Below are 57,671 nucleotides of genomic sequence, written 5' to 3'. Positions count from 1 at the left end.
CCACCAGATTTTCGTAGAGTCAGCCACCGGTATCGGTGAAGGTGCCCGCACCGGTTTCGCCAACATCGTCACCGGCGCCCTCTTTTTGCTAGCGGTCTTCATCTCCCCCTTGGTCTCCATCGTCCCCTTCGAAGCGGTTGCCCCCGCCCTAGTGATCGTTGGCTTCCTCATGGTTCGCCAGGCGATTCACATTGACTGGACTGACTGGGGTCTGGGCATTCCTGCCTTCCTCACCATCATCATGATGCCCTTCACCTACTCCATTGCAGACGGTATCGGTGCCGGCTTCGTTGCCTTCACCTTCATCCGCATGATTCAGGGCCGCGGGCGCGAAGTGCACCCCATCATGTACGTTGTCTCAGCCGCCTTTTTAGTCTTCTTTGGCATGGGCGTCATCGAGGGCTGGATACACTAACCTGCCCCTCGCTAGTTCTAGCGACCAGATTTCTCTCACATGACCACATATTCGCTGGTCAACTGAGGGAAATCTGGTCATTTTTATAAGCAGGGCTAAAAGCTCCCAGAGGGTAGGCTTTCCACCCTTAGAAGGCTGATACGCTCTACTATCACACCTGCCCGGTGGGTCTATACACTCACCTCATGGAAAATATTTTTAGCCTGGGTGAGCTTCCCCCGCACCCCCTCTTCGTCCATCTACCCGTGATTGCCGTTCCAGTAGCTGCGCTGATGACGCTGGTTCTAGCTCTTGTTCCCCAAGGGGCTCCCCGCTGGGTAGTGCCAGATTTCATTGTTTCCACGGTCGTGCTCGCCGGGCACGAAGGCGCTGTACTAGTCTGCATTAAGGAAGCCTAAGCCCCTCAGCCTAGGTTTTAATAGAAAACATGACTGACCTTGACACCCGCTGCCCCTGCGGCACCGGCGAAACCTACGGCGCCTGCTGCCACCGCTACCATGCCCAATACGATGCCACCGGCCAGCTAACAGCGCCCACACCCGAGGCCTTGATGCGATCACGCTTCACCGCCTTTGCCGTGGCCGACGCCCCCTACCTGCGTGCCACCTGGCACCCGAGTACCCGGCCGGCGTCCTTAGACCTAGACGAGACCCTGCGCTGGTACCGACTAGATATTCTAGGCAGCAGCGGTTCGGTCTTTGAGACCACCGGGACCGTACATTTTGCCGCCTACTACCGCTTTATCCCGGGCACTGCTCCGGACGCACGAGTCAAGGGAGTGCAAGAAGAGAACTCCCGCTTTGTTAAAGAGACCGGTAGCTGGTTCTACCTGGATGGGGACATGGTCTAACGCCCCCTAGTGAAGGTACCTCGAGCTCCGACTTTTAGACGGGGTCGTGGCGCGGGGACGCTGGCCGGGCAAAGTCTCGCACCCAGGCGTCGTCCTTGTACTGAGCCGGCACCCCGCCGCCTAGCAGACGCTTAGAAATCGCGGCAGTCACGGCTTCACCTTCAAGAGGTAACGGCGAGTGAGAACCGGCAATAATGATGTTGCCGCGGCGGCGCCCCTTCAGCATGGCGGGGTCGGCCACCGCAGCGGTGTGTTCAAAGACCCGGGAAATCGCGGCGGCTTCAGCGCGGGCACCAGCCAAATCGCGGTTATCGCCGCAATTAATGATGTAGAGCCCACCAACATCCAGGGTTTTGGCCGCCATTTCAGTGAATTCAAGAGTGGTCAGCGGGGCGGGGGTGATATAGCCAGAGAAGACATCACGAATGATGACATCCCTCGAAGCTGGCGCTAGGGTCGCGGTGACAGCGCGCGCCTCCCCCACCCTAATTTTCACCAGGGGTGCCTTGGGTAGCTCGAACCATTCACGCACGTAATCGGCGAGTTTAGCATCCAACTCAACCACAGTATTACGGGAGCTGGGGTAAACGTCAGCCAGATAGCGTGCCATAGAGCAGGCGCCGCCGCCGAGGTGGGTGATACGCAGTTTAGCGGGGTCCAGATGAGCGTCCACATGGGGTTCAATGACGGCAGCTAGCCAGCGCATGTATTCAAAGTCCAGCGCGCGGGGGTCACCCAGCACAATGTGGGAGCTTTCCATGCCGTTGATTTCTAGCACCCAACCGTTGGGGGTGTAGTCGTCCTCAATGAGCTCGGCGGTGCCGGTTGAGATCTCGTAGACGCCCTCAACGGGGCCACCTTCAACCTGCTGTTTTTTCTTAGGAGTTCTTCTGCGTTTAGCCACTCCCCCAGTCTAGTGCGCACTGGCGCATAGACTGAGGGAGAACAATATGACCTTGGTGAAAGGATGTCAGGTGTGGGGTTTGCAGTAGAGGGCAGGTACGTACTGGCACCGGTGGAGCCAGCGGACGCGCAGAAGTACGTGGACCTGCAGCTGGACTGCTTAGCAGAGACCTATAACGAGCTAGTGGACGCCGGTTTTGGCGAGCGCCAGCGGGCGGAACGTGACAGCTGGCTTAAGGAATTTGATCAGAACATTACTGCGCCGAAGGTGCGGGCTTTCTTCGCCTATGAGAACCCGGCATGGCAGCCGGGTGCACCCCTGTCGTGTGCGATGGGCGGGGCTGTGGACTGGGAGCAGCCGGTGGGTTTCGCGCTTTCGCGGCCCGGCCCTCTGGAGTGGGAACGCCGTATAGGGCTGCCCCTGGTGCCTGAAGGGACGCGGGAGCTGACCCACCTCTATACGCGGGCAGGCACGCACGGCACCGGTTTGGGGGCAGCTCTCTTTGATGCGGTGCTCTATGATGAGGAGCCTGCCTATCTCTGGTATCTCAAGGGTAATGAGAGGGCAGTGCAGTTTTATGAGCATCGGGGTTTTACTCAGGATGGCCGGTTTGTTGACTGCCAAGGTGCCTGGGGTGATGCTGTCACCGGTCGCATGTTTCGCGGGGTGAAACCGCCAGCTTAGGGAATTCTAAGGATGATGCGGGCATCCTACATCTTAAATAATTACTTTACTATGAAAATAATATTTGAGATGATGAGTTCATGACAAACCACACCACCGAACACTCCACCCACGGCGCCTACGTGAACGAGGGCGAGGAGTTCAACCGCGATACCACCTATATCGAGGATCGTATCGTAGCGGATCCAGCGGCCTCCACCGACGGCGAGCACCAGCTCTGGGCAGCGGAAGCCGGCACCTACCGCCTGGTCGCCGCCCGCGCTTGCCCCTGGGCAAACCGCGCCCTGATTGTGCGCCGTCTACTTGGTCTTGAAGACGCTATTTCGGTGGGTCTGCCCGGCCCTACCCATGATGCCCGCTCCTGGACCTTTGACCTGGATGAGGGTGGCAAGGATCCGGTACTGGGTATCGAACGCATTCAGGATGCCTACTTCAAGCGCTTCCCCGACTACCCCCGCGGTATCACCGTGCCCGCTATCGTCCATGTGGAAAGTGGCGCGGTGGTCACCAACAACTTCCCTCAAATCACCGAGGACTTCGCTAAGGAATGGGGCGCCTTCCATCGCGAGGGCGCCCCTGACCTCTGGCCTGCTGAGCAAGAAGACGAGATGCGCCAGGTGATGAAGCGCATCTACACCGAGATCAACAACGGGGTCTACCGTTGCGGTTTCGCTGGTTCTCAGGAGGCCTACAATAAGGCCTACCAGCGACTCTGGGATGCCCTGGATTGGGTGGAAGAGCGCTTGGCAACCCGCCGCTATCTGATGGGTGATCACATCACCGAAGCTGACGTGCGCCTCTTTACCACCCTGGTGCGCTTTGACCCCGTCTACTTCGGTCATTTTAAGTGCAACCGCCAGCCGCTGACCACCATGCCTAACCTCTGGGGCTATGCACGCGACCTCTTCCAGACCCCAGGCTTCGGAGATACGGTGGACTTCCAGCAAATCAAAGAGCACTACTACATCGTGCATAAGGATATTAACCCCACCGGCATTGTCCCCGCTGGCCCCCAGCTAGAGAACTGGCTGAGTGACCACGGCCGTGAAGCTCTAGGCGGCTCCCCCTTCAACACGGACGCCGGCGCCACCGCACCCGGGCCGGTCAGGGAGGGCGAGTACGTCACCCCCGGCCACAACCCTCTCTACCCCGCCTAAGTTCACCCGAGCTAAAAGCTAGACCCCGCTCCCACCCCGTGGAGGGCGGGGTCTCTGCCATCCGGAAGAACAGCGGGAGATACCTCAATGGGGTTAGGTGAGTAAGTTTTGATGTTGTCATCTAGCGTGGGCACCGGCGGCTGTTCCTTCCCGCCGGGGTTCCAGGTGAGGTCTGGGGGATGAAGTTCAATATCGCCCATCGTGATGTTCTGCAGAGCGCTGTTCAATTTTTCATCAGCAACAACTATCACCTCGTCGTTGAGCCAGTCCACGCCTTCGTCCAGGTTTTGGTAGACCTCGGTGGGGTTGACCGGTTGGGTGATGTCGTCCATGGAGCCAGAGGGACCACGGTTTGCGTCTGGCAGGTCCATTTTCTTCCAGACTGTATTGATGCTGTCTTCTGCCAGGTCGACAGTATCTTTTACCGTCACCGACAGTTTCGACGCCCCATGGGCTACGCCCAGTAAACGTTGCTGATTAAGCTCAACCTCAGTCAGGTCTGAATCTTGACTTGACCCGGCATAGACGGTTGTTTCACCGGCGCGGAAGTCTCCATTGAAGAACTTAGCTAGCGCTTCTGACTCACGATTAAAGCTTTCGCTGTTCTGGGCGTTGTGCAGATAGCCCGGGCTACCATGAGGGTCACCCTCATTCCAATAGTTGAGGGAGTAGTCCTCTGTGGGCTGGTAGTGAGGGTTGGCCCCCTGAGTTTTCGGCACATAGTCCATCTTGTTATCCATACGAATGTGCGCCACCCCGGGCGGTGCAGCGCCTATGTCACTGACCGGGGAGCCCTGGGTAGCTACCACCTGCACGTTGTAGCGGCTGCTGAACTCTTTGTTCTTGGCTAGCGACATAGCTACCACTCCGCCCTGGCTATAGCCATTGAGCATGATGGGGGTAGCCGGGTCGATACCTTCTTCGCGTAGCATTTGGTCTACCAGCTGCATGGCAGCAGAGGACTGGGCCAGTGGAACATCCGGGTCATCAAGCAGGGCAGCATTGGCAATGTTTTCAGTCCAGCTCGCCGTGCCGCCCTCATAGTTTGCCAGCAGGTCAGCCAGCTCGCCATCGGTTCCGGGCAGAGTGATGATGACGCGCTCCTGCCCGGTTTGCTCATCGTAGTGCCGTTGCAGGACGATGTGATCCCACTCGTTGACGTAGTGTTCACCCCCGTAATGGTCATCTACCGCCTGGTGTGCACCGCTCACCAAGTAATTCATCTGCACAAGGTCAGCGGCCGTTTTGGGTGGCCTATCAGGGCGTAGACTCTCACCCGTTTCTGGGTCAGCCCAGGGGTCAATCTCGTTACTAATATCTTCAAATACCCTGAGTCTGCGAACTAGCCCGAAACTCTTTGCGGTGTCGTGAAGCTGATCGGTCGCCACAGAGATACCGGCTCGCCCCAGCCCAGTCTGGCGGAAGACATCAAAGCCCTTGAGCGCTATTGGCACTTTATTTTCTGACATCACCTTGACGACCGTGGTGCCGCGTTGAACCACAAGACTTAGACTGCCAAGTCGATAACCGAATGCGGAGCCCAGGGATTGAGCTGCAGCGGGGCTTTGGTGAAGCGCAGCTTCATAGCCCTGTAAGACATCGGAGGCAAAAGCCTCAGCTGCCTCATAGTTGGCAGCTGACTGACGCACGGCAGTCGCTAGCCTCTGAGCAGCAGCAGCGAGAGTGACCAACGTAGCGGCACCGACAGTAAGACTGCTGAAGGCAAGAGCCCCCTGGCCGCTGGCATCTAGGGCAGCAAGAGCACCGACCTGAAGGGCAACAGGAGCTAGCCGGCGCCCCAAGCTCTCATACCGGTCTGCCAGGGCTGATAACTGCTGAGAGACCGCAGTTAGCTCTGCTGTATCAACGCTGACAATGTGAGTGGCGCCGGCAGGTACTAGGGAGAAATCCGGTGTTACCGCGATGGGCATAGTTACCTCCCCACCTGCGACAGTGCACCAGCCACCTGGTTCAAGAGGGGGTCGGTTAAGTGGCTCTGTAACTCATTCTGCAGGAGGGTCAAACCGGAGCGGTCGGCATAGGCAATTACATCATCCAGGACACCTTCAACCTGACTCATACCCAGCAGAGCGTTATCGATGAGGGCTCCCACCCCGCCCAGGGTGGCGGCCAGGGCATCAAGACTGGCCCCTATACTCTCACCCGCATGTCGGGTGGACGCTGCCGCTGTTTCCAGCTCCCCTTGGAAAGTTGCGTTGGCTACCTGTTCCTGGACCAGAGCTTCTCTAAAAGCTACCGCTGCCTGCGAGCACCAACTCTCTAGAGAGTAGGCCCTACTTTCGGCAGCAATGCTCTCTAGCTCTTGCACTTCGGCGTCAATATGTGCCCCGAGCACCCGCGCCCATTCTCGCACTCGCGCCGCTAGCCCACTAGCTGAAGCACTAGCGGACGCCGCGGCGTCCGAACTCAGCCCGCTGCGGCCCACCGCCGCCATTATGTCTACTGTATTGGCCATTTGGCTTCTCCTTTCACGGTTCACCTGACCCACAGCATAAAAAAGGGGAAACCGTCTCGGCACCGTGCCCGCACCCCTGTGGATAAGGCACACTCTCCAGAACAGGCAAGGGCGGCACCCGCGAGAAGAAAAGTGGTGAACCTGTGACGGGGTATGACCACCCGGTGCACACAGGCCGATACAGAGAGACGTCAAAGGTGCAGAACCCCTGGTGCCCGTGAGAAACTAGACCTATGTCTCATCGTGATAACTGCACCACACTGCCCAACGGCCGCCACTCATTCAGCGGCGCCGGTCTAGCCCTCGGCGCTCTAGATGGTCGCTACAAGTCCGCCACCGAAACTCTGGTTGACTACCTCTCAGAAGCCGCGCTCAACCGTGACCGCGTGCATGTAGAAGTGGAATGGTTCATCTACCTCTGTGATCACTCTGTCCTGCCCGGTCTATCTCCCCTGACAGACGCCCAGCGCGATGGCCTGCGCGCCATCGTCACCGAATTCACCGAAGAATCTGCCCTTGAACTAGCTGAGATTGAAGCGGTTACCGTTCATGATGTGAAGGCGGTGGAGTACTTCATTGGTCGCCGCCTTGAAGCTCTAGGACTTGCCCACCTAACCCCCCTGGTTCATTTTGGGTGCACCAGTGAGGACATCAACAACCTCTCCTACGCCCTGGGTATCAAGGACGCCGTCACCAATGTCTGGCTGCCTGCAGCCCGCGGCCTGGTAGATCAGATTATGAAGCTGGCAGAAGAGGCCCGCGAGGTGCCCATGCTTTCGCGTACCCACGGTCAGCCCGCTACTCCCTCAACCCTGGGCAAGGAACTGGCTGTCTTTGCTTACCGCCTGAACCGCCAGATTAAGCAGGTTGAAAACGCCGAGTTCCTGGGCAAAATCAACGGCGCAACCGGCACCTACTCAGCCCATACTGTGGCTGTACCCGGTGCTGACTGGCAGAGGATTTCAGAAGACTTTGTCACCGGCTTGGGTCTGGACTGGAACCCCCTGACCACCCAGATCGAAAACCACGATTGGCAGGCTGAGCTCTACTCCTCCATCGCCCACTTCAACCAGGTGCTGCATAACCTCTGCACCGACGTGTGGAGCTATATCTCTATCGGTTTCTTCCGTCAGATTCCCGTGGCAGGTGCTACCGGCTCTTCAACCATGCCGCACAAGGTTAACCCCATTCGTTTTGAGAACGCAGAAGCTAACCTTGAGATTTCCAACGGTCTGCTGAATACTCTGGCTTCGACCCTGGTGCAGTCACGCTGGCAGCGCGACCTCACCGACTCGTCCTCCCAGCGCAACATCGGTGTGGCGTTCGGCCACTCGGTACTGGCGATTTCTAACGTGGTCAAGGGCTTGGAGCGCCTGGACATCGCCACCGACGTCATTGCCGCTGACCTGGATGAGAACTGGGAAGTTCTGGCTGAGGCCATTCAGATGGTCATGCGCGCCGAAGCTATTGCCGGTGTGGAGGGCATGGAGAACCCCTACGAACGTCTCAAGGACCTGACCCGCGGTCAGCGCGTGGACGCCACCCGTCTCAAGGAATTTGTGGCAGAGCTGGGTCTATCAGATGACGCCGAAAAGCGCCTGAGCGAGCTAACCCCTCACACCTACACCGGTCTAGCAGCCCAGCTCTTGGAGCACGCTAACCGCTAGCGTTTAGCGCCCCATCCGCCCGCGTGCCTTCATATAAGCGCGGGCGGCAAGCCGGGCGCCGATAGCTCCAGGGTGATTCTCCGGTAGCTCATTAGGCTCTTGAACCGGTGGAGCTCCCTTCGTCTGTTCTGCACCTTCTGCAAGGATGCCGCCTGGCCCCTGCCCATCGTCAGCGAGGGTATCTGCGTCATCGGCGGTATCGGAGGCTTCTGCTCCGGAGTCCTTGAGTGCCTCCCAGCTTAAAAACTGGGGAAAGTCTGCCGGCGGCTCCCCCAACTGCTCGGCCAGCTGTTCCACCAGGCTGGCGGCAAAAAGCTTGCGTTCCTTGCTGTTGGTCAGCACAGCGCTACCGGTCTTAGCTAACTGCTCGCCTGCCCTGATGAGCAAGAAAGCTTGGGGGTTACGGGCTGCAAAGACCCCGATAGCTCCTAGCAGGTTGAAGCTTTGATCCTGCGGGGTGCTCTGCCGGGGTGCGTCCAAAGCTGCCAGGAGGTCATTAACTCCCCCGCCCAAAAGCTGCTCCGCGGCGTCCTCAGCATCTGCTACCTGTCTGCCGTGTAAGAGCGCCAGCGCGTGCACGTAGGTCTTAATAGCCTGGGCTGAGCCCACATGCGCCGCAGTATTGACCCCTTGCTGGGCGCCCTGCCCCGCACCTGCAATTTTCTGACCGGCACTCCCCAGGTGAGCCGCCGCACGGGTTGCCAGGGCAACCTTGGGGTTACGGGTGAACCTACCCACCGCACCGGGTGTGAATTGCTCGGCACCTGCACTTACCCCGCCCACCAGGGTAAAGTCCCTGATAAAGATGGCGCTAACTCTGCTCTTCAGTTGCGCCGGGGTGTCATCAGGGTGCCTCAGGCGCAGCTTCTTGAGGCGGCGAACCGCCAGCGGTTGAGGCTGTTGGCCAGCAGGGGGCGTACCGGGAGCAGAGTCAGTCATGGCTTCATTCTAAGACACTAAAAACCCACCCTGCCCGGACCAGGTACTGGCTCAGACAGGGTGGGTGAAGATGAAAGGACGCTGGAGCGTAGCCCTCTAGGCTTCGATCGGGGCGCCGCCCTCGGTGTCAGCCTCAGGGTTCTTGACGCCTTGAGCGGCAGTGTCCACCAGCTTGGGCGCACGGCTGCTATTAAGATCGGCAGGGAAAACTGCGGGCAGGGCTCCGAAAGTTTCGGCAACTGACTTCACCACGGCTCGACCCAGTGCCAGGTTAGCACCGCCGCCGACCACTGCACCGATACCAAAGGGCATAGCGCGGCCCAGCAGAGCACCGGACTGGCGGGTAAGGAAGCGCTTGATGAACATGTTACGGATGGTGCGCTCCACACTGAAAATCTTTCCGGAATCCTTAGAGCCCATCATCATGCCCCACTTACGGGAGACACCACCGGCCTTACCGGTGTGCGCGAGCATGGAATTCATGAGCACGGAACCATCCTCACCCAGCATGATCGCCATGACCATGAGACGGGCTTTATCGGGGTCTTCTACGTGCACGCCGTGCAGCTCCGCCATAGACTGAGCGTAAATAGCGGTTCGCTCAAGGTAGCCACCCACAGCCAAGACGGACAGACCCACGGAGGCTGCCGTTCCCAAACCCGGCACGAAAGCTGTGGCACCTACCGCGCCGCCACCAACGGTGACATCACGCAGGTAGGCTTTTTCAAGGCGCTTCGCTAGCTGGTCAGGGGTCTCATGGGGGTATTTCTCGCGCATCTTCTTGAGCCCGGAAAGAATGAGTGGGCGCTGCACCTTCAGCACGGTGTCAACAGCTTTGGTCACAGCGGGCTTGGGCTTGCCATCAGCATCAAAGGCACTGGAGGCATTGAACATATCAAACATACCGCTAGCTTACTGCCCCGGCTCCCAATATGAACAGTCTACTTGGTGTATGTACGCCCAGGGCACAGCATATTAACTCTCCAACTCAAAGTCAGACTCAAGGATGACGTTCTCTCGAGCCGCTGTCTCTAGCGCTTCCTTGCAAGCGATGACGGCGGGGTGGGCGGCATTGCCAGCCCGCACCACCGTATAGAGGGCACGGTGCGGGTTACCCGCAAGTGCCACAGATCGGGTGCCGGGCAGAGCTTCTGCCGGTATCAGTGAAGGTACTAGTGCCAAAGCCAGGCCCTCCCGCACCAGGTTGGCCTGGAGCAGGGGATCATTGGTTTCAAACTTTACGATGGGTTCGAAGCCTGCCTCCCGGCAAACATTGCGGCTCCACTGCCCCGCAACCGTATGAGGCGGGTCGAAAGCCCAGGGAGCCTGCGCCAGGTCAGCTAGTTGAGTAGGTGGGCCGGCCAGCCCGCCAGTGACCGGTAAAAGCAGGCGCAAGGCATCTTTCAGCAAAGGATTGCGTACCGTACCGGGGTAGGCAGGGGCAGGTAAACCCGGGAATTCCTCCCCAATGATGATGTCAAACTCGTGTGCTAAGAGCCCCTCGTATGATTGGTGGACCATACGCTGGGAGAGCTCCACATTGATGTGAGGGTAGTTTTCGGCAAGCAAGGTCAGTGCCCGGGGTGCCATACCAATCACCGCGGATTGGAAAGTTGCCAGGCGTAGAGTAAGCCCACCTCGGAATGTTGCCAGCTCAGATTCTGCCTCTTCAAGTCGTGCCAGCACAGCGTCGGTGTGAGCCACTAGCACCAGGGCGGCGGGGGTCAGTTTAACCCCGCGTCCTACCGTTTCTAGGAGCTGAACGCCGGTTTCTTTTTCTAGCACCCCCAACTGCTGAGATATAGCTGAAGGGGAATAGGCCAGGGATTCTGCGACCTTTGCCAGGGTTCCTAGCCGTGACAGTTCGCTAAGCATCCGCAAACGATTGAGGTTGAGCACACTCCACTACCATTCATAAGAAAAAATGATGAGTTTTCATCGAATTCATTCGCTAGACTATCCTATTTTTTCAGTGCATTCTTGAAAGCATGTACCCCCGTATGGAAGGACCCCATGACACAGCATCCCAGCGCCCATAGCACCTACACCGGTGCTGCCCTGGTCATTGGCTCCGCCCTATCGCTACAGTTCGGGGCGGTCTTCGCCTACCAACTTTTCCCGCAGCTGGGTTCCTGGGGCGTCACCACCCTGCGTCTGGGCGTTGCGGCGCTGGTTCTCACCCTGATGGTGCGCCCCAAGGTAGGCCAGTGGAGTGCCGAGCAGTGGAAGGCTGTAGCACTCTTTGGCGGCTCTATGGCGCTGATGAATGGCACCTTTTATGCCGCTATTGAGCGAATCCCCATCGGACTTGCCGTCACCATCGAGTTTCTGGGGCCGTTGGTTCTTGCCGCTGCGCTCTCCCGCCGCGGTATTGACTTTCTCTGGCTGGGCATCGCCCTCCTGGGCATGGGAGTGCTGGGCTACGAGAGCATCAACAATGCTACCGACTACGACCCCTTAGGGGTGCTCTTTGCCCTGATTGCTGGGCTAGGTTGGGCGCTCTATGTACTCGCCGGCGCCAAAGTGGGGCAGGCGGTTGAAGGGACCGGCGGGCTGGCGGTTGCCATGTCTTTTGCCGCAGTGTTCCTGCTCCCGCTAGGTGCGCCAGGGGCACTAAAAGGTGTTACTGACCCCCATCTACTTCTACTGGCAGTCGGCACCGGCTTGCTAGCCTCTCTCGTTCCTTACACGCTGGAGCTCATGGCCCTGCGCCGTCTGCCCCGCAACACCTTTAGTATTTTGCTCAGCCTAGAACCAGCTGTAGCCGCGATTGCCGGTTTCCTACTTCTAGGGCAGGTCACCGGGCCAGTGCGCTGGCTAGCCATCGCCCTGCTCATTGCCGCCAGCGTGGGCGTGACCCTTTCCGCCCGCAAAAATCCCGGCCCTAAAGAGGTGCAGCTGGGTGAGGTAGCGCCGGTGACCGCGTCCCTGCCCATGATTGAGGACGCTACCGCCCAGGGCTCGAAACCACAAAGGGCCGAGAAGGGTTAGAGTTCGCTCACCCAACCCGCCAGCTCATGAGTGTCCAGCACGGACGCCGGGTGCGGCCCGGCCGCCAGAAGCCGGGCGCGGGTGTCTGCATCCAGCGGTCGTTGTGAACCAACCAGAATCAGGTTGCCCGCATGTTGAGCAGTCAGCATGGAACTTTCGGTCAGGCACCACACGTGCTCAAAAGTCTCTAGCAGGGTGCGTGCCTGGGCGGCGAAGAAGGTTAGCCCGGCATCGTCCCCCACGTTCACCGCCAGCATGCCTTCTTGAGCTAAGGCATCACGCAGGTCAGTGTAAAAGACGGGTGTAGTGAGGTGCTCGGGAGCTGACCATCCCGAGAAAATATCGAGCACCAACAGGTCTATGCCTTCTGGAGCATGTAGGTAGCCCTTGAGGTAAGGCGCAGCTGCCGCCGCGTCTTCGATAAGGATCTGGCAGTCGGTGCCTGCAGGCAGGGGTAGTTGGGAAATGACAAAGCTGGGTAGTTCCCGTTCAATATCTACGGCAATTTGGCGGCTCCCAGGGCGGGTCGCCTGCACATAGCGCACCAGAGTTAAGGCGCCGGCTCCCAAGTGCGCTGCAGCCATAGGCTGGCCTGCTGGTGCTACCAGATCAGCTAGGTGGCCAATGCGGCGCAGGTACTCATAGAAAATGTGGTCGGGGTTGGCGAGATCCACATGGGACTGTTCAGCGCCCCCTATTTCGAGGATGTACCCCGTCTTGCTGAAACCATCGCGAGCAACGGAAGCAGAAAGCCCCGAAAAGGAGAGCTGGATATTCTTGGTCATAGAATGACCCTACCGTTTTGGGCACTTCTAGTTCCATTTGCCTATGGATAGTAGATATCCCATGGAACGAACGGTGCCCACCACCCGCTAGTAGATGCCGAAGCTCTTATAGCGCCCTTCTGGCTCACCCATTTCAGCCTGTACTTGCTCTACATGGCCCGCGGTATCGCCCGACTCAAGGGCTGCCAGCAGACTCTCACAGTCCACTCGGCGGCCCTGGGCGATGACCTCAACAGTTCCGTCATCGAGGTTTTTGGCGTAGCCCACCAACCCCAAAGGTTTTGCCTTACCGGCAACCCACCAGCGGAAACCCACGCCCTGCACTCGACCGTGGACAGTGACGGTTAACTGCGCTTCAGCAGGTTCAACCGTTTGCTTCGGTGCCCTGCTGTCGGAGAGAAAATCAAAGAAACCCATAAACCCACTCTAGTAATTTGCCCGCATATACAAAAGGGCACCTGCTCTAAGCAGGTGCCCCGATTCGCTAAAAAACTTAAGTTTTTACTGTAAGACCAGACTCTGCGGTGCGGACGCCAGAGCCGCAGCAATATCAGTGGCCCCATCGGTGAAGGGAATTGCCTTGCCCACGGTGCTGTCATCATCAACCGTGACCGCGATAGCGCGAGCGACGGAGGCGCGGGAGGTCTGATGATCACCGTTAGCGACGCCTACGCTAATGGGGCCCTCGGGATCCAGGGTGAGGGCACTGGGCCCTAGAATGGTGAAGTCTAGCCCCGAGTTACGCAGGTGCTCATCTGCCTCGGCTTTAGCCTGGGCGTAGGGGTAGAAGGAATGTTCCGGTTCAATGCCGTGATCAGCGCCCGCACCGTTATAAGAGACCATGATGTAGCGCTTAATTCCTGCCTGTTTGGCGGCCTCCATAGAACGCACCGCGGCGTCGCGGTCAACGGCATAGGTACGCTCGGGGGTGCCGCCGCCGGCACCGGCGCTCCATACCAGAACTTCAGTGCCTAGCCGGCGGTAGAGGTCTGCCTGCTCCTCAATAGAAAGACTCTGAACATCGGCGACCACGGGGGTTGCCCCGGTTGCCTCAATATCTGCCGACTGGTCTTCGCTACGGATTACCGCCTGAACGGTGTGCCCCTTACTCACCAGCATGGGCTCTGCTAGCAGGGCGACCTTACCGTGGCCGCCAATAATCGTTACTTTAGCCATGAGATGCTCCTTTGCTCACCCGCCCCGGTGGCGGGTTTAATCCTAGGCTACGCGGGGTGGCAGGAGCTTTCTAGGGCACTTGGCTTTTAGCTCAATAAGTCCTTGCGTGACCTAGTAGCCCAGCTTCGCGTGCTCTACAACCGGTAGCGTCTTCTTAGCCTGGGTGACCTCGCCCAAATCTAGCTCTGCAATCAGCACCTCGGGCGCTTCGCCCGCTTGAACCAGGGTTCTGCCGAAGGGGCTAACCACCCGGGAATATCCCACACCCAGCGGCTGAGTGATATCAACGCGCGGGTCGCTCACCGCCGGAGAGGCTTGGTCGGCAGCAAGAATCAACATGTTGGAATCCAGGGCGCGGGCGCTCGTCAAAATCTGCCACTGCTCCACCTTGCCTTCGCCGCCAGCCCAGGAAGCTGACACGATGGTCGCCTGCGCACCGGCACGTGAATAGTCGGCAAAAAGCTTGGGGAAACGCACGTCATAGCAGATGGCAAGGCCAATTTTTACGCCGTCCACGGTAATGAGTTTTAGCTCCTTACCCGCTTTGACCCCGTCTGATTCTTTCACGCCGAAAGCGTCGTAGAGATGCACCTTGGTGTAGACCGTCTCCACGCCATTCTGGTCAAAGGCATAGAGGTTGTTATGCACCCGCAGGTTCCATTCATCTGACAGTTGCACGGGGGCAAAACCGCCGGCGACCACGGTCACGCGGTGCTCCCTCGCCAGGTTGCCCAGGGTCTGGCGGAAGCTGAGCTCATGCTGGGCTGCGTCATCGTAAAGGGAGCCCCCAAAACTGACCATGCTTGCCTCAGGAAAGACCACCAGGCGCGCCCCTTTGCTCACCGCAGCCTCGGTGTACTCACGGAGTAAGCGCAGGTTAGCGGAGGTATCTTTGGTGGACTGAATCTGGCAGAGGGCAATCTTCATAGTTCCACTTTAGGCAAGAAAGAAGCGTATTCAAAGGGTCAATGACTGGTACAGCGGTGCAGAAAACGTTTTTAGAGGTTAGCTGCCTTCTTAAACGCGGCCACCATAGCCTCCACTGAGGTGGAGGACTCCACCCCTGCCACTACCTGACCATCGACCACGAATTGAGGCGTGCCAGTCACTCCCGCTGTCTTACCTTCTTCATACTCACTTTGAATCAGGTCGAACTGGTCATCGCGGGTCAGGTCAGCACTAAATTGTTCCTGATCAAGCCCCAGTTCCTCTGCGTAACCGGTGAATGCCTCAACCAGACTCTCAGAAGTGGTGAGTTCTTTCCACTCACTCTGGTGCTTATAAATATGGTCCGCCATTTTCTGGTGGGCGCCCTGTAGTTCTGCTGCCTGAACTGCTTGTGCAGCGGGAACGGCGTTATCGTGCATGGGCAACGGGAAGTGCTTGACGGTCACGTTCATGGTGCCTTCAAGCTCCCCCGCCACCTGTGCGTAAGTGGGATCGGCCTTGGCGCAGTAAGGGCACTCTAAGTCAGTGAAAAGAGTGACGGTGGGGGCACCTTCGGTAACTTGGTTGAGGTGGTAGCCGTCCTGAGTGCGCACACCGGTTTCGGTTTCGCTCAGAAATTCTTGATTGCTCGCGGACGCAGGGGCGCTAGAAACGGTGGCGCTAGGAGTTACTGGTGAATTAGCGTTGTCAGCCGCTCCACCGCAGGCGTTGAGCGCTAACAGCGCGATAACGGGCAGGGCAAGAGAACGGGCACGAGCGGACAGTTTCACAGGCAGGGCAAGAGAACGGGCACGAGCGGACAGTTTCACAGGCAGGCTCCTTGAAATGAGTAACACTTGACCACCACCTTACCCCCGCCGAGGATGGGCGGGGGATGACAGACTGTCAGCGTCTATCGCTAGCGTCCATCGCTGCAGCGAGCACACATGAGATGTCACACAAACGCACGGCGTATAGCTCTTAAAACTCACCTCAAGGAATAGACTCGGAGGTAAGGCAAAGCGCCCCCTTCGCGCCCGCACCGAGCCTGACGCGAGGGCCCAACCCGCCACAAGGAATATAGACACTGATGACCAACGGCATATACATCTCAGCGATGACCCAGGGCTCCGGCAAGTCCCTCATCGCACTTGGCCTCTTCGATTCTCTCGTCAAAGAAACCGACCGTGTGGGCTTCTTCCGCCCCGTTTTCGCCGGTGAAATCGAATCACACGACCCTATGATCCGACTGCTACGCGCCAAATACGAGCTGACCGAGGACCAGGCCCGCGGCGGTGTCTCACTAGATCGCTGCCGCGAATTGCTGGCAGAAGGCAACCATGAGGAAATGTCTTCTATTGCCGTATCGGTATATTCCCAAATGGCAGCGCACTGCGACGTGATTATCGTAGACGGCACCGATCTGCTCTCCCACAACGCAGCCACCGTTGAGTTTGACCTCAACGCCCAGTTCTCCCGCGACCTCGGCCTGCCCGTTATCGCGGTGGTTGGCGCTCAGGAAGCATCCGTGTCTGATGCCGTGAACGCCATCGACGTGGCGCGCACCGAACTGCACAACGCCAAAGTCGATGTGCTCGCCATGATGGTTAACCGTTGCCGCCCTGAGCTGCGCGATGAAATCGCAAAGAACGTCAAGCGTGGCCCCTCCAACCGTCCCGTCTACGTTCTGCCCGAACTGCCCGAAATGGCGCTACCCACCGTGGCAGAGGTTGTGCACAACCTTGGTCTGAACAGCGAAGGTATGAGCGCTGACTTCCTAGACCGCGACATTCACGACATCAAAATCGCGGCTATGACCGTCTCAAACTTTCTCTCCCAGTTCACCGACGGCGACTTCGTCATCGTGCCCGGGGACCGCTCAGACATCATGGTGGCCACCCTGGCATCCGCCCTGGCACCCAGCTTCCCCGCACCGTCTGGCATGCTACTGACCGGCGGCCTGACCAACGAACTAGGCAGCAATACCGCCATCGGCCAGCTGGTGGAAAAAGCCCCCTTCCCCGTCTTCTCCACCCAACTGGACACCTTCAAGGCAGGGCGCGCGGTCTCCCAGGTACGCGGCCAGCTAGCCCTCGCGCAACCCCGTAAAATCGCAGCCGCTCTAGGCGAATGGTTCCGCAACGTGGACGAAAAGGAGCTCTTCGAGCGCCTCGAACTTGAACGCCCCGCCACCATGACCCCCCTGCGCTTCCTGCACAACCTCATCGAAAAGGCACGCAGCGACCGCCGCTCGATCGTCCTGCCCGAAGGCTACGACCCCCGCATCCTACGCGCCGCGTCCATCATCGTGCGCCGCGACTTCTGCGACCTCGTCATCATCGGTAACCCCCAGCAAATCGCTGAAATCTGCCAGCGCGAATCCATTGACCTGCCCGTAGCGGACGGGAACAAGCGCGGGGTCACCATCATCGATATTGATGACAACGAATACTTCGATGACTTTGCTGCCACCTACGCTGAACTGCGTGCCCACAAGGGAATGACTCTTGAAGGCGCCCGCAACCGCATGATGGATCCCTCCTACTTCGGCACCATGATGGTTTACAAGGGCATCGTGCACGGCATGGTCTCCGGCGCAGCAAACACCACCGCCAACACCATCCGCCCCTCCCTGGAATTCGTTAAGACCCGCCCCGGCGTGAAGGTTGTCTCCTCCGTTTTCCTCATGCTCATGGAAGACCGGGTGCTGGTCTTCGGTGACTGCGCGGTCAACCCCAACCCCAACGCTGAGCAGCTAGCGGACATCGCTATCGCCTCCGCTGAAACTGCCCGCCAGTTCGGTGTAGACCCCAAGGTCGCCATGCTCTCCTACTCCACCGGCACCTCCGGCGCCGGCGCAGACGTCGAGATAGTAGTCGAAGCGACCGAGAAGCTCCGCGAGTCCAACCCCGACTTCGCCTTCGAAGGCCCCATCCAGTTCGACGCGGCATCCAACATGTCCATCGCCTCATCCAAGCTGCCCGACTCTGAGGTCGCAGGTAAAGCAACCGTCTTCATCTTCCCCGATCTCAACACCGGCAACAACACCTACAAGGCTGTCCAGCAGACCTCCGGCGCAGTCGCAGTTGGCCCCGTCCTGCAGGGCCTGCGCAAGCCCGTGAATGACCTGTCCCGCGGTTGCACCGTTGATGACATCATCAACACCGTTGCTATCACCGCAATCCAGGCACAGACCATGTAATTCAGGCTCCGCAAGGATGCGGGCTGGCTGACCAGGTACGGCGGCATGCACGCGCCTTCGCCAGCTGACCCTCTCACGGGTTCGCTGCCCCCATAAAGACTTTTCAACTATTAGAAGGAAAACACTTCATGCTCGTTCTCGTTATCAACTGCGGTTCATCCTCAGTCAAGTACCAGGTGCGCGACACCGCAGCTACCGGCGAAGACGCCCAGGTCATTGCTAAGGGCCTGATCGAAAACATTGGTGGGGCTGAGATTCCCACTCACACCGAGGCTCTACACATTATGGCTGAGGCACTGGTTGAGCCCCTGCACGGCAAGACCATTGATGCTATCGGCCACCGCGTGGTGCACGGCGGCGAGATTTTCTCTGAGCCCGTGATCATTACCGAGGACGTCATCACCAAGATTGATAAACTCTCACCGCTGGCTCCCCTGCACAACCCCGCCCACGTGCTGGGTATCCGTGCAGCGCAAGAAACCTACCCCGGTGTCCCCACGGTCGCTGTCTTTGACACCGCTTTCCACGGCACCATGCCCGCACACGCTTACCGCTACGCTGTTCCCGAGGACTTCTATGAGCAGTACGGCGTGCGCCGCTACGGCTTCCACGGCACCAGCCACGACTACGTGACCGGCATTGCCGCTGACTTCCTGGGCGTAGAGCGCAGCGAGTTCAACGGCGTCATCGCCCACCTGGGTAACGGTGCCTCAATCACCGCTATCGAAAAGGGCGCCTGCATCGACACCTCCATGGGCTACACCCCCCTGGCTGGTCTGATTATGGGCACCCGCTCCGGCGATATTGACCCCTCAGCACTGACCTCTGTGATGATTCAGAACCCCGAAATCACCGCTGAGAAGATGGACACCATCCTCAACAAACAGTCCGGTCTGCTAGCTATCGCCGGTAACAACGATATGCGCGAGGTTGTCGAGGCAATGGAGGGCGGCGACGAGCGTGCCAAGCTGGCACTGGACATGACCTCTTACCGCCTGGCCAAGTACATCGGTGGCTACCATGTAGCTGTTGGCGGCATGCAGGCACTGGTCTTCACCGCAGGTATCGGTGAAAATTCCTCACAGTTCCGCGAGCTGGCGATCTCCCGCCTGGGTGCCCTAGGCATCAAGCTGGATGCTGAGGCCAATCTGGTGCGCGGCGACGAGCCCCGCATTATCTCCACCGAGGATTCCGCTATCCCCGTTCTGGTTGTTCCCACCAACGAGGAAAAGGCTATCGCTGAGGCAACCGAGGCTCTGACCAAGTAGCCTTCTGCCTCTAGCTCACCTGCCCGCGTCCCTTTCTGTAGGGACGCGGGCAGGCTGTTTTAAGGGTTCCTGAGATTTATTCGATAGATTCTCCAAATAGAAGCCAAAATCGGAAACAGGTCACGCGAAACCTCCGTAAGTTGCCTAATGAGCTTATAAAACAGGAAAAAATCAGCAGTAGTCTTTAAGTTTATCTATTAGAGATCACAGGATATCCACCATCCCAGCGAGTAATTCTACTAAGACCAGTCAGGTTATTCACGAGAGAGACTGCCCTATACACGCAATCTGGAAAGCTTTATGCAACTGATACTATTAAAGTGATTACTCACACAAAGGAGAGAGTAAATGAGTAGTATTGACCCCGAGCAAGTCCGGAAACTTCGACAGCGAAGTGCAGAGCTCCGCACTCTTGAGCGGGAGGAGCGTGAGCGAAAAGCAAAACTAGAACGTGCTGCTATCCAAAAACGCAATAAAGAGCTACGTGAACGAACCGACCGCCTAAAAGCCATAAAAGGTAGCAGGCAGGGTTTTACCTTTGCTAAAGAAAATCTCATTTCAACTGTTCATTGGCTCGAAACCCACAGTGCTACAAGGTACCGTCCTGAAATCTACTTACTCGACCAAGGATGTACTAACAAGTTCAGACGAGAGTTCCCGTTGACACCTGAACTAAATCTCTCATCACTTCCTTCCGAGGAAGGAGTCATCTTTCTAAGCGAAAGTGTCATAAGTGGGCATGAAACACAATTTGAAAGCCGCATCGTTCCTTCAGAGAAAGACAATGTCAAAAAGCTTGGAGAGTCTATTGAAACAGTAACAGCTCTTCTATGGGCGCATAGGTCACACTCTACTCTACTAAACCTAGTCACCTTCCGAGTAGATGTTTCCCCCAGTAAAGACACTATCTTACCCGAAACCATTCAAACTAGAATTTCGTTCGAAGTGCCAAATAAGAAAAATATTATTAATCTTAGCTCATCTGATATAACCCTAATTGAACAAAAAATATATCAAATGTTTGGTTACATATTGCAGCGCCTTGATATTCCTCTTATGGAATCCCAGAGTACCCAAAAAATAAAAAAAATACATCTCACCAATGATTCTCCACCCGATATTCAGACAGTTACTATTTCAAATTATAAGAGCAGATCTACAAACCTACATCCCGAAGAGCATCTTACAAAAAAATACAGAGACCATTCCCATCGTTTTGACGTACGGGGTCACTATAGAAATATTCGAGTGAACAGAGATTCTGAGGAGACTAAAAAGGTTTGGATAGATGGATACGTGAAAGGTTCTATCGAAAAACCCTATGTTAAGAAGAAAAGGATTTGGAAAATATAGAAAAATTAAACCAATTTAAATAGATTTTGAAATTAACGATTTAATTCACTGGCTGGCTTAGTTCCTACCATTCCAAAAAGAAAACCTAAACATCATTGACAATTATTAAGATCACCACAATGGACATACTATCCCACCAAATACTTTGATTTTCACCTAGTAAGCTAAATAGCAATATATTCAGACATGCCAATTTTCTCCATTATCGCAATTTGATTAGTTAGACGAGAAGAATTTATCGACTCAATACCAATAAGCGATGTCAATAAGAAAACACCCGCTCCAGCCTGTCAAAACAGAACCTTTTGAGAATTTCCAATAATCACCCCTATCCATCCCCATATGGTACTTCCTTCCACTTGTTCCAATTCAGAAAAAATATTAATAATACATACCCCAAAGTCATGATCGATAGAGCCCTTATGGTGAAATCCGCATCTTATTGAAAGCCAGAGAAATTAATAAATGTAAGACTAGCGAAATTTGCACACTTCCGGTAAAGAAAAATAAATAAAATACGAACCAGTTAATTCTCCCATAGAGGTTCAAGTACGGCTCAACAGGAACGACAAGTGGTACGCCAACTTTTAGTATCAATAGTACTAAAGTTAGCTCTAGCACCATGGTAAAAAAGAATTACAGTAAACCTAACCCCTTCTCAGGCCTCTTAAGGAAGAAGAAAATCCTTGGTTGAAGGAACCATTTTTTGTTTTTAATTCAGAATATTTAATTTCATAATAATTTCTCACGCAACGACCTTTTATTTTCTGAACCCTGCATAAAATTATATTTCTCTTAAATCGTCGGATATAGAATTTCTTACTGCAAGAAAAATTGTACTAAATAATTTACTTCAAAACGCAAAGGGTCTCATCTAAAATGAAATCAGAATTCCGTATAATATCGGCCTTATAACTATATTTATCTGCATACCTCCCATCGGGCTACATGGCCACTTACTTAAGTGAATTAGCAGGACCTTGTGAGGACTCGGCCGGAGAGATAGATTCAAGCTACCTCTCTTTTATTGCTTGCCGGCAAGGACGCCGGTTAGACCGTTAAAAGCTGGGCAAGAAAGGAGATGCCATGAAGGTGAAAATTTTGGCTACTGTAGGAATACCGGTAGCATTAGCAACCCTCATTTACAGCCTGTGGAGTTTCTTTAACCCGGAGACATCCAATCAATATGTGTTGCTTCAGCTACCTGTGCTCATGATAGTTTTTCTCACTCCCACTGTGGTGCTCTCCAACCGTCAGCGTCAGCAGAAAAGCATCACCGACTCCCTCGATATTACTGCTTAGGAGCACCCATGTTTCAGATCAGCCCCCTAGAACTCCTGGTTCTCGCCGTCTGCATCGTGCTACTCTTCCTGCTCTTTTCTTCCCGCTTTAAGCGCAAGTAGTTAAGGGCGGCAACGGCTAGCGCCCCGCCGTCCTTTCTTGTTCTGCCCACCACCTAACCCACGCCCCTTCCCCGCTTTCTTGCTAGTGTTATACAGGAAGTACAGGTCTAACCAGCGAGAGACGCATGAGCGAAACACCCTACGGCATCGAACCGCCCCAGCAGCAGGCGGCTCAGCAACCCGGAACACCATTACCCGATGACCTCTCGCGCGGCTGGCTACCAGAAGACACCCGGCAGCGCCCCGTCTCACCGCTACCGCAGCCCAAGCTCTTTGGCTTCCAGTCGCTGCTGCCCTTCAAATTCCTCAACGCCATCCGCCACCCCGCTGAAGTGCCGCTGGTGGCTATGGCCTACGCCCTGACCTTCATGGTCTACATCGGCGGCGCTGTCTTCCTCATCGTTCAGCTGACACGTTTCATCGTGGAACCAGACTTCTTCTGGATCCCCAGCAACCTGGTGCTCCAGCTCATCGTGATTGCCCTCTACCTGCCCATCATCGCCTTCTTCGTGCGCGCCATGAACTACGCGCAGATGCGCATCCAGGGCGTTCGTATGTCGCCCACCCAGTTCCCCGAGGGCTACCAAATGGTAGTCGAAGCTGCCCACGCTGCCGGTCTGCGCCGCGTGCCGGACGCCTACGTGGTGGCCGGTAACGGCGTCATCAACGCTTTTGCCTCCGGGCACGGGCACCGCCGCTTCATCGTTATCTACTCCGACCTCTTTGAAATCGGTGGAAAAGCACGCAACCCCGAGGCTCTACGCTTCATCATTGGTCACGAAGTGGGGCATATCGCCGCTGGCCACGTCAGCTATTTCCGCCTCATCTTTACCTCATTCTTTACACAGATTCCCTTCCTGGGCACACTGCTTTCCCGCACCCAGGAATACACCGCCGATAACTTTGGCTACCGTTTCTGCCCCGAAGGCGCCGAAACCACCACCTCCGTGCTTGCCGCCGGTAAGTACCTGATGAATGACGTGAACTTTCACGAGCTCGCCAACCGCGCCGTCTACGAGCGCGGATTCTTCACCTGGCTAGCCAACCTCAACACCACCCACCCACCGGTTACCTGGCGTGCCCACGCCCTGCGCGACCGCACCGAGCCCGGACGCCTGGTCTGGCGCCCCAAGAACAACCCGGTCTACCCTCTCTCTGCTGTGCCTGCTGCCGAACCGGCAGCCGCCTGGCCAGACCCGTTGCAGGCCAGCGACTTCATGCTCACCTACCCCGAGCGCGAGGACAACCAGCACTGGGGCTCAGTGCAGACGGTCTACCGCGAGCCTGCCCAGTACCGCGACCGCACCGTGGGCGATATGCTCTACACCGGTTGGGTGCCCCCGCAGTTCCGCGGCTATGTGCCCGGTAGCTTTGGTGACCCGGTGCGCGGGGCGGCAACACCAGCCGGCTCTAACCCGCAGGCAGACCCTGAAGCTTCCAGCTCGGACGCACCCCAGCGTCCTGCCCCAGAAACCCCGGACGCACCCGGTAACTCAGAGGGCACAACTGGCCCTCAGAACCCCGCTTAAACCGGGGGCTGGTGAAACCTAGCATGACCCTGAAAAACTTGCTGGCCCGCCGCCCGGATCCTTTGATCGTGCTGATTATCGTGGCGGTTATCCTGGCCATCCTTCTACCAGCTCGCGGTGACTTTGCCGAGGGCTTCAGCCTGGCCACCAAGGTAGCTATCGCTCTGCTCTTCTTCCTCTACGGTGCGCGTCTCTCACCTACTGAGGCGCTACAAGGCCTTAAGCATTGGAAGCTGCACAGCACCATTCTGGGCTTCACCTATCTGGTCTTCCCCCTCTTGGGTTTAGCGCTCTACCCCCTGACCTATGTGTTGGGTCAGGAGCTCTACCTGGGTCTACTTTTCATGTGCCTGGTGCCCTCCACCGTGCAGTCATCGGTAGCTTTCACCTCGCTTGCACGCGGTAACGTCGCCGGGGCTATCGTCAGCGCCAGCGCCTCCAATATCGCCGGTATTCTGCTCACCCCCCTGCTGGTGATGTTGCTTATGCGTAATGGTGACCTAGTCATTTCTGGTAGCGCCTTCCTGGATATTTCTATTCAGCTTCTCCTGCCCTTCCTCATCGGCCAGCTACTGCGCCGTTGGGTGGGTGGGATCGCTAAAAACAAACTCACCAAAAACGTTGACCGACTCTCTATTGGCATGGTGGTCTATTCCGCTTTTTCAGCGGGTATTGTGGACGGCGTGTGGTCCCGTATCGGCATCTGGCAGTTGGTCGTCCTGGTGATTCTGTCCCTGCTCATTGTGGAGTTCATGCTTTGGTTCAGCGGCTTTGTATCCAATAAGCTGGGCTTTAGCTACGGTGATCGGGTGGCAGTTCAGTTCTGTGGTTCCAAAAAATCACTGGCAACCGGGGTTCCCATGGCAGCGGTCATCTTCGGTGGTGGCGCAGTTGGCGCCATTATTTTGCCGCTGATGATTTTCCACCAGGTACAGCTGATGATTTGTGCCGCCCGCGCCGCCAAGTGGGCACGTCAAGCCCCCTAGACTCCAGGCCGGTCAGAGCTCAAGCTGGCTACTATCGGCACACCTAGAACACCCCCCGTCCTACATCCCAAAACTTTCTTGCACGTAGTAAAACTGCCTTGGTAGCGTGTGCCCATGACTCTTAGCCAGGCACTGATTGGTTTTGCGGGTATCGCTTTTCTGATCACCATTATTCCCGCCACTGATACTGCCCTGGTGTTGCGCTCCCTCGTAGCCCGGGGCAGAACCGCTGCCTTTGCCTGCATTCTAGGTATCACCGCTGGCCTGCTCATTTGGGGCGTAGCGGCAGCCACCGGCCTGGCGGTGCTTATGGCAACGGCCCCGGGCGTCTTCGATGCCATCACCCTGGCAGGCGGTGCCTACCTCATCTATCTGGGCGTACGTTTTCTGCTCAATCTGCGCCACTGGGGATCAGTGACCGCTCTCAAAACGCAGGACGCCGCCCTAGCCAGTTTGCCAACCCCCGAGACTCCCGTGGGAAACTTTAATTCAGTAAGCACCCGTAGCGCAGGGATCTACCGGGATTTTTTAGCGGGCTTTATCGCCAACATTCTCAACCCAAAAATCGCGGTTTTCTACATTGCCACGGTGCCACCTTTTATGGTTGCTACCGTGCCCCCACTGCTGATGGGCACCTACCTGGCGCTCATCCACGGTGGTATCAACGTCGCCTGGTTCGCGGTCATCGTCGCCCTGGCGTCCCTGTCTATGAAGTGGCTCTTGCACCCACGCGCCACCCTAGTAATTGACGGGGTGGCAGGCACCGTGCTGGTGATTTTTGGTGCAACTATCCTCTGGGAAGCTGCCCTTAGTCTCTAAAGACCCAGCGCCTCAACCACACGAATTAAAGAAATATGAGCAAGAGCCTGCGGGAAGTTACCGGTCAGACGCTCATGGGCAAAGTCGTACTCCGAACTCATCAAGCCCAGGTCATTGGCGCAGTCCAGCACCAGATTCAGCAGGGCGCGGCCGTCTGCTTCACGTCCTGAACGAATATATTGCTCAGCCAGCCACAGGGTGGAGATGAAGTGGGGGTTATCCTGCCCCTCAAAGCCGTCGTGCGAATCGGAGTTGTCATAGCGGTAAATCATGCCCGAAGCATGTTGGATGGTTTCCTCGATACGCTTGACGGTCGCCAGCATCCGCGGGTCATCCCAAGCAACCAGCCCAATTTGGGGTAGCTGCAGCAGGGAAGCGTCCACGCTAGAACCACCGTAGATTGAGACAAAGCAACCCAAAGCTTCGTTGTAACCGCGGGTCAGAATGTCCTCAGCTACGGTGTCACGGCAGGCTTCCCAGGTGGCGGCATCGCCGTCCATGCCGTAATCACGGACCGCTGACACACCAGCATCAAAGGCAGCCCAAAGCATCGCCTGAGAGTGGGTATAGGTGGAAGGTTCACCGTAGATTTCCCACATCGACCGGTCAGTTTCACCGATACGCTCAGTGGCCGCGTTCAGCAATGCCTTCTGGATGGGCCAGGACAGGTGATCTTCAGCCACACCCTGCTCACGCAGGTTCGCAAAGGTCACCAGCACCTGCCCCAGGGCATCCCCTTGGAACTGGTCACCAGAACCGTTACCCGAACGAACCGGCTGTGAGCCCTCATAGCCGGGGAGCGCCAGGCGGCGTTCCATATCGTCCTTCTCGCCCGCCAGCCCGTAGACCGCGTGAATCTGACGCGGGTTATTGGCAAGGGCGCGCAGAATCCAGTTGCGCAGCTGCGCGGTTTCACGTTCGTGCCCGTGGGTTAGGGTGACGTCCATAGCCATGGCGACGTCGCGTAGCCAGGTGAAGCGGAAGTCGTGATTACGTTTACCGCCGATGACCTCAGGTAAAGAAGTGGTCGCTGAGGCAACCAGCGCACCGGTCTCCCGGGAAATCAGGGCACGTAACACCAGCAGTGAGCGTAGACGAGCTTCGCGGTAGCGGGCGTCTGCCTCTTCGCGGTGGGACTCTTCTGTAGGCACGGCAAGTGGCGTGGCAGCGGTCTGCGCTAGTTCTCGGTAGGTTTCTTCGTCGACCTCTAGCGAACTGGTGTTGGACCCGCTTTCAAGCAGAATAGAGGAGGTTTTGAGGCTCTCGGTTGCATCCTCTTGGAACTCGGGCACCGAACGCACCGCAGAGATTTCTTCTGGGCTGGCTGCATCAGCGTCGGTCGTATCAGCGCCCGCCGTATCAGCACCAATGGCCTGAGGCTTAGTTTCTTCTTCTGGAGCGGTATAAAGATCAGACCACTCACTCCACTGATCCTGGGTGTAGGTCAGTGCCGTGGCATAATCGACCGGTACCGGCGGATTGTGGTTAGAGGCAAAGTAAGACAGCGCAAAAGTATAGCTCTGACCTGCTGAAACAGTGAAGGTTTCCGCCTTGGATTCAGGGTCACCCTCAGGCACACTATCACCGCGGAAAACCAACGCGTGGGGGCCAGCCATCCCCACCAGCATGGCTGCATCCGGGTCTGATGAACCATCTGAGCTGGTGCCTTCATAGCGGGTCACCCAGGGCACGGTCTTGCCGTAGTCAAAGCGCATAGCTAGCTCGTGGTACATGGTGACCTCACCGGTGAGGCCCTCAACATTACGAACGATGGTGGTACCGCCAGAAAGGGGCATAAACTCGGTGACGCGCACACTGGCGTCCCCCACAAACCAGACGGTCTGCAGAATAAAAGTGTTTTCGCGGTAAGAGCGCTCAGTGCGCACCTCTTCTACCGGAGCTGGGTTCACCGATTCGAGGGGAGCCAGGAGCCAGCGCCCGTGCTCACGCTCGCCCAGCAGAGCTGCAAAGACTGCGCGGGAGTCAAAGCGCGGAGCGCAGAACCAGTCGATAGAACCAGCCCGTGAGACCAGAGCACCGGTGTTCATATCTGAAAGTAGAGCATAATCCTCGATGAATGAAGCCATGCCACCCAGTCTAACAGGGGGCTTATTAAGACTGCGGAGATGATCTAGAACTACCGGAGGTAAGACACTTGAAGTATACCCCTATAGGGTATACATTAAAGGTATGTGCGAAGAAGATTCAAGCCCCACTGCACCCCACGGTTACACCCCTGAGAAGGACGCCTACCTCAAACGCCTACGCCGCATTGAAGGGCAGGTGCGCGGGGTCGCTCGCATGGTGGAGCAGGATACCTACTGCATCGACGTTCTCACCCAGGTAGCCGCTATCAACAAGGCACTGCACAGCGTCTCACTACAACTGGTAGAAGACCATGTGCGGCACTGTGTGGTCGGCGTAGCCACCGAAGCTCAGACAAGCGGCAACCCAGAATTCTTGGACGCCAAATTATCCGAAGCTATGACCGCCATCAGCCGACTGGTCAAAAGCTAACCCGACTCAAGGAGAAAACCCATGTCAGCAACCATCGTCAAAGCCACCGGCCTGACCTGCAACCACTGCGCTATGAGCGTTACCGAAGAACTCGAAGAAATCGAGAACGTGACCAACGTTGAGGTCGCTGTCGTCAAGGACGGAGAATCGACCGTCACCATCACCCACGACGGAAACCTCACCAACGACAGCATTGAAGCCGCTATTACCGAAGCCGGCTTCACCCTGGTTAAGTAAGCGCAGCCTGCATGGGCAACCTATCACCAGCAGAGGGATTACCCCCTGCTAATGACGCTTTACCCATGCCCCCGATGGAGGAAACCACGCCATGATCTCTACACCCAACACCACGGCCTCCGCTCCGGAGGTCTCTAACACCCTGAGCCAGCCAACCCGCATCGTCACCCTGGACGTAGGCGGCATGACCTGCGCGTCCTGCGTGGGACGGGTAGAACGCAAGCTGAAAAAGCTGGGGGTGGACCCCTCCGTCAACCTGCCTTTGGAAACCGCCCGAGTGATTGCCCCGGCGAACATCAGCGATGAGCAGCTGATCGAAACCGTGGAAAAGGCTGGCTATAGTGCACGCCTCAAAGAGATAGATGCCCCGATAAATGAGCAGGAGGCGGGCACCTCGCTGACGCTCCGCATTGTGGTGGCGCTGATTTTTGCGGTGCCGGTTTTCTTTATCTCCATGTTTTCTAGCTTCCAGTTCCCGCACTGGGGGTGGGTAGTTGCCGCCCTGACCTTGCCGGTTGCCACGTGGGCGGCGTTACCCTTCCACCGCCCCGCCTGGACCAATCTCAAGCACGGCTCCTTCACCATGGACACCCTTATTTCCCTGGGTGTCATCGCCAGTTTCGTCTTTTCGCTCTGGCAGCTTCTTGTTGACCCTTCCATGACGGCTCATGCGGGCGTGTCCCATGGCGGGCACGGCATGGACCATCAGCTCTACTTCGATGCCGCCGCCATGATTACCACCTTCCTGCTAGTGGGCAGACAGATTGAGCATTCCACTCAGCGCAGGTCTTCTCGAGCCCTGCGTAACCTCCTGGACTTGGGCGCTAAAAGTGCCACCGTGTTGCGGCAGGGGCAGGCTGTACAAATTCCCGTCAAAGATTTGCTACCGGGTGATGAATTCCTGGTGCGCCCCGGTGAGAAAGTTGCGGTGGACGGGCAGGTAATTTCTGGCCGTTCAGCCCTGGATACTTCCCTGCTGACCGGCGAATCAGTGCCCGTTGAGGTTGGCCCCGGGGACCCGGTGGTGGGCGCGACCGTGAACACCTCCGGTGCGCTGACAGTGCAAGCAACCCGGGTGGGTGCCGATACCGTTCTGGCGCAGATGGGTAGGGCGGTCGCCGAGGCTCAGGCCACCAAGGCGCCTATCGCCCGCCTAGCTGACCGTATTTCGGCGGTTTTTGTGCCCATCGTGATGGGTATTTCTCTGGTGGTTTTGGCGGGCTGGTTGCTGATCACCGGCGATGTCAACGCCGCTTTTACCGCAGCGGTTTCGGTGCTGGTAATTGCCTGCCCCTGTGCCCTGGGTCTTGCTACCCCCACCGCTCTGCTGGCGGGTACCTCGCGGGGCTCACAACTGGGTATTTTGATTCGGTCAGCGCGGGTGCTAGAAAGCACCCAGACGGTAGACACTGTGGTACTCGATAAGACCGGCACCGTGACTACCGGCGAGCTTACCCTTGACCGTGTGCTACCTCTGGGTGACTGGGCAGAAGACCAGGTACTACAACTAGCAGGAGCTGCCGAGGCGCCCTCCGAGCACCCTCTAGCGCGTGCAATTACCGGGGCTGCCCGGGCACGCGGTTCGCTGGCCTCTGTCGATGATTTTGAGTCTGTAGCAGGCGGTGGCGTGCGTGCCACCGTCACCTATCACAGGCAGCCGGTGCGCACCGTAGTGGGGCAGGTCTCCCACCTGGTGAACGAGGGCGTTGAAGTTTCTGACGCTATTAGTCAGCAAGTGCATAGCCTGCAAGAAGAGGGGCTAACCACCGTGCTTCTGGCAGTGGAGGGCCACCTTGCCGGTCTACTCTGCTTACAGGATTCACCGAAGGACGACGCCGCGCCCGCCCTTGCCGAGCTCAAAAAGTTGGGCCTTACCCCGGTTCTTTTGACAGGGGACGCCGCACCGGTGGCCCGCGCTGTTGCCGCCCGTGTGGGCATTGATCCGGAGCACGTTTTTGCCGGGGTTAGCCCAGAAGACAAGCTGGATAAGGTGACGCAGCTGCAGGCTGGTGGTCATGGCGTTGCCATGGTAGGTGATGGAGTGAATGACGCCGCCGCCCTCGCGAAGGCCGACCTGGGAGTGGCGATGGGTTCGGGCACCGACGTTGCCATGGAAGCAGCCGATATGACGATCATGCGCAGCGACCTGGCATCCTTACCTACTGCAATCAGGCTGAGCCGCGCGACCCTGAACCTGATTAAGTCCAACCTTTTCTGGGCTTTCGCCTACAACACGGTGGCGATTCCGGTGGCAGCAGCGGGCCTACTCAACCCCATGATTGCCGCCGCAGCTATGGCCTTCAGCTCGGTCTTTGTGGTACTGAATTCAACGCGGCTGTTGCGCTTTAGATAGTCAGCATCCTCGCCCTGTAGGCAGAGGGGCTTTCCCCGTATTCGGCCTTAAAGGTTTTGCTGACATGGGAGGGGTCAAAGAGGGCGTAGCGGGAGCTAATAGTCTGCACTGAGTCGGAGCGTAGCAGTGGGTTGGCCAGATCGTCTCGAATACGTTCTAGCCTGCGCGTCCTGATAAAAGTAGCTACCGTCAGCCCGTTGGTAGCGAATCTGCCGTGTAGTTGCCGCAGGGAAATATAGAGGGCGTCAGCTACCCGCCCCGGGCTAAGCTCCGGGTCGCCCAGGTGATCCTCAATGTAGGCAACCGCCTGGTGAAAAAGCAGATTGGCGGGTTCCCGCCCGGCGCTGCTGGATTCCGCCGCCATGACCGTGATCAGCATTTCCAGGGCAGAGCGCACCAGGGCGAGCGCGTGCGCCCCCTGCAACTCCTCAAGGTTGGCGGCAAGCTGCTCAAAGAGGGTGACGGCTACCTTACCAAGGCCCTGGCTATCTGAGAGTGAGGTGGCGGTAATCAGGCCCATATAGTCGGAGCTCATTTGCACGAAGTTTTGGGGGAAGAGCACGATGAGGCTGCGTTGATCGCCGGTGTATTCCAGGGTGTAGGGGCGTTTGGTGACGTAGAGTGCCAAGCTACCAGGGGTTAGGGTGCAACTACGCCCGTCCTGGGTGAGCACAGATTCTCCTTCTAACTGCAGGCTGAGCTTGCAGTAGCCGTCATGTTCTAGGTCGTGGCGGTTGGGGTCACGGCTGACGGTGTGCGCCGGGGTGCGCATGTCAAAGAGTTCAACCTCCCCCAGTGACGCGGTGCGGATGCTAGCGCGGAAGGAGGCGGGGTTGGGGCAGGTGATGGCGAGGTCGCCGAAACTTTCGGTGGCACCCAGACGCCACTGGGTCATGTTCATTTCGCCGTGCAGCACAAGGCCGCGGGCAGCTTTGGGGGTGCTCTGACCCATCTCCTCCCTCTCTCCCGTTTTGGACGACTATTTGAAATCTACAGGATAAGTGACCGGGAGCACAAAAAGCCAAGGGGTGTGCACGCTGCACCTAACGCTCATCGTCCACTGCTGGAGAGCATAGGGGTAACTATCTTTTGATGCTAAGGAGATGACAGTGCAGTCACTACCCACCACCTACCAAGAACTGCTCAGCCGTGTGACCGAAGGTGGCAGCCGCGAAATTTTTGATCCTGCTACCGAAGAGCTCATCGGTCTTGCACCCACCGCAACTGAAGCAGACCTGGATCGCAAGGTACAAGCTGCCCGTGAAGCCCAGGTTGCTTGGGCAAAACTCTCTCACGCCGAACGCAGCGACTACCTCATGAAGGCAGCCGATGCCATCGAAGCAACCACTGAACCCCTGGCAGAGCTACTCTCACGCGAGCAGGGCAAGCCGCTGAACGGCCCTAACGCCCGTTTTGAGGTGGGCGGCGCTGTGGCGTGGACCCGCGCCACCGCGTCCTTTGGGCTAGAAGAAGAGACCCTGGTGGACGACGGCGAAACCCGCGCGGTGCTCAATTACCGCCCCATCGGCGTAGTGGGTGGTATTGGCCCCTGGAACTGGCCCATGATGATTGCGATCTGGCAGATCGCCCCCGCCCTGCGCATGGGTAACACCATTGTGGTCAAGCCTTCTGAGTACACCACCCTGAGCGTGCTGGCGCTGGTTGAGGTCATGAACACCGCGCTGCCCGAGGGCGTATTAAATGTGGTCGCAGACAGTGCCGACCGCGCCCTGGGCCCCAAGATGTCGGTTCATCCCGGCTTCGATAAGCTGACCTTCACCGGCTCCACTGCCACCGGCAAAAAGATCGCGGCATCAGCTGCTGATTCTCTGAAGCGCCTCACCCTTGAACTGGGCGGCAACGACGCCGGCATCGTGCTAGATGACGCAGACCCCAAGGCGATTGCTGAGGGCCTCTTTTGGGGCGCCTTCATCAATACCGGCCAGACCTGTGCCGCCCTCAAGCGTCTCTACGTACCTGATTCTCTCTACGATGCGGTCTGTGAGGAGCTGACCGCGATTGCTCAGAACATGCCCATGGGCGTGGGTATTGAGGAGCAAAACGTCCTGGGCCCGCTGCAGAACAAGGCGCAGTACGACATTGTGGCGGACCTGGTGCAGAAGGCCAAAGACGGCGGTGGTCGCGTGCTACTGGGTGGCAACCCGGACGAAACTGCCCCCGGCTTCTTCTACCCCACCACCCTGATTGCCGACCTTGATAAGGACAACCCGCTGGTGGTTGAGGAGCAGTTTGGCCCTGCCCTGCCGATTATTCGCTACTCCACCCTGGAACAAGCACTAGAAGAAGCTAACCGTCTGGATGTTGGCCTGGGCGCCTCGGTCTGGTCCCCCAACCTTGAGCGCGCCCGCGAGGTTGCTGCGCAGATGCAGGCTGGCACCGTCTGGATCAATAAGCACGGTGCCATTGATCCCCGCATCCCTTTCGGCGGCATCAAGCAGTCCGGCTACGGCCTGGAGTTCGGTGTTGAAGGGCTCAAGCATATGGGTGTGCCTCACGTAATTTGCGAATAGATTTCACCCAACCACCCCGGTTTTCTTAAAAATTATCAGAGAATCGGGGTGCTCTTATATCTACAGTCAAAGGAGACATCATGTCAGATTTTCTAGTGGTGGGCGGAGGCTCTGCGGGCATTGTCCTCACCCGTAGGCTCTTGGATGCCGGCAAAACAGTGACCCTGGTCGAGGCAGGCTTGCGTGACCCCAACCCCGATATTGATCATCTCTATAACCTGGGTAAGCTCTGGCACAGTGAGCAGGATTGGGATTATTACACCGTGCCTCAAAAAGGCGCTCATGGCCGCCGCCTCCACCTGCCCCGCGGCAAGGTCTTGGGCGGTTCCCATGCGCTCAACGCCTGCATCTGGGTACGCGGTGACTCCGCTGATTACGATGCCTGGGAAGAGATGGGCAACTCCGGTTGGGGTTGGTCTGATGTGCTGCCCTTCTTTAAGAGAATTGAGAATTTTGACGGCGGCGCTTCAGCCACCCGTGGCGGGGATGGTCTCTTAGACGTGCGTGAAAATTTTAGGCGCAACCCCTTGCAGGAATCTATGGTCGAAGCGGCCCAGCAAGCAGGCCACACGCTGAACCCTGATTATAATTCGGGTGATGTTGAGGGTATCTCCCGCATGCAGCTCAACCTGCGCGATGGCGAACGTTTCAATGTCTGGCATGCTTACCTACGCCCAGTTGCTGACCATAAGAACCTAACCCTGATAACGGACGCTCGGGTTGAGAATGTGCTATTCGATGCTAACCGCGCAAAGGGCGTCCTATTGTATCAGGAGGGAAAGCCCCAAGAAGTACTGGCAGATACCGTCATTCTTTCAGCCGGTGCACTGGGTAGCCCCGAAATTCTGTTGCGTTCGGGCGTGGGGCCGCGTGCCGAGCTGGAACAGCTGGGTATCGAGGTAGTGGCAGATATTCCCGGTGTGGGCAAGAATCTGCATGATCACCTCTTGGCGCCGGTCATTTTTACTGCCAATAGGCCAATCCCAGCCTCAGAAGATGCGCCCGCCGAGGTGCACCTGTTCGCGAAGTCCTCACCCGCTCAGGCTGTTCCGGATACCCAGCCCATTTTCTTCTCGGTACCTATGTATTCGCAAGACTACGGGCAGGGGCAGATGGAGGGGCCCGCCGAAGCATTTACCCTGATGGCGGGCATTGTTCGCCCTGTATCTCGCGGTGAACTCAAGCTCACCGGGGCATCCCTGGCTGATCCAGTCACCCTCGACCTTGCAGCACTGAGCGACGATGAAGATATCGATGCTCTGGTTGCTTCCATCAAGCATTGCCGGGAAATCGGCAATCAGCAGGCGCTGGCCGGCGAGTGGGGCGCCCAAGAAATTTGGCCAGGTACATCGGTGCACAGTGATGAGGAGCTAGAAGCCTACGCGCGAGATGCTGTGGTGACCTATCACCACCAGGTAGGCACCTGTGCCATGGGCAAGGGCCCTGAGTCTGTTGTTGATTCCAGCAATTTGGCAGTGCACGGAGTTGAGAGCCTGCACGTCATTGATGCCTCGGTCATGCCAGTGATACCCACAGGCAACACCAATGCTCCCACCATCATGATTGCAGAAAAGGTAGTCGAAACTCTCGTGGGCTAGGCGTTCCACAATCTGTGTTCCCCTCAGGCAGGACGCCGGTATTTAGCTTGTTCGGACAGGCTAAGTGCCGGCGTCCTTGCGCTTCAGTCGTTATTTACTGACCGAACGGTAAAAAATTTTAGGAAACTATCGCACGGGGATTAAAAGTCGTATATGATTCATAATTAACCACCAAGATGTGACCCCCACCTCATAGATGAGAGGGGGTTGCACAGGGCATCAAGCGCACACGCGCCCCTCCACCAGCAGAGGTACATCAATGTCTTCACACGCAGCGGTAGCACCGCACAAAGTCAGCCGGGAAGAGCGAAAAGTTCTCGCCGGAACTCTCATCGGCACCACCATCGAGTGGTACGACTTCTTCATTTACGCCCAGGCCGCCGGCCTCATTCTGGCAACACAATACTTCACCCCCGAAGGTGAAGATAACACCATCGCACAGATTGTCGCCTGGGCCTCCCTGGGCATCAGCTTCGTCTTCCGCCCCCTGGGTGCTATCGTTGCCGGCCACATCGGTGACCGTTTCGGCCGCCGCATCACCCTGGTACTCACCCTTATCATGATGGGCATCGCCACCGTCGGCATCGGCTTCGTGCCTACCTACGCCTCAATTGGCATCGCAGCTCCTATCATCATCGTTTTCTTGCGCATCTTACAGGGCTTCAGTGCAGGCGGCGAATGGGGCGGCGCAGCCCTCATGTCCGTGGAACACGCCCCCCGCCACAAGCGTGGCTTCTTCGGCGCTTTCCCCCAGATCGGCGTCCCCCTGGGCATGATTCTGGCAACCCTCATCAACCTCTTCCTCAACTCCATCCTCACCGAAGAGCAGTTCCTCTCCTTCGGTTGGCGCATCCCCTTCTGGTCCTCCATCGTGTTGATTCTGGTGGGCTTCTACATCCGCCACTCCGTTGAGGAATCCCCTGTCTTCAAGGAGATGCAGAACCTCAAGAAGCGTGAATCTGCGCCCCTCAAGCAGCTCTTCAAGACCAACACCCGCCAGGTCATCCTTGCAGCGCTCATCTTCATTGCCAACAACGCAGCTGGCTACCTAGTCATCGCCTTCTTCATCTCATACGGCGTGAAAGCACTGGGCATGAGCCGCAGCGAAGCCATGACCGCGGCTATCATAGGCGGTTTTGGCTGGCTCATCTTCACCATGCTGGGCGGCTGGATGTCCGACAAGATTGGGCGCGTGCGCACCTTCCAACTCGGCTACGGCTTCATCATTCTCTGGGCCATTCCCATGTGGTTCCTCATCGACAGTGGCAACATCGTGCTCTTCACCCTGGCCATCTTGATCCTGACCATCGGCCTGGGCCCCTCTTACGGCCCCCAGTCGGCTATGTACGCCGAGATGTTCCCGGCAGCGGTCCGCTTCTCCGGCATCTCCATCGGCTACGCCATTGGTGCGATTCTCGGCGGCGCCTTTGCTCCCATGATTGCTGAAATGATTCTGCGTGAGACCGGTCAATCGTGGATGATTGGTTTGTATATCGTGTTCCTGTCAATTATTTCTCTTATTGCGGTCAGCATGGTGCCCAAGAGCAACCAGGAAATTGACCTGCACCCCGAGGAAACAAAAGAACCAGCACTCTCATAGCGGGGGCCTTACCTCCCCCTCACGCCAGCCGCTCCCTCGGGGGCGGCTGGCTCACTTGACCCAGGTCACTTAAGGTGAAAAGATTTAGTGAACGATTGGTCAGTTATTGACGTCTGCGCCCCGCGCGTTCTCACAAAGGAGTTTGAATGTCTTCCGCACCCCAGGTTTATTTGGTTGGTGGTTCCCGCACCCCCGTCGGCAGGTACGGCGGGGCACTGTCCAGCGTCCGCCCCGATGACCTCGCCGCCCTGGTGCTGAAGGATGCCGTAGAGAAGGCAGGGATTGACCCTGCCGTGGTCGATGAGGTCATCTTGGGCAATGCCAACGGCGCCGGCGAAGAGAATCGCAACGTAGCCCGCATGGCTTGGCTGCTCAACGACTACCCAGATACTGTCCCTGGCATCACCGTCAACCGCCTTTGCGCCTCTGGCATGAGTGCCGTCACTATGGCGGCTCAAATGATTCGTGCCGGCGATGCTGATATCGTGATCGCGGGCGGCGTTGAGTCTATGAGCCGCGCCCCCTGGGTCATGGAAAAGCCCACCACCGGCTTCGCCAAGCCCGGCGCAACCTTTGACACCTCTATTGGCTGGCGCTTCGTTAACCCTGAGTTCGCCAAGCGTGAGAAATTCACCTATTCCATGCCTGAAACCGCTGAGGAAGTTGCCCGAGTCGATGGCATCAGCCGCGAAGACTGCGACGCCTTTGCTGTACGCTCCCACGAGCGGGCTATTGCCGCCATTGAGGCCGGCCATTTCAAGGACGAAATCGTGCCCGTTCCCGTACGTGACCGTAAGGGCAACGTTACCCTGGTCGATACTGACGAGGGCCCACGCCCCGGCACCACCACCGAGGTGCTTGCCAAGTTGCGCCCCGTCGTGGCCGGTGGCGAAGTAGTCACCGCGGGTAACTCATCAACGCTCAATGACGGTGCCTCTGCCATTATTGTTGCCTCAGAAGCAGCAATCGAGAAGTACGCGCTGACCCCGCGCGCGCGGTTTGTGACCGGCGCAGCTGCAGGTCTTGCCCCCGAAATCATGGGTCTCGGCCCGGTCCCCGCCACCGAGAAGGTGCTCGCACGCGCAGGCTGGAGCATCGAAGATCTGGGCGCTGTTGAACTCAACGAAGCATTTGCTAGCCAGTCCCTGGGATCCATGCGCCGCCTGGGCTTATGCGAGGACATCGTCAACCGTGACGGCGGCGCTATCTCCTTGGGGCACCCGCTAGGTTCCTCCGGTTCCCGTCTTATCATCACTCTGCTGGGCCGCATGGAACGCGAGGACGCCGAACGCGGCCTTGCCACCATGTGTATCGGCGTGGGCCAGGGTGCAGCTGTTCTGGTGGAGAAGGTCTAATGTTTGAGCACTTCACCGCACTGACCATCGAGGACGGCGAGGGGCACCTGGTCGCCCGCATGAACCGCCCCGAGGTGCGTAACGCCATTGACGCTACCATGGTGGCTGAACTGCACGAGCTCTGCGCCTACCTGGAAACCGCCCCCAAGATTCTGATTCTGACCGGGTGTGAGGTCAACGGCCGCGGCATTTTTGCTTCTGGCGCTGATATTGCCCAGTTGCGCGAGCGCCGCCGAGAGGACGCCCTGCGCGGGATTAACTCGCAGATTTTTGATCGCATCCACCACCTGCCCATGCCGGTCATTGCCGCTCTTGACGGCTACGCCCTGGGCGGTGGCGCGGAGCTGGCTTACGCCGCAGACTTCCGCATCGGCACCCCCTACCTTAAGATGGGTCAGCCCGAAACCAACCTGGGCATCATCGCTGCCGCCGGCGCACTCTGGCGCCTCAAGGAGCTGGTGGGTGAGCCGGTGGCGCTTGAGATTCTTATGGCCGGGCGCATCCTCAATGCCCAGGAGGCACTGGATCTGCGCCTGGTTACTGAGCTGCACGAGCCGTCCGAGCTTCTGGACGCCGCCCGCACCCTGGCTGACCGCATCGGCGCCCAGGACCCCCTGGCGGTGCGCATTACCAAACGAGTCTTTGCCTCCCCGCGCGATGCCCACCCCCACATTGACGAGCTAGCGCAGGCAATTCTCTTTGAGTCTGATGCCAAATTCGACCGTATGCAAGCCTTCCTAGACCGCAAAAAGAAGTAGGTAAACCGTGGCTGAAATTCATGACCTTAAAGTTCCCGCCCGCGTGGGCGTGCTGGGCGGCGGACGCATGGGCGCGGGTATCGCCCACGCTTTCGTCCTGGCCGGCGCCCAGGTAGTTGTAGTTGAGCGCGATGCCCTCAGTGCTGAGGCTGCCCGCGAGCGCGTGGTGCGCGGCCTAGCTCAGTCCATCGAGCGCGGTGTTTTTGACGGCAACCTGGGTGAACTGACCGAACGTTTTGATGTATCGGTTGACTACGCGGCTTTCGCTGATCGCGACCTGGTAGTTGAGGCTGTTCCTGAGAACTGGGATTTGAAGGTCTCTGCCCTGCGCGACGTCGAAGCGCAGCTCAGCGAGAGCGCCTACCTGGCGTCCAACACCTCGTCCCTGTCTATTGATGGGCTGGCTGAGGCTTTGGAACGCCCCGGTCATTTCATCGGCCTGCACTTCTTTAACCCGGTACCGGCGTCCAAGCTGGTTGAGGTGGTGCAGTCTAAGTATTCCTCTGAGGAGCTTAAGACAGCGGCTCGCACCTGGGTAGATGGTCTGGGCAAGACCCCGGTGGTTGTCAACGATGCTCCCGGTTTTGCATCCTCCCGCCTGGGTGTGGCAATCGCACTGGAGGCTATCCGCATGGTGGAGGAGGGCGTCGCTTCCCCTGATGACATTGATAAGGCCATGGTGCTGGGCTACAAGTTCCCCATGGGGCCGCTGGCCCTGACCGATGTGGTGGGGCTGGACGTCCGCCTGGGCATTGCTGAGTACCTGGAGTCCCAGCTGGGTGAGCGCTTCGCTCCCCCGCAGCTCATGCGCGATATGGTGGCTCGTGGCGAGCTGGGCCGCAAGAGCGGCAAGGGCTTCTATGACTACAGCTAGGTTGTCACGAGGAGCGTGAGCTTATAAGTTCGAGCGTGCGTCTCTCAGGCGCACGCTCGAACATTTTCTGCACATTCGCTGGCTGGTCTCTGCCCTACCCCTTAATAAAGTTAGTAATGCGCAGGGTGCAGAGACGGTCACCGGTCTCTTCGTGGGTAATGATAACCTCGTGGGTGGTCAGCGACCTGCCCAGGTGAATCGCGGACGCCGTAGCCCGCACCATTCCTTCGCGTGAAGACTTATGGTGGGTAGCATTCACGTCCACCCCCACTGCTACCTTGCCCATAGAGGACGCGTGAATCACCGCGGCCCAGGAACCGACCGCCTCGCCGATTGCCAGCATGGCACCGCCGTGCAGTAGCCCAAGGGACTGGCGGTTGCCCTCCACCGGCATGGTAGCGACCACGCGCTGGGCCGACTCTTCCAGCACCTTCACACCCATCTTTTCATCCAGCTCACCGAGCGTAATCTTCCACAGCTCACACTGTTCTTGGTCTGCCATCTTGCCCACCAGCGTCCTTCCCGGGCGTAACCCTCACCCGATAACTTTCACTCACTTGTGATGTGAACTATAGTTTATATCAATAACTGAACGCTCGGTCACTTATTGCCGGGTGGTACTGCAACAGCAAAGGACATCTCAATGACGAGCACCCCAACCCTGGTTCCCAGCTTCATCAAAGGCGCTTGGTGGACTCCCGAAACCCCCGGCAAAACCACCGATGTTGTGGACGCCGCCACCGGCGAAGCCATCTACCAGGTCAGCACCGAGGGGCTAGATACCGCAGGTGCCATCGACTACGCCCGCACCGTGGGCCAGCAGAACCTGCAGAAGCTAACCATCCACGAGCGTGCGCTGATCATTAAGCAGATCGCCCAGTACCTGACCGAGCACAAGCAGGGCCTCTACGACATCTCCTTCTCCACCGGCGCCACCCAGCGCGACCACTACATTGATGTGGACGGTGGCATCGGCACCCTCTTTACCTTCTCTTCTAAGGGGCGCCGCGAGCTCCCTAACTCCAAGGTCATCATCGACGGCAACGTCGAGGTTCTTTCCCGCGATGGCTCCTTCATCGGTGAGCATATCTACACCACCCTGCCCGGTGTAGCCGTTGAAATCAATGCCTTCAACTTCCCCATCTGGGGCATGCTGGAGAAGTTCGCACCCGCCTTTATTGCAGGTATGCCCACCATCGTCAAGCCTGCAACCCCCACCGGCTACGTCACCGAGGCAACCGTGCGCCTCATGCTGGACAGCGGCCTACTGCCCGAAGGTTCTCTGCAGCTGATTTCCGGTTCAGCTCGTGACCTGCTGGACTACCTGGATTACCGCGACCACGTCGCCTTTACCGGCTCCGCTGCTACCGCCCAGGTGTTGCGCAACCACCCCCATGTGCAGACCAAGGGCGTGCGCTTCACCGCCGAAACCGACTCTCTTAACGCCGCTATTTTGGGCCCGGACGCCCTGGCCAACACTCCCGAGTTTGATGCCTTTATCAAGTCGGTCATGGTCGAAATTACCGCCAAGGCTGGTCAGAAGTGCACCGCCGTGCGCCGCGTCATTGTGCCCACCGGACGCAGCCAGGACGTTATTGATGCACTAGCAGCTAAGGTAAGCGAACGCATTAGGGTAGGCGACCCCCGCGAAGAGGGCGTCACCATGGGCTCACTGGCGTCACCCGAGCAGAAAACAGAAGTCGCCAAGGCTGTTGACCGCCTGGTAGCTGCCGGCGGCGAGATTGCCTTCCAGGGTGAAGCACCCGAGGGCACCAGCTTCTTCCCTGTTACCGTGCTGAAGTTCGCGGACGCCCGCACCCCCGAGGTGCACAGCGTAGAGGCCTTCGGCCCCGTCACTTCAGTGCTGGAATACAAGAGCCTGAACGAGGCAGTTGAGCTTGCTGCTATGGGTGGCGGCTCCCTAGTCGCCAGCGTCTGCACTCACGATGACGCAACTGCCAACCAGCTTGCCCTGGGGATTGCAGCCCACCACGGCCGCGTCCTGGTGCTGGACCGCGAGGACGCCAAGACCTCGACCGGTCATGGCTCCCCCGTGCCCCACCTGGTCCACGGCGGCCCCGGCCGGGCAGGTGGCGGAGAGGAGCTAGGCGGTGTACGCGCCGTCAAGCACTACATGCAGCGCACCGCAATTCAGGGCTCACCCAATAAGCTAACCGCCCTGACCGGGGTGTGGCACAGCGGGGCGGACGCCAAGACCGTGACCCGCGCCCAGGTTGATGCGGGCGAGGGCGTACACCCCTTCCGCAAGTCTCTAGCTGAGTTGGAAATTGGCGACCAGTTCGCTTCTGATCTGCGCACCGTGACCCTGGAGGACATCACCGCTTTCGCGCATGAAACCGGGGACATGTTCTACGCCCACACCGATGAAGAGGCAGCGACCGCTAACCCCTTCTTCCCCCGCCGCGTAGCTCACGGCTACCTGCTGGTCTCTTGGGCAGCCGGTCTCTTCGTGGACCCCGCACCGGGCCCCGTCCTAGCTAACTACGGCCTGGAGAACCTGCGCTTTATCACCCCGGTGACCTACGACGACGCGATCAGAGTAACCCTGACCGCTAAGAAGATCACCCCGCGTGTTACCGACGAGTACGGCGAGGTCGCCTGGGACGCCGTGCTACATAATCAGAACGACGAAATCGTCGCCACCTACGACGTGCTAACCCTGGTCGCTAAGACAGCCTAAACACCATAGGAAAAGGGCTAGAACCGGTAAAAATACCGGCTCTAGCCCTATTCTGTTGTCTCTACGCTGTGATGCCCCTAAAGGCCATCTCCACGACCGTGTCTGCCAGGGCATCCACGTCGCTGCCGCGGGTGGGGTCATACCAGACAGACAGGGAGTTAATCATGCCGAAAATCAGACGAGCCAGGGTGGCGGGGTCAGCGTCCTGACGCACGAAGCCGGCTTCTTGCGCTGCCCCCACCAGGTTGGAGAGGCGCACCGTCAGCTCACGGCGCTTACCCAGAGCTGCGTCCTCCACCGGGGTGTTGCCGCGCAAGCGCAACAACAGGGTCACCTCAGGCAGATGTTCGGCCAGCACAAAGACGGTCTGACGCACCACAAATTCAAGACGCTCCAGAGCATCAGCCTCGAGCACTTCACCCGCTTCAAAAACCTCATCCAGGGCATTGAGTGCCTGCTTGAGGGCAATCTCAAGGATCTCTTCTTTAGACGCCACGTGATGGTAAATCGCGCTTTTGGTGAGCCCCAGCCTCTTAGCCAGCATGTCCATGCTGGTCGCCTCGTAGCCTCGCTCGTTAAACTCAGCCACACAAAGACGTAAGACCTCAGCCCGCTCATAGCCGGGGCGGCCGCGCTTCACAGATGTCTTGCTCACCTGTTTCCTTTCATCACAGTGGGGGTGCCACCTGCAGACAGGTGACACCCCCAATGGTAGTAGCCAGATCCCACTTTCTACTAGCTCAACTGACGTTTACTCGCCGGCGCCCTTGGGCTTGTTGCGGTAATCGTAGATACGGCGAATCTTGCCCACCGAGCGGGGCAGGATGTCCGGGTCCAGCACCTCAATGCGGCAACTTGAACCGATCTTGGTTTTGATGTCGTGCAGCAGACGCTTGCCGGCGTCCTCTGCCTGCTCCATAGTGGCGTCCTCGCGGCGCTCAATACGCACGGTCATCTCGTCCATGCGGCCCGGGCGGGTGAGCTCCAGGGCGAAGTGGGGTGAGAGTTCAGGTTGCTGCAGGGCCAGCTCTTCTACCTGGGAGGGGAAGAGGTTGACGCCGCGCAGGATGATCATGTCATCGCTGCGGCCGGTGATGCGACCCAGGCGGCGGTGGCCGGGACGCTGGGTGCCGGGCAGCAGGCGGGTGAGGTCGTGGGTGCGGTAGCGGATGATGGGCAACGCCTCCTTGGTGAGGGAGGTAAAGACCAGCTCGCCGGGGCGTCCCACATCAAGCACAGTGTCGTCAAAGGGGTCAATGATTTCGGGGCGGAAATGGTCCTCCCAAAGGTGGGAGCCGTCCTGTGTTTCGCCAGACTCGCCAGCAACACCGGGGCCCATGACCTCAGACAGACCGTAAATATCGCAGGCTTTGAGGGTGCCGAAGGTCTTTTCAATCTCGTGGCGCATCTCCTCGGTCCAGGGCTCAGCACCCAGCACCGCGGTCTTGAGACTGGTTTCCTTGGGGTCGATACCCAGCTTGCGGAAACCGTCTGCAATGGTTAGCAGGTAGGTGGGGGTGGAGAGAATCGCGTCCGGTTCAAAGTCGCGAATGAGCTGGATCTGCTTCTCGGTCTGGCCGCCGGACATGGGGATGACGGCGGTGCCTAAGCGTTCTGCACCTGCGTGCGCACCCAGACCACCGGTAAAGAGGCCATAGCCGTAGGCGTTGTGCACCTTCTGGCCGGGCTTGATACCGGAGAAGCGGAAGCAACGGGCCACCAGGGATGCCCAGGTGGTCAAGTCATTTTCGGTGTAACCCACCACGGTGGGTTGGCCGGTGGTACCCGAGGACGCATGGATGCGGCGCAGGTCGCTCATGGGCACAGCGAAAGCCTTGAAGGGGTAGGCCTTACGCAGAAATTCTTTGTCGGTGTAGGGGAAGAGCTTGAGGTCATCTAGCTCTTTAAAGTCACCGGGGTGCACGCCGTGCTCGTCGTAGAGCTCCTTGTAAGCTGCCACATTTTCGTAGGCATAGTGCAGGCTCCAGCGCAGGCGCTCAAACTGAAGGGATTCAATCTGGTCCCGGCTCATCAGCTCCTCAGCGTCGGGGCTACCGGGGTCAGCAGGCTTAGCCGGTGGGGTGTAGGGGTTCTCCACACTGCAGGTGGGTGCTTTGTAGGTGCTCAATATTTACTGTCCTTCCGAGGCTGTCGGGGGTGTGATGGTGCGCCCGCGGCCGCGGAACTCGGCAATGAGTTGGCCTTCGCAGGTCACGGTGACATCAACCAGGCTGTTGCGCCCGTAGGATGCTGCGAGCTTACCTTCAGCGCGCAGGGTTTGACCCTCGCGTGCTGAGGCTACGTAGTTGATGTCTGCCCCGGATGACACAGTGATTTTCTTACTGAATTCTTCGGGGTTCAAAGAGTTAACGGTGAGGGCAAAAACGGTGTCGGCAAAGGCAAAGGTCATGCCCCCGTGGACGATGCCGAAGCCGTTGAGCATATCGCGGGTGATCGTCATTTCTGCCAGGGCATAGCCCTCTGAGACCTCTAGAACATTAAGGTCCATCCACTCTGTGGCGTAGTCACGCTCAAGCATGGGGTGCGGTTTGGCCACTTTGCCTCCACAAATCATTAGTGACCGATTGGTCAGTTATTGCGATTGAATCTAACCTTGTCACACTTCAATGAGATGTGCAACACCATGACGGTGGCCCAGCAGACAAAGATAGGGGTGGCCACAGCGCTTTGCACCGTGGCCACCTTGTATCTCTCTCAAAGAGTTTTTAGCGGTGCTCGAACTTAGCCTCACGCTTCTCCACGAAGGCTGCCATGCCTTCCTTCTGATCGTGGGTAGAGAAGAGCGCGTGGAAGGTGCGACGTTCAAACTGGATGCCCTGGGCCAAAGTGGTTTCAAAGGCAGCATTCACTGCCTCTTTCGCCACCTGCGCCACGAGCTTGGACTTAGACGCAATAGTCTCTGCCATTTCTAGAGCGGTGGGCAGAACGTCCTCATCCGCCTCTACTAGGCGCGATACCAATCCGGAGCGTTCTGCTTCTTCTGCTCCCATAAAACGCCCGGTCAAGCAGAGATCCATTGCCTTTGCTTTACCTACGGCGCGGGTTAGACGCTGGGAACCACCCATGCCGGGGATGACGCCCAGGTTGATTTCGGGCTGGCCAAACTTGGTGGAGGGCCCGGCAACCAGCATGTCGCACATCATGGCTAGTTCGCAGCCACCGCCCAAGGCGTAGCCGTTGACGGCAGCGACGATCGGGGTGCGCAGGCGGGTGAGGTTATCCCAGTGGGCAAACCAGTCGGCGGCGTACATACTGTCGTAGGTCTGGCTCGACATTTCCTTAATATCGGCACCAGCGGCAAACGCTTTTTCGCTACCGGTCAGGACGATGGCCCCCACCCCGGCGTCCGCATCAAAAGCGGTGGCGGCGGCAACAACCTCGCGCATGGTGGCATCGTTGAGGGCGTTAAGCGCCTTGGGGCGGTTGAGGGTAATAACCCCAACCCTGCCGCGGGTTTCTGTCAGGATGTTCTCGTAGCTGCTCATGTCGTCTCCTTTGTTGAAATGGTGCCCGCGATGCGGTTGTAGACATCTGAGAAGTCCTTGCCGCCGCGTCCTTCTTCTACCAGTTCAGCATAGATAGCGGCAGTTCGCGCCCCCAGCTCACCGTTAACTCCCGTAGTTTCTAAGGCGGCCAGCGCCAAGCCCATGTCTTTAGCCATGAGGGCGGTGGCGAAGCCCGGTTCGTAGTCCTTGTTGGCGGGTGAGGTGGGGACGGGGCCGGGGACGGGGCAGTTGACGTTAACGGCCCAGCAGTAGCCTGAGGAGGTGGAGATAACGTCGTAGAGCACCTGGTTCTCTAGACCCAGCTTCTGACCCAGCGCGAAAGCTTCTGAAGCTCCGATCATGGCGATGCCCAGTAGCATGTTGTTGCAGATTTTTGCTGCCTGGCCGGTGCTGTTGGCGCCGCAGTGAACGACCTTTTTACCCATGACCTCCAGCAGGGGGCGCACGCGTTCTAGGCCTGCTTCTGAGCCGCCAACCATGAAGGTGAGTGTGCCGGCTTCTGCGCCCACCATGCCGCCTGAGACGGGGGCGTCTACTGCCTCAAAGCCTGCCTTTTGTGCCATTTCTGCTGCCTGCAGAGCGTGGCCTACTTCAATGGTGGAACAGTCGAGAAAAAGGGTGCCGGGTTTGGCGGCGGCTAGGAGCGTTGGGTAGGCAGAGAGCACATGGGTGCCGGCGGGTAGCATGGTCAGCACAATATCGGCCTGGGCTGCGGCAGCCTCACCGCTCTCGGCAATGGCAATGCCCTTGCTGGCAGCAGTGTCTAGAGCTGCGGGCATCAGGTCAAAGCCGTGCACGGTGTAACCGGCTGCGACCAGGTTGGCGGCCATGTAGCCGCCCATGTGCCCCAGTCCGATGAAAGCGATGGTGGGTTGGGTGGTCATGATGTCCTCCTAGAGTGGGTTTTAGCGCGGGCCCATGCGCAGGGCGCCGTCCATTCTGATGGTTTCGCCGTTGATGTAGTCGTGTTGGGCAATGAAGACCGCCAGGTCTGCGAATTCTGCGGGGTTTGCCAAGCGTTGGGGAAAGGGGACGCCGGCGGCCAGTGCCTCCCTGAATTCTTCGGCGATACCTGCCATGAGCGGGGTGTCAACGATGCCAGGAGCTATGGTGTTCACGCGAATGCCACTACTGGCTAGGTCGCGGGCAGCGGGCAGGGTCATGGCAGCCACTCCGCCTTTGGAGGCGGCGTAGGCAATTTGCCCGATCTGCCCTTCAAAAGCGGCGATAGAGGCGGTATTAATAATGACCCCGCGGCAACCGTCCTCGGTAGCGGGCTCCTGTTCTGCCATGACAGCTGCAGCGTTGGTGAGCACGTTGAAGGTGCCCACCAGATTGATGTTCACGGTTTTAGCAAAAAGTGCCGGGTTATGCTTGCCCTTTTTAGAAAGGACGCGGGCACCGGGGGCAATGCCAGCGCAGTTGACCACGGTACGCAGGGGCTGGCCCACTTTTTGAACCTGAGCCAGGGCTGCTTCAACGGCGGTGTAGTCGGTGACATCAGCCGCCAGTAGGGTTAGTCCTTCCAGGGGTTGGGCACGGTCAATGCTGGGTTGCAGATCTAAACCGTAGACCTGGGCACCCTGGGCAAGGAGCGCCCTGGCGGTAGCATTGCCGATTCCAGAAGCCGCCCCGGTGACCAGGGCAAGGGTGTCATGAAGCTGCACGGAGCGTCCTTTCTAGCGGTTTATACGAAGGCCGAGTAGCCGGTGAGAGCTCTGCCCACAATCAGAGAGTTAATTTCGTAGGTGCCTTCGTAGGTGTAGAGAATCTCGGCGTCTCCAAAGAATTTAGCCATCTCATAGTCTGTGGTGATGCCATTGCCACCCAGCACCTCACGCCCCAGTGCAGCGCTCTGGCGGGCAAAGCGGGTGGCTGTTGCCTTAGCCATGGCGGCATGCACCATATCCAAAGTGCCGTTCTCCTGCATACGGGCACAGTTCATCATGAGCCCTAGTGCTGCCTGAGCATTACTCATGATTTCTGAAATGCCTTTTTGCACCAGCTGGAACTTAGCCAGCGGTTTACCGAACTGCTCGCGGGTAGTGGCGTACTCGCGGACGATATCAAAGATGCCGATCTGGATGCCGTAGCCCTGCCAGCCGACCCAGGCGCGGGAGTTGCGTAGCATCTCGTTGGCGGCATCAAAGTTAACGGCATCAGGCAGGTGGGCACTCGCCGGCACGCTCACATTATCGAGGGTGATGTGAGCGTTCTGCATGATGCGCAGGCCAATTTTGTTGCTAATTTTTTCAGCTGAATAACCGGGGGTGTCGGTGGGCACGATGAATGCCTTAATCTGCTGGTCAGCGGTGTCCCTTGCCCAGACCAGGGCGAAGTCTGCGATGGTGCCCATACCAATCCAGCGCTTTTCACCCTTAATAATCCAGTTTTCACCGTCAAAGGTGGCACTGGTTTCCAGACCACCTGCAATGTCAGAGCCGTGGGTGGGTTCGGTGAGGGCAAAGGCGCCGGTCAGTTCGAAGTTCTCTAGCTTGCGGAGCATGTCTTTTTTCTGCTCTTCAGAACCTAGAGCGTTAATCATGCCCAGCACCAGCTCATTGTGGATGCCCACCAGGGCCGAGAGGGAGACGTCCACGCGGGTTACCTCAGCGTAGGCCAAGCCACGAAAGAGCCAGGAGGTGCCACTTGTTTCTAGCCGCGCCAGCCCTACCTCTGCCATACCTTCTAGGAGGTGGAAGGGGAACTCTTCGCGGTTCCAGTAGTCGGTGACCTGGGGGCGTACTTCTTCTTGTAGATATTTACGGATCCGCAGGAACCACTCTTTTTCATCCTCGGGGAGCAGGTTGAGCGCCCCAAAGGGGTCAATATCGGGGAAGGGCAGGGGTTGATCGGGTGGGTTTTGAACCATACCTCGGATGTGGGTGGTCATCGAGTTTTCTCCTGGCTGGTATCTGTGCAGGGGTCGGTGGGGTCACCACCCTCACCACGGCACTGTGATGTGAGACATAAATTAAGACCAAGTTACCCCCGCTGTCAAGAGTATGTAAACCCTTTCCGGACAGATTAAGGCAGATAGTTATCACATGACGCCGCCGAGGGTGCCAGGACGCAAATTCCTTGACAGCCCCCAAAAAACAACCCTACAGTGACTCACAACACCTTTATTTTGACGCCCCAGAGCTACCCCCTGGCCAAAAGGAGAAGCATGAGCATCACCGAACAGTTCCGCACCGCCCGAGACCAGCTAGTTGCTCTGCGTGAGGAGTACAAAGTAGCTAGAGAAGAGTTCAACTGGCCCCAGTTCGAGCACTTCAACTTTGCCCTCGATTGGTTTGACCAGGTGGCCGCCAGTGAGGAACGCAAGGATACCCTGGCGCTCGTAATTGCTGAACAGGACGGCAGCCATATCACCCACACCTTCGGTGAGCTGTCGCGTCGTTCCTCCCAAGTTGCCACCTGGTTGCGCTCCCTGGGAGTACAGCGCGGTGACCGCATTATTCTTATGCTGGGCAACCAGGTGGAGCTGTGGGAGACCATGCTGGCAGGCATCAAGCTGGGTGCCGTGCTGATGCCCTCCACCGAAATGCTGGAACAGGCAGATTTGGACGACCGCATTGAACGCGGCGAGGCCCGATGGGTCATCACCAACTCCGCTAACGTAGCTAAATACGAGACCGTAACCGGCGATTTTACCGTCATTGAGACCGGCGGCTTCACCGAGGGTGCTGTCACAAGCCACCCGCACGTTAGCTACCTGGATGCCGACGGCGCACCCGAGGAATTTACACCTGATGGCCCCACCCCGGCGTCCGACCCGTTGCTGTGGTACTTCACCTCTGGCACCACCTCCCGCCCCAAGATGGTGGAGCACACCCACACCTCCTACCCCGTGGGCCACCTATCGACCATGTACTGGATTGGCCTGGCACCGGGCGATGTGCACCTGAATGTTGCCTCACCTGGCTGGGCTAAGCACGCCTGGTCGAATGTCTTTACCCCCTGGATTGCTGAGGCAACCGTCTTTATTTACAACTATTCCCGCTTCAATGTTGCGGCGCTCATGCAGAACATGGAAAAGCACGGGGTAACCAGCTTCTGCGCCCCACCCACCGTGTGGCGCATGCTCATTCAGGCTGATCTTAGCCAGCTACAGACCCCACCCACCAAGGTAGTTGCCGCCGGCGAGCCATTGAACCCCGAGGTCATCTCGAAGGTTCGTTCCGCGTGGGGCGTTGATATTCGGGACGGCTTTGGGCAGACCGAAAGCACCGTCATGATTGCCAACACTCCTGGTCAGGAGCTTAAGGTGGGCGCCATGGGCCGCCCCCTGCCCGGCTACGAGATTGCCCTGCTGGATCCCTTCGGCAAGCCTGCCGCAGAGGGTGAGATTTGTGTGCGCCTGAGCCCCCGCCCGGTGGGTCTGATGATCCAGTACAAGGGTGACCCCGAGAAAACCGAAGAGGCATTCGATGGCGGGTGGTACCACACCGGCGATATTGCCGAACGGGATGAAAACGGGGTCTTCACCTATGTGGGCCGCGCCGATGACGTCTTTAAGGCGTCCGACTACAAGCTCTCCCCCTTCGAGCTGGAGTCAGTGATTATTGAGCACCCTGCGGTTGCTGAGGCGGCGGTGGTGCCCTCCCCGGACGAAATCCGTTACGCGGTCCCCAAGGCATACGTTGTGCTAGCTGGGGGCTATGAGCCCACCGCTGAGACCGCCCGCGAGATCCTTAAGTATTCTCGTGACAACCTGGCGGCCTACAAGCGTATTCGCCGCCTGGAATTTTTTGACCTGCCCAAGACGATTTCGGGCAAGATTCGCCGCGTGCAGCTGCGCGCCCGCGAGAAGGAGTTCCACGGTGAACACGGCGAGCTGAAGACCCAGGCACTAGCAGCTCGCACCACTACCGAGGGCTACGGCCACGAGTTCGCGGACACCGATTTCCCAGAGCTCAAGGGCTAGGAGCTAGACACGGCAGGACGCTGGGGCTGGAAGGTCTATCTATAAATACAGAAAGTGGCCCTCACCCGAAGGTGGGGGCCACCTCTATTCCACGTGAACCGGAGCTAGTTGCCGGTCGGCATCACGAAGCTGGCGCCTTCCTTGATGCCCGAAGGCCAGCGGGAAGTCACCGTCTTGGTCTTGGTGTAGAAGCGGAAAGCGTCGGGGCCGTGCTGGTTTAGATCACCAAAGCCAGACGCCTTCCAGCCACCGAAGGTGTAGTAGGCGATGGGCACCGGAATGGGCACATTGACACCCACCATGCCCACCTCAACGCGGCGGGCAAACTCGCGGGCAGTGTCACCGTCGCGGGTGTAAATGGCGACACCGTTACCGAACTCGTGGTTGCTGGGCAGGGCCAGGGCCTCTTCAAAGGTTTCAGCGCGCACCACGGTCAGCACCGGGCCAAAGATTTCCTCACGGTAGATAGACATCTCGGGGGTGACATGGTCAAAGAGAGTGGCGCCCACAAAGTATCCGCTCTCGTAGCCCTCCACCTTAACACCTCGTCCGTCCACCAGCAGGGACGCCCCCTCTTTCTCGCCGGCGGCAATGTAGCCCTCGATGCGGTCAAGGGCAGATTTGGCTACTACGGGGCCAAAGTCAGCCTGGGGGTCAAGACTGTGGCCCACCTTTAGGCTGCCGATACGCTCCTGCAGTTTGGCAACTAGAGCGTCAGCGGTCTGCTGGCCCACAGGGACTGCCACAGAAATCGCCATGCAGCGCTCACCGGCAGAACCAAAGGCGGCACCCAGCAGAGCGTCCGCTGCCTGGTCCAGGTCGGCGTCCGGCATGATAATCAGATGGTTCTTTGCGCCACCAAAGCACTGGGCACGCTTGCCGGTGCGGGCGGCGTGCTCATAGATGCTTTGGGCAATGGGGGTGGAGCCCACGAAACCCACCGCCTTGATGCGGGGGTCATCGAGCAGGGCGTCCACGGCTTCCTTATCGCCGTTGACCACGTTGAAGATGCCATCCGGCAGACCAGCCTCGGTCCACAGTTCTGCCAGGCGCAGGGGCACGGAGGGGTCACGTTCTGAAGGCTTGAGCACGAAGGCGTTACCGGCAGCAATGGCGGGGCCGGCCTTCCACAGGGGAATCATGGCGGGAAAGTTGAAGGGGGTAATGCCAGCAACCACACCCAGGGGCTGGCGCATGGAATAAACATCAATACCGGTGCCCACTGCATCTGAATACTCACCCTTGAGAAGATGCGGGGCGGCGGTGGCGAACTCGACAACGTCCAGACCACGCTGGATGTCACCGTGAGCGTCCGCAATCGTCTTGCCGTGCTCTAGCGAGAGCAATTCAGCCAGCTCATCGGCGTGCTCATTGACCAGGTCAACAAAGCGGTGCAGGACGCGGGCACGCTTCTGCGGGTTAGTGGCAGCCCAGCCAGCCTGCGCTTCAGCGGCATTGGCAATGACCTCGCGTACTTCATCGGCGCTAGCCAGAGGCGCCTGAGCTTGCACCTGCCCGGTGCTGGGGTTGTAAATATCGGCGTAACGGCCGGAGACACCTTCACGGTGGGCGCCGCCGACGTAGTGGGTTAGCTGCTTCGTCATCGAAGCCTCCTCTTCTCTAGATGTGCATCAACTCACAGTGTGCATAAATCTCAGGCTACCCAAGGCACTCGGCGGACGGTAGGGGTAGGTAGAAATAAGTCATGCAGTCTCTAGGTCTTTACTTGACGTTAGTTGCATAAATATATATTCTGAACGAACGGTCAGTAATTATTGGTGCAGGGGTTTCCCCTCCTCATCACACAAGGAACTTTCATGACTTCAACGGAGAAGACTCCCACCCTTTCACCGGTCGCAGATGCACCTGCTGCCGGCGCCTCTCACGAAGCTGAGCAGGCCTACTTCGACGCTCTCATCACTGAGGATTCTCGCGTAGAACCCCGGGACTGGATGCCCGAGAAATACCGAAAGACCCTCACCCGTCAGGTCTCCCAGCACGCCCACTCCGAAATCATCGGAATGCAGCCCGAGGCCAACTGGATTACTCGCGCCCCCTCACTCAAGCGCAAGGCTATCCTCATGGCCAAGGTGCAGGACGAGGCCGGTCACGGTCTTTACCTCTACTCCGCCGCAGAGACCCTGGGCACCCCCCGCCACGTCCTCAACGAGCAGCTGCTAGAGGGTCGCGCCAAGTACTCATCCATCTTCAACTACCCCGCTCGCACCTGGGCAGACATGGGTGCTATCGGCTGGCTGGTGGACGGCGCGGCTATCTGCAACCAGGTGCCCCTCTGCCGTGCGTCCTACGGCCCCTACGGCCGCGCCATGGTTCGTATCTGTAAGGAAGAGTCCTTCCACCAGCGTCAGGGCTGGGAGATCCTCTACGAGCTCTCCCACGGCACCGAGGCGCAGAAGAAGATGGCGCAGGACGCCGTCAACCGCTTCTACGGCCCCGCCCTGCAGATGTTCGGCCCCCCAGATGCCGACTCCCCTAACTCCCAGCAGTCCATGAACTGGAACATCAAGCGCTTCTCTAACGATGATCTGCGCCAGCGTTTCGTGGACATGATGGTCCCCCAGGCTGAAGCTCTCGGGTTGACCCTGCCTGACCCGGACATCAAGTGGAACGAAGAGCGCGGCCACTACGACTACGGGCCGCTGGACTGGGACGAATTCCACTCCGTCATCCAGGGCAAAGGCCCCTGCAACGTCCAGCGCATGCAGCGCCGCCGTGCAGCTCACGACGAAGGCGCCTGGGTGCGCGAAGCAGCCGCTGAATACGCCCGCAAAAACGCAGAACAGCACGCAGAACTCATGGGAGCATAACCATGTCAGAGAACATCACACACCTGCCCGAATCCAACGAGTGGCCCCTCTGGGAGGTCTTCGTACGGTCATCTCGCGGCCTGTCCCACGTGCACGCAGGTTCACTACACGCACCCGATGCCACCATGGCACTGCGTAACGCCCGCGACCTCTACACCCGCCGTAACGAGGGCACCAGCGTCTGGGTTGTCCCGGCAGAAGCGATCCTGGCATCAGACCCCGACTCCAAGGGTGGCTTCTTTGAGTCAGCTCAGGGCAAGAGCTACCGCCACGCCACCTACTACACCAAGAGCGAAGGGGTGAAGCACCTGTGAGCTACGCTTCCTTCGAATCAGCGACCCACCACAGCGAGGGCGAATCCATCATCGCTGAAGACATCGCGACCTCAGGTGTGCAGGCCAGTGAAGCAGTAGCCCGATACGCCCTGGCACTGGGTGATGACGCCCTGATGCTGGGCCAGCGACTAGCTCACTGGATTTCGCGCGCACCCGAACTGGAGGAAGACATCGCTCTGGGCAACATTGCCCTGGACCTGATTGGCCACGCCCGCTTCTTCCTCACCTACGCAGGCACCGCCTGGGGTAAGACCGAGGACGATTTAGCCTACTTCCGCGACGAAGAAGAGTTCCGCTCGGTTCGTCTGGCGGAGCAGGAGAACGGTGATTTCGGGCAGACTATCGCCCGCCAGCTCATCTTCAGCTACTACCAGTACGAGCTTTACACCGAGCTGATGAAGTCTGAGGACCCCACCTTAGCAGCCATCGCAGCCAAGGCCCTCAAAGAGGTGGAGTATCACCAGGATCATGCCACCGCCTGGACACTGCGCCTGGGCATCGGTACCGAGGAAGCCAACCGACGTCTGCAGGAGGGCCTCTACTACATGTGGCCCTACATCGATGAGCTCTTTTACGACTTTGAACCCGTAGCGGAACTGCCCGGTGTCGCCGTGGTTCCCTCCACCCTGCGCGCACGGTTTGAAGAGCGCCTGCACGCCACCATCGCAGAAGCCCAGTTGCAGGTGCCTGACGTGTCCCAGGCACGCGGTGGCGACCGATCCGGTGTCATGAGTGAACACCGCGGTCACATTCTGACCGAACTGCAGGTTCTAGCACGCGCCCACCCCGGCGCCACCTGGTAAACCCGCCCCACCCCGTTCCGTCACAAGGAGGTGACCCACGTGCGCAGCAGCGAAGAGGCAAGCGCCGGTGTTGATTTCAGTTTTGGTTTCGATACTGATTCTGGCTACCGCGCCCCGGCCCTAGAAACCGAGAGCAGCGTCCCCGCACCTGTTGGCTCAGACGCTAGCCTCTGGGAAACTGCGGCGCACGTGGCGGACCCCGAAATTCCTGTTCTTTCAATTGCTGACCTTGGGATTCTTCGGGCCGCCTACTACAGCGAGGACGGGGTGCCGCAGGTGGTTATCACCCCCACCTACTCCGGTTGCCCCGCCATGGACGCCATCACCAGCAACATCCGCAGAGTCTTTGCCCAGCACCAGGTACCAGAACCCGCAGTGCAGCTGGTTCTCTCACCGGCGTGGAGCACCGACTGGATGAGTGAAGCAGGTAAGGCACGGCTTGAGGCCTACGGTATTGCCCCTCCCACCGGTAAAGTTGCAGCAGGCCCCGTCCACCTGGGCATGGCCGTCAAGTGCCCCCGCTGCCACTCCCTGGCCACCGAAGAACTCACCCGTTTCGGGTCCACCTCCTGCAAGGCGCTCTACCGCTGCCGCGACTGCCAGGAACCCTTTGACTACTTCAAGGTTCACTAGCTGAACCTCTTCACAGAACGCACAGATAAGAGAAAAGCCATGACTGAGACAGCGCGCCGCCGGGCGTCCTTCAACACTCTGACCGTCAGCCAGGTACGCCCCCTGACCAAGGATTCGGTAGAGGTCACCTTCGAGGTGCCCGAGCACCTGGTAGAGGATTACAACTACGCTCCCGGCCAGTACGTCGCCCTGCGTGCCACCATTGACGGTCAGGAGGTGCGCCGCTCCTACTCCATCTGTGCTGAGCCCGTCCCCGGTGAAATCCGAGTGGCTATTAAGCGCGACTTGGGCGGCCTTTTCTCTAACTGGGCCAACGACACCTTAAGCGCCGGCTATCAGATCGACGTTATGAACCCTCAGGGTGCTTTCGTCTCCAAAGGCAACATCACCAGCTTGAATGAACCCCAGAAAATCGCTGAGGACGCCAAGGCGGCAGGCGGGGAGCACATGGTTGCTTTCGCAGCAGGCTCAGGTATCACCCCCATCATAGCCATTGCCCGCACCGTGCTGAAAGCCAGCGAAAACAGCACCTTTGACCTGGTCTACGCCAATAAGTCAGCCCTGGATGTCATGTTCGCTGAAGAAGTGGGCGACCTCAAGGACAAGTACCCCACCCGCTTTGCTGTGCACCACATGCTCTCCCGCGAACAGCGCGTCAACCCACTGATGAGCGGTCGCATTGACGACGAAAAACTCAACGCTATTCTCGATTACGTGATTCAGGTGGACAAGGCTGACGAGTGGTTCCTCTGCGGCCCCTTCGAGCTAGTTCAGCTCTGCCGCGACACCCTGGCTGAGCGCGGCGTCCCCGAGGAAAACGTACGTTTTGAGCTCTTCACCACCGGCCGCCCCGAGGCTCCTGCCGGTCAGCACGGCAAGGCTGTTGAGGTTGACCCCGGCGGCAATAACTACTCCATCGCCTTCACCTTGGACGGTACCAGCGGTTCGGTGGAATCCCCCGTCTCAGCGAACGAAACCATCCTGAACGCTGCCCTGCGCGTCCGTGCCGACGTGCCCTTCGCTTGCGCCGGCGGTGTGTGTGGCACCTGCCGCGCCAAAGTGGTTGATGGTGAGGTTGAGATGGCAGAGAACTACGCTCTTGAAAAGGACGAGGTGGACGCCGGCTACGTTCTGACCTGCCAGGCTCGCCCCTGCACCGACAAGGTCACCGTAGACTTCGACGCCTAGGAACAGCCATGAGCATGATTGAACTGACTATCACCGACAACGTTGCCGAGGTGGTGCTGAACGCCCCCGAAAAAATGAATTCTCTCAATGAGGCTGCCCTCGCTGACCTTTCAGCCGCCTATGACGAGGCAGCTGAGGCAGGCGTCCGCGCCCTGCTCTTGCGCGGTGAAGGCCGGGGTTTCTGCGCCGGGCGTGATATCGCCGGGCTGGTGCCTGCTGAAGATGACGCCTATAGCTACCTCTCTCATAAGGTGACTCCCCTACTGCAGAAGATGAGCGCCTTCCCCGCCCCCACCTTCGCCGCGGTCCAGGGCGCCTGCCTAGGTGTTGGTCTGGGTCTGGCGATTGCCACGGACGTTGTCTACGTGGCTGAAAACGCCAAGATTGGCTCACCCTTTGCCAACCTGGGGGCAACCCTGGACTCTGGCGGGCATGCTCTCTTCGTGGAGCGTCTGGGTGCCCACCGTGCCCTAGACCTCATTTACACCGCCGACCTGATTTCTGGTGCTGAAGCTGTTGCAGCGGGGCTCTTTAGCCGGGCGGTGCCTGCCAACGAACTGTTGGACTTTACCCGTGAGAAGGTAGCCCGCGTGGCTAACGGGGCAACCGGTGCCTTCCTGGCGTCCAAGCAGCTGGTGGCGCAGGTGCGTGATCAGCGCGTGGGGCTCTGGGAGTCCATTGAGGCCGAGAACCGCGCCCAAGGCGACCTCTGCAACTCAGCAGACTACGCCGAAGGTTTCGCAGCCTTCACGGAGAAGCGCAAGCCGGTCTTTAGGGGAATCTAAACCCAGAAACTCCGCGCCCTCACTCGATATCAGCGAAAACTTCACTGGCATGTAGTGAGAACATGCCAGTGAAGTTTTGTGTTTACACCGTAGGGTCTGTGGGTTCTTTGCCTTTCCAGAAGTTATCACCCCATATGATCGACTTGCTCGAGAACATATAGAGACTATGGAAAATGCTGCCACAGAGCTGACCGTAGGGTTCGCCGCCCCCGCCTGTTAGCCCAATAGTCCGGACGCTCAGCAGGTCGATACCGAAGACGCCAAGAACTATGCAAAGACCTAAAAGCCAGTTGAAAAAGAAGGATTCCGCGGAGGCTGTTGCGTAGATAAGTATGACCCACCCGCGTAGTGATCTGCCCAGAAAAACTCACGGGGGCTAAGATCACCCTGCCAACATGCAACTTAGTAAGTACGGGACTTGGTCCGGGCGGGACGCTCATACACAAAGTCATCCAGGTCCTTGCAATTCAGTACGCACTCGGTTCTTACAGGTTAAATACCCTGTTTAGAGATAAGGAACAAAAGATACCAGGAAATTTACCCCCTAAAAATCACCATTAAGATAAAAAATATAATCCATAGTTATT

53 protein-coding genes (1 of these 53 running past the window's edge) are annotated in these 57,671 nt (G+C 58.2%); 31 read left to right on the top strand and 22 right to left on the bottom strand.

Going from position 1 to position 57,671, the window contains the following annotated elements:
• From VVR27_RS10240 to VVR27_RS10230, 3 genes are all read left to right on the top strand, one after another.
• A protein-coding gene (locus VVR27_RS10240) for an NCS2 family permease (protein WP_368548275.1) crosses the window boundary here: on the top strand, window positions 1-415 show its 3' portion. The gene continues 1,058 nt to the left of window position 1, outside the view; the window shows 415 of its 1,473 coding nt (coding positions 1,059-1,473); its start codon lies off the left edge, out of view; its stop codon occupies window positions 413-415.
• A gap of 185 nt (window positions 416-600) precedes the next feature.
• Window positions 601-813 carry a hypothetical protein gene (locus tag VVR27_RS10235; protein ID WP_368548274.1) on the top strand — a complete coding sequence of 71 codons (213 nt, stop codon included), beginning with the start codon at window positions 601-603 and terminating at the stop codon, window positions 811-813.
• Window positions 814-842: 29 nt separating this feature from the next.
• Window positions 843-1,265, top strand: coding sequence for a YchJ family protein (locus VVR27_RS10230; protein WP_368548272.1), 423 nt, complete (start codon window positions 843-845; stop codon window positions 1,263-1,265).
• Window positions 1,266-1,299: 34 nt separating this feature from the next.
• On the opposite strand, the gene VVR27_RS10225 is transcribed toward VVR27_RS10230, so the two are convergent.
• Window positions 1,300-2,169 (bottom strand): fused MFS/spermidine synthase, encoded by an 870-nt coding sequence (locus VVR27_RS10225; RefSeq protein ID WP_345443342.1) that lies wholly within the window; start codon window positions 2,167-2,169, stop codon window positions 1,300-1,302.
• Between the two features lie 72 nt (window positions 2,170-2,241).
• Between VVR27_RS10225 and VVR27_RS10220 the strand changes: the two genes are divergently transcribed.
• Both VVR27_RS10220 and VVR27_RS10215 read left to right on the top strand, forming a co-directional pair.
• Window positions 2,242-2,853: a GNAT family N-acetyltransferase gene (locus tag VVR27_RS10220; protein WP_368548271.1), complete on the top strand. Its 612-nt coding sequence runs from the start codon at window positions 2,242-2,244 to the stop codon at window positions 2,851-2,853.
• Between the two features lie 80 nt (window positions 2,854-2,933).
• Entirely contained in the window at window positions 2,934-4,010 is a 1,077-nt protein-coding gene (locus tag VVR27_RS10215) for a glutathione S-transferase family protein (RefSeq protein WP_368548270.1), read from the top strand.
• 11 nt (window positions 4,011-4,021) lie between these two features.
• Here VVR27_RS10215 and VVR27_RS10210 read toward each other — a convergent pair whose 3' ends face one another.
• Entirely contained in the window at window positions 4,022-5,941 is a 1,920-nt protein-coding gene (locus tag VVR27_RS10210; RefSeq protein ID WP_368548268.1) for a hypothetical protein, read from the bottom strand.
• Between the two features lie 2 nt (window positions 5,942-5,943).
• Window positions 5,944-6,486 (bottom strand): hypothetical protein, encoded by a 543-nt coding sequence (locus tag VVR27_RS10205; RefSeq protein WP_368548267.1) that lies wholly within the window; start codon window positions 6,484-6,486, stop codon window positions 5,944-5,946.
• Between the two features lie 233 nt (window positions 6,487-6,719).
• Between VVR27_RS10205 and purB the strand changes: the two genes are divergently transcribed.
• Complete coding sequence (gene purB / locus VVR27_RS10200) at window positions 6,720-8,153, top strand: adenylosuccinate lyase (RefSeq protein WP_368548266.1); 1,434 nt, start codon at window positions 6,720-6,722, stop codon at window positions 8,151-8,153.
• 3 nt (window positions 8,154-8,156) lie between these two features.
• Here purB and VVR27_RS10195 read toward each other — a convergent pair whose 3' ends face one another.
• From VVR27_RS10195 to VVR27_RS10185, 3 genes are all read right to left on the bottom strand, one after another.
• Window positions 8,157-9,092 (bottom strand): hypothetical protein, encoded by a 936-nt coding sequence (locus VVR27_RS10195; RefSeq protein WP_368548265.1) that lies wholly within the window; start codon window positions 9,090-9,092, stop codon window positions 8,157-8,159.
• A gap of 96 nt (window positions 9,093-9,188) precedes the next feature.
• The gene (locus VVR27_RS10190) at window positions 9,189-9,995 is read right to left on the bottom strand and encodes a di- and tripeptidase (protein ID WP_368548264.1); all 807 of its coding nucleotides are present in this window, start codon (window positions 9,993-9,995) and stop codon (window positions 9,189-9,191) included.
• Between the two features lie 72 nt (window positions 9,996-10,067).
• Entirely contained in the window at window positions 10,068-10,991 is a 924-nt protein-coding gene (locus VVR27_RS10185; RefSeq protein ID WP_368548263.1) for a LysR substrate-binding domain-containing protein, read from the bottom strand.
• A 114-nt stretch (window positions 10,992-11,105) separates the two neighbouring features.
• Between VVR27_RS10185 and VVR27_RS10180 the strand changes: the two genes are divergently transcribed.
• Complete coding sequence (locus VVR27_RS10180) at window positions 11,106-12,083, top strand: DMT family transporter (RefSeq protein WP_368548262.1); 978 nt, start codon at window positions 11,106-11,108, stop codon at window positions 12,081-12,083.
• On the opposite strand, the gene VVR27_RS10175 is transcribed toward VVR27_RS10180, so the two are convergent.
• The 5 genes from VVR27_RS10175 to VVR27_RS10155 form a co-directional block, all read right to left on the bottom strand.
• Window positions 12,080-12,868 (bottom strand): spermidine synthase, encoded by a 789-nt coding sequence (locus VVR27_RS10175; protein ID WP_368548261.1) that lies wholly within the window; start codon window positions 12,866-12,868, stop codon window positions 12,080-12,082. The two genes, VVR27_RS10180 and VVR27_RS10175, sit on opposite strands and share 4 nt — an antisense overlap.
• Before the next feature lie 87 nt (window positions 12,869-12,955).
• On the bottom strand, window positions 12,956-13,285 hold the full coding sequence (locus VVR27_RS10170) for an acylphosphatase (protein WP_368548260.1): 330 nt from the start codon (window positions 13,283-13,285) through the stop codon (window positions 12,956-12,958).
• Window positions 13,286-13,369: 84 nt separating this feature from the next.
• Complete coding sequence (locus VVR27_RS10165; RefSeq protein WP_368548259.1) at window positions 13,370-14,044, bottom strand: SDR family oxidoreductase; 675 nt, start codon at window positions 14,042-14,044, stop codon at window positions 13,370-13,372.
• A 111-nt stretch (window positions 14,045-14,155) separates the two neighbouring features.
• Entirely contained in the window at window positions 14,156-14,971 is an 816-nt protein-coding gene (locus VVR27_RS10160; RefSeq protein WP_368548258.1) for a nitrilase-related carbon-nitrogen hydrolase, read from the bottom strand.
• Between the two features lie 71 nt (window positions 14,972-15,042).
• On the bottom strand, window positions 15,043-15,801 hold the full coding sequence (locus VVR27_RS10155) for a DsbA family protein (RefSeq protein WP_368548257.1): 759 nt from the start codon (window positions 15,799-15,801) through the stop codon (window positions 15,043-15,045).
• Between the two features lie 260 nt (window positions 15,802-16,061).
• On the opposite strand from VVR27_RS10155, the gene pta reads away from it, so the two are divergent.
• The 7 genes from pta to VVR27_RS10120 all read left to right on the top strand — a co-directional run bounded on the left by pta (window position 16,062) and on the right by VVR27_RS10120 (window position 25,531).
• Entirely contained in the window at window positions 16,062-18,173 is a 2,112-nt protein-coding gene (gene pta, locus VVR27_RS10150) for a phosphate acetyltransferase (protein WP_368548256.1), read from the top strand.
• A gap of 128 nt (window positions 18,174-18,301) precedes the next feature.
• Window positions 18,302-19,441 (top strand): acetate/propionate family kinase, encoded by a 1,140-nt coding sequence (locus VVR27_RS10145; RefSeq protein ID WP_368548255.1) that lies wholly within the window; start codon window positions 18,302-18,304, stop codon window positions 19,439-19,441.
• 348 nt (window positions 19,442-19,789) lie between these two features.
• Window positions 19,790-20,794 (top strand): hypothetical protein, encoded by a 1,005-nt coding sequence (locus VVR27_RS10140; RefSeq protein WP_368548254.1) that lies wholly within the window; start codon window positions 19,790-19,792, stop codon window positions 20,792-20,794.
• Between the two features lie 1,086 nt (window positions 20,795-21,880).
• Entirely contained in the window at window positions 21,881-22,096 is a 216-nt protein-coding gene (locus VVR27_RS10135; RefSeq protein WP_368548253.1) for a hypothetical protein, read from the top strand.
• 226 nt (window positions 22,097-22,322) lie between these two features.
• On the top strand, window positions 22,323-23,726 hold the full coding sequence (locus tag VVR27_RS10130) for a M48 family metallopeptidase (protein ID WP_368548252.1): 1,404 nt from the start codon (window positions 22,323-22,325) through the stop codon (window positions 23,724-23,726).
• 23 nt (window positions 23,727-23,749) lie between these two features.
• Window positions 23,750-24,712: a bile acid:sodium symporter family protein gene (locus VVR27_RS10125; protein WP_368548251.1), complete on the top strand. Its 963-nt coding sequence runs from the start codon at window positions 23,750-23,752 to the stop codon at window positions 24,710-24,712.
• A 114-nt stretch (window positions 24,713-24,826) separates the two neighbouring features.
• Window positions 24,827-25,531: a LysE family translocator gene (locus tag VVR27_RS10120; protein WP_368548250.1), complete on the top strand. Its 705-nt coding sequence runs from the start codon at window positions 24,827-24,829 to the stop codon at window positions 25,529-25,531.
• On the opposite strand, the gene VVR27_RS10115 is transcribed toward VVR27_RS10120, so the two are convergent.
• Complete coding sequence (locus VVR27_RS10115) at window positions 25,528-27,618, bottom strand: glycoside hydrolase family 15 protein (RefSeq protein ID WP_368548249.1); 2,091 nt, start codon at window positions 27,616-27,618, stop codon at window positions 25,528-25,530. The two genes, VVR27_RS10120 and VVR27_RS10115, sit on opposite strands and share 4 nt — an antisense overlap.
• A gap of 103 nt (window positions 27,619-27,721) precedes the next feature.
• Here VVR27_RS10115 and VVR27_RS10110 point away from each other — a divergent pair, with 103 nt between their 5' ends.
• The 3 genes from VVR27_RS10110 (at window position 27,722) to VVR27_RS10100 (ending at window position 30,638) form a co-directional block, all read left to right on the top strand.
• Entirely contained in the window at window positions 27,722-28,048 is a 327-nt protein-coding gene (locus tag VVR27_RS10110; protein WP_368548248.1) for a metal-sensitive transcriptional regulator, read from the top strand.
• 21 nt (window positions 28,049-28,069) lie between these two features.
• A complete protein-coding gene (locus VVR27_RS10105) occupies window positions 28,070-28,285 on the top strand; it encodes a heavy-metal-associated domain-containing protein (RefSeq protein WP_368548247.1) in 216 nt (71 codons plus the stop codon).
• A gap of 91 nt (window positions 28,286-28,376) precedes the next feature.
• Entirely contained in the window at window positions 28,377-30,638 is a 2,262-nt protein-coding gene (locus tag VVR27_RS10100) for a heavy metal translocating P-type ATPase (RefSeq protein WP_368548246.1), read from the top strand.
• On the opposite strand, the gene VVR27_RS10095 is transcribed toward VVR27_RS10100, so the two are convergent.
• A complete protein-coding gene (locus tag VVR27_RS10095; protein WP_368548245.1) occupies window positions 30,631-31,590 on the bottom strand; it encodes a helix-turn-helix domain-containing protein in 960 nt (319 codons plus the stop codon). The two genes, VVR27_RS10100 and VVR27_RS10095, sit on opposite strands and share 8 nt — an antisense overlap.
• 151 nt (window positions 31,591-31,741) lie before the next feature.
• Between VVR27_RS10095 and VVR27_RS10090 the strand changes: the two genes are divergently transcribed.
• The 6 genes from VVR27_RS10090 (at window position 31,742) to VVR27_RS10065 (ending at window position 39,354) form a co-directional block, all read left to right on the top strand.
• A complete protein-coding gene (locus tag VVR27_RS10090; RefSeq protein ID WP_409349954.1) occupies window positions 31,742-33,169 on the top strand; it encodes an aldehyde dehydrogenase family protein in 1,428 nt (475 codons plus the stop codon).
• An 80-nt stretch (window positions 33,170-33,249) separates the two neighbouring features.
• Window positions 33,250-34,767 (top strand): GMC family oxidoreductase, encoded by a 1,518-nt coding sequence (locus VVR27_RS10085; protein ID WP_368548242.1) that lies wholly within the window; start codon window positions 33,250-33,252, stop codon window positions 34,765-34,767.
• A 259-nt stretch (window positions 34,768-35,026) separates the two neighbouring features.
• Window positions 35,027-36,367 carry an MFS transporter gene (locus VVR27_RS10080; protein ID WP_368548241.1) on the top strand — a complete coding sequence of 447 codons (1,341 nt, stop codon included), beginning with the start codon at window positions 35,027-35,029 and terminating at the stop codon, window positions 36,365-36,367.
• 146 nt (window positions 36,368-36,513) lie between these two features.
• Complete coding sequence (locus tag VVR27_RS10075) at window positions 36,514-37,722, top strand: acetyl-CoA C-acyltransferase (protein ID WP_368548240.1); 1,209 nt, start codon at window positions 36,514-36,516, stop codon at window positions 37,720-37,722.
• Window positions 37,722-38,480, top strand: a complete 759-nt coding sequence (locus tag VVR27_RS10070) for an enoyl-CoA hydratase/isomerase family protein (protein WP_368548238.1) — start codon at window positions 37,722-37,724, stop codon at window positions 38,478-38,480. The genes VVR27_RS10075 and VVR27_RS10070 overlap by 1 nt, the downstream gene beginning before the upstream one ends.
• Window positions 38,481-38,487: 7 nt before the next feature.
• Window positions 38,488-39,354, top strand: coding sequence for a 3-hydroxyacyl-CoA dehydrogenase family protein (locus VVR27_RS10065; protein WP_368548237.1), 867 nt, complete (start codon window positions 38,488-38,490; stop codon window positions 39,352-39,354).
• Window positions 39,355-39,448: 94 nt separating this feature from the next.
• Here the strand turns inward: VVR27_RS10065 and VVR27_RS10060 are convergent, their stop codons facing one another.
• On the bottom strand, window positions 39,449-39,856 hold the full coding sequence (locus tag VVR27_RS10060; protein ID WP_345443259.1) for a hotdog fold thioesterase: 408 nt from the start codon (window positions 39,854-39,856) through the stop codon (window positions 39,449-39,451).
• Between the two features lie 141 nt (window positions 39,857-39,997).
• Between VVR27_RS10060 and paaZ the strand changes: the two genes are divergently transcribed.
• A complete protein-coding gene (gene paaZ, locus VVR27_RS10055) occupies window positions 39,998-42,055 on the top strand; it encodes a phenylacetic acid degradation bifunctional protein PaaZ (RefSeq protein ID WP_368548236.1) in 2,058 nt (685 codons plus the stop codon).
• Between the two features lie 61 nt (window positions 42,056-42,116).
• On the opposite strand, the gene VVR27_RS10050 is transcribed toward paaZ, so the two are convergent.
• The 7 genes from VVR27_RS10050 to VVR27_RS10020 all read right to left on the bottom strand — a co-directional run bounded on the left by VVR27_RS10050 (window position 42,117) and on the right by VVR27_RS10020 (window position 48,475).
• A complete protein-coding gene (locus VVR27_RS10050; RefSeq protein ID WP_237203035.1) occupies window positions 42,117-42,710 on the bottom strand; it encodes a TetR/AcrR family transcriptional regulator in 594 nt (197 codons plus the stop codon).
• A gap of 96 nt (window positions 42,711-42,806) precedes the next feature.
• Window positions 42,807-44,087, bottom strand: coding sequence for an AMP-binding protein (locus VVR27_RS10045; protein WP_346923819.1), 1,281 nt, complete (start codon window positions 44,085-44,087; stop codon window positions 42,807-42,809).
• Between the two features lie 99 nt (window positions 44,088-44,186).
• Window positions 44,187-44,612, bottom strand: coding sequence for a PaaI family thioesterase (locus VVR27_RS10040; RefSeq protein ID WP_237203036.1), 426 nt, complete (start codon window positions 44,610-44,612; stop codon window positions 44,187-44,189).
• Between the two features lie 169 nt (window positions 44,613-44,781).
• Window positions 44,782-45,561 (bottom strand): enoyl-CoA hydratase, encoded by a 780-nt coding sequence (locus VVR27_RS10035; protein ID WP_368548233.1) that lies wholly within the window; start codon window positions 45,559-45,561, stop codon window positions 44,782-44,784.
• Window positions 45,558-46,466, bottom strand: a complete 909-nt coding sequence (gene mmsB / locus VVR27_RS10030; protein ID WP_368548232.1) for a 3-hydroxyisobutyrate dehydrogenase — start codon at window positions 46,464-46,466, stop codon at window positions 45,558-45,560. The genes VVR27_RS10035 and mmsB overlap by 4 nt, the downstream gene beginning before the upstream one ends.
• A gap of 21 nt (window positions 46,467-46,487) precedes the next feature.
• A complete protein-coding gene (locus tag VVR27_RS10025; RefSeq protein ID WP_368548231.1) occupies window positions 46,488-47,249 on the bottom strand; it encodes an SDR family oxidoreductase in 762 nt (253 codons plus the stop codon).
• Window positions 47,250-47,269: 20 nt separating this feature from the next.
• The gene (locus VVR27_RS10020) at window positions 47,270-48,475 is read right to left on the bottom strand and encodes an acyl-CoA dehydrogenase family protein (RefSeq protein ID WP_368548229.1); all 1,206 of its coding nucleotides are present in this window, start codon (window positions 48,473-48,475) and stop codon (window positions 47,270-47,272) included.
• A gap of 276 nt (window positions 48,476-48,751) precedes the next feature.
• On the opposite strand from VVR27_RS10020, the gene VVR27_RS10015 reads away from it, so the two are divergent.
• On the top strand, window positions 48,752-50,512 hold the full coding sequence (locus tag VVR27_RS10015; protein ID WP_368548227.1) for an AMP-binding protein: 1,761 nt from the start codon (window positions 48,752-48,754) through the stop codon (window positions 50,510-50,512).
• A gap of 104 nt (window positions 50,513-50,616) precedes the next feature.
• Here VVR27_RS10015 and VVR27_RS10010 read toward each other — a convergent pair whose 3' ends face one another.
• On the bottom strand, window positions 50,617-52,116 hold the full coding sequence (locus VVR27_RS10010) for a CoA-acylating methylmalonate-semialdehyde dehydrogenase (protein ID WP_368548226.1): 1,500 nt from the start codon (window positions 52,114-52,116) through the stop codon (window positions 50,617-50,619).
• Window positions 52,117-52,329: 213 nt separating this feature from the next.
• Here VVR27_RS10010 and paaA point away from each other — a divergent pair, with 213 nt between their 5' ends.
• The 6 genes from paaA to VVR27_RS09980 all read left to right on the top strand — a co-directional run bounded on the left by paaA (window position 52,330) and on the right by VVR27_RS09980 (window position 57,084).
• Window positions 52,330-53,340 carry a 1,2-phenylacetyl-CoA epoxidase subunit PaaA gene (gene paaA, locus VVR27_RS10005; protein ID WP_368548224.1) on the top strand — a complete coding sequence of 337 codons (1,011 nt, stop codon included), beginning with the start codon at window positions 52,330-52,332 and terminating at the stop codon, window positions 53,338-53,340.
• A gap of 2 nt (window positions 53,341-53,342) precedes the next feature.
• Window positions 53,343-53,654: a 1,2-phenylacetyl-CoA epoxidase subunit PaaB gene (gene paaB, locus VVR27_RS10000; RefSeq protein ID WP_251379621.1), complete on the top strand. Its 312-nt coding sequence runs from the start codon at window positions 53,343-53,345 to the stop codon at window positions 53,652-53,654.
• Entirely contained in the window at window positions 53,651-54,478 is an 828-nt protein-coding gene (gene paaC, locus VVR27_RS09995) for a 1,2-phenylacetyl-CoA epoxidase subunit PaaC (protein WP_368548222.1), read from the top strand. Before paaB ends, paaC begins: the two co-directional genes overlap by 4 nt.
• 189 nt (window positions 54,479-54,667) lie before the next feature.
• Window positions 54,668-55,111 (top strand): 1,2-phenylacetyl-CoA epoxidase subunit PaaD, encoded by a 444-nt coding sequence (paaD, locus tag VVR27_RS09990; RefSeq protein WP_368548309.1) that lies wholly within the window; start codon window positions 54,668-54,670, stop codon window positions 55,109-55,111.
• Between the two features lie 39 nt (window positions 55,112-55,150).
• Complete coding sequence (paaE, locus tag VVR27_RS09985) at window positions 55,151-56,299, top strand: 1,2-phenylacetyl-CoA epoxidase subunit PaaE (protein ID WP_368548220.1); 1,149 nt, start codon at window positions 55,151-55,153, stop codon at window positions 56,297-56,299.
• A gap of 14 nt (window positions 56,300-56,313) precedes the next feature.
• Window positions 56,314-57,084: an enoyl-CoA hydratase/isomerase family protein gene (locus VVR27_RS09980; RefSeq protein WP_368548308.1), complete on the top strand. Its 771-nt coding sequence runs from the start codon at window positions 56,314-56,316 to the stop codon at window positions 57,082-57,084.
• Window positions 57,085-57,671: the final 587 nt, after the last annotated feature.

The organism is Rothia sp. LK2492 (genome assembly GCF_040946345.1).
Taxonomy (GTDB): Bacteria; Actinomycetota; Actinomycetes; order Actinomycetales; family Micrococcaceae; genus Rothia; species Rothia endophytica.
This window is presented reverse-complemented; position numbering and strand designations above follow the sequence as displayed.

Coding starts and splice junctions, on each gene's coding strand:
- VVR27_RS10110 (WP_368548248.1), top strand. CDS start 27,722: ATGTGCGAAGAAGATTCAAGCCCCACTGCACCCCACGGTTACACCCCT.
- VVR27_RS10010 (WP_368548226.1), bottom strand. CDS start 52,116: ATGACGAAGCAGCTAACCCACTACGTCGGCGGCGCCCACCGTGAAGGT.
- VVR27_RS10215 (WP_368548270.1), top strand. CDS start 2,934: ATGACAAACCACACCACCGAACACTCCACCCACGGCGCCTACGTGAAC.
- VVR27_RS10190 (WP_368548264.1), bottom strand. CDS start 9,995: ATGTTTGATATGTTCAATGCCTCCAGTGCCTTTGATGCTGATGGCAAG.
- VVR27_RS10170 (WP_368548260.1), bottom strand. CDS start 13,285: ATGGGTTTCTTTGATTTTCTCTCCGACAGCAGGGCACCGAAGCAAACG.
- VVR27_RS10160 (WP_368548258.1), bottom strand. CDS start 14,971: ATGAAGATTGCCCTCTGCCAGATTCAGTCCACCAAAGATACCTCCGCT.
- paaB (WP_251379621.1), top strand. CDS start 53,343: ATGTCAGAGAACATCACACACCTGCCCGAATCCAACGAGTGGCCCCTC.
- paaA (WP_368548224.1), top strand. CDS start 52,330: ATGACTTCAACGGAGAAGACTCCCACCCTTTCACCGGTCGCAGATGCA.
- VVR27_RS10175 (WP_368548261.1), bottom strand. CDS start 12,868: ATGACCAAGAATATCCAGCTCTCCTTTTCGGGGCTTTCTGCTTCCGTT.
- VVR27_RS10145 (WP_368548255.1), top strand. CDS start 18,302: ATGCTCGTTCTCGTTATCAACTGCGGTTCATCCTCAGTCAAGTACCAG.
- VVR27_RS10085 (WP_368548242.1), top strand. CDS start 33,250: ATGTCAGATTTTCTAGTGGTGGGCGGAGGCTCTGCGGGCATTGTCCTC.
- VVR27_RS10020 (WP_368548229.1), bottom strand. CDS start 48,475: ATGACCACCCACATCCGAGGTATGGTTCAAAACCCACCCGATCAACCC.
- VVR27_RS10090 (WP_409349954.1), top strand. CDS start 31,742: ATGACAGTGCAGTCACTACCCACCACCTACCAAGAACTGCTCAGCCGT.
- VVR27_RS10130 (WP_368548252.1), top strand. CDS start 22,323: ATGAGCGAAACACCCTACGGCATCGAACCGCCCCAGCAGCAGGCGGCT.
- VVR27_RS10095 (WP_368548245.1), bottom strand. CDS start 31,590: ATGGGTCAGAGCACCCCCAAAGCTGCCCGCGGCCTTGTGCTGCACGGC.
- VVR27_RS10140 (WP_368548254.1), top strand. CDS start 19,790: ATGAGTAGTATTGACCCCGAGCAAGTCCGGAAACTTCGACAGCGAAGT.
- paaZ (WP_368548236.1), top strand. CDS start 39,998: ATGACGAGCACCCCAACCCTGGTTCCCAGCTTCATCAAAGGCGCTTGG.
- VVR27_RS10205 (WP_368548267.1), bottom strand. CDS start 6,486: ATGGCCAATACAGTAGACATAATGGCGGCGGTGGGCCGCAGCGGGCTG.
- mmsB (WP_368548232.1), bottom strand. CDS start 46,466: ATGACCACCCAACCCACCATCGCTTTCATCGGACTGGGGCACATGGGC.
- paaE (WP_368548220.1), top strand. CDS start 55,151: ATGACTGAGACAGCGCGCCGCCGGGCGTCCTTCAACACTCTGACCGTC.
- VVR27_RS10070 (WP_368548238.1), top strand. CDS start 37,722: ATGTTTGAGCACTTCACCGCACTGACCATCGAGGACGGCGAGGGGCAC.
- VVR27_RS10115 (WP_368548249.1), bottom strand. CDS start 27,618: ATGGCTTCATTCATCGAGGATTATGCTCTACTTTCAGATATGAACACC.
- VVR27_RS10125 (WP_368548251.1), top strand. CDS start 23,750: ATGACCCTGAAAAACTTGCTGGCCCGCCGCCCGGATCCTTTGATCGTG.
- VVR27_RS10060 (WP_345443259.1), bottom strand. CDS start 39,856: ATGGCAGACCAAGAACAGTGTGAGCTGTGGAAGATTACGCTCGGTGAG.
- VVR27_RS10210 (WP_368548268.1), bottom strand. CDS start 5,941: ATGCCCATCGCGGTAACACCGGATTTCTCCCTAGTACCTGCCGGCGCC.
- pta (WP_368548256.1), top strand. CDS start 16,062: ATGACCAACGGCATATACATCTCAGCGATGACCCAGGGCTCCGGCAAG.
- purB (WP_368548266.1), top strand. CDS start 6,720: ATGTCTCATCGTGATAACTGCACCACACTGCCCAACGGCCGCCACTCA.
- VVR27_RS10105 (WP_368548247.1), top strand. CDS start 28,070: ATGTCAGCAACCATCGTCAAAGCCACCGGCCTGACCTGCAACCACTGC.
- VVR27_RS10015 (WP_368548227.1), top strand. CDS start 48,752: ATGAGCATCACCGAACAGTTCCGCACCGCCCGAGACCAGCTAGTTGCT.
- VVR27_RS10230 (WP_368548272.1), top strand. CDS start 843: ATGACTGACCTTGACACCCGCTGCCCCTGCGGCACCGGCGAAACCTAC.
- VVR27_RS10135 (WP_368548253.1), top strand. CDS start 21,881: ATGAAGGTGAAAATTTTGGCTACTGTAGGAATACCGGTAGCATTAGCA.
- VVR27_RS10180 (WP_368548262.1), top strand. CDS start 11,106: ATGACACAGCATCCCAGCGCCCATAGCACCTACACCGGTGCTGCCCTG.
- VVR27_RS10045 (WP_346923819.1), bottom strand. CDS start 44,087: ATGAGCCGGGACCAGATTGAATCCCTTCAGTTTGAGCGCCTGCGCTGG.
- VVR27_RS10235 (WP_368548274.1), top strand. CDS start 601: ATGGAAAATATTTTTAGCCTGGGTGAGCTTCCCCCGCACCCCCTCTTC.
- VVR27_RS10080 (WP_368548241.1), top strand. CDS start 35,027: ATGTCTTCACACGCAGCGGTAGCACCGCACAAAGTCAGCCGGGAAGAG.
- VVR27_RS10075 (WP_368548240.1), top strand. CDS start 36,514: ATGTCTTCCGCACCCCAGGTTTATTTGGTTGGTGGTTCCCGCACCCCC.
- VVR27_RS10165 (WP_368548259.1), bottom strand. CDS start 14,044: ATGGCTAAAGTAACGATTATTGGCGGCCACGGTAAGGTCGCCCTGCTA.
- VVR27_RS10100 (WP_368548246.1), top strand. CDS start 28,377: ATGATCTCTACACCCAACACCACGGCCTCCGCTCCGGAGGTCTCTAAC.
- VVR27_RS10120 (WP_368548250.1), top strand. CDS start 24,827: ATGACTCTTAGCCAGGCACTGATTGGTTTTGCGGGTATCGCTTTTCTG.
- VVR27_RS10195 (WP_368548265.1), bottom strand. CDS start 9,092: ATGACTGACTCTGCTCCCGGTACGCCCCCTGCTGGCCAACAGCCTCAA.
- VVR27_RS10035 (WP_368548233.1), bottom strand. CDS start 45,561: ATGAGCAGCTACGAGAACATCCTGACAGAAACCCGCGGCAGGGTTGGG.
- VVR27_RS09980 (WP_368548308.1), top strand. CDS start 56,314: ATGATTGAACTGACTATCACCGACAACGTTGCCGAGGTGGTGCTGAAC.